The 57,671-nt window shown below is 58.5% G+C and carries 48 protein-coding genes, 1 pseudogene and 1 riboswitch (2 of these 50 running past the window's edge); of the genes and pseudogenes, 26 read left to right on the plus strand and 23 right to left on the minus strand.

The genetic code is table 11. From position 1 onward, the window contains the following. Positions 1–96 carry the end of a hypothetical protein gene (locus FP026_RS16345; RefSeq protein WP_149635657.1) on the plus strand. The gene continues 306 nt to the left of window position 1, outside the view, so only the last 96 of its 402 coding nucleotides appear in the window; the start codon falls outside the window, past its left edge; the stop codon is at positions 94–96. Between the two features lie 158 nt (positions 97–254). Here the strand turns inward: FP026_RS16345 and thiD are convergent, their stop codons facing one another. From thiD to thiM, 3 genes are read right to left on the minus strand one after another with little or no spacing between them, the layout of a single operon-like run. Continuing rightward, entirely contained in the window at positions 255–1,076 is an 822-nt protein-coding gene (thiD, locus tag FP026_RS16355) for a bifunctional hydroxymethylpyrimidine kinase/phosphomethylpyrimidine kinase (RefSeq protein ID WP_149635658.1), read from the minus strand. After that, on the minus strand, positions 1,073–1,708 hold the full coding sequence (gene thiE / locus FP026_RS16360) for a thiamine phosphate synthase (RefSeq protein WP_149635659.1): 636 nt from the start codon (positions 1,706–1,708) through the stop codon (positions 1,073–1,075). The genes thiD and thiE overlap by 4 nt, the downstream gene beginning before the upstream one ends. Beyond that, positions 1,705–2,508 (minus strand): hydroxyethylthiazole kinase, encoded by an 804-nt coding sequence (gene thiM, locus FP026_RS16365; protein ID WP_149635660.1) that lies wholly within the window; start codon positions 2,506–2,508, stop codon positions 1,705–1,707. The genes thiE and thiM overlap by 4 nt, the downstream gene beginning before the upstream one ends. 50 nt (positions 2,509–2,558) lie before the next feature. After that, a riboswitch (TPP riboswitch) is annotated at positions 2,559–2,655 on the minus strand. A 235-nt stretch (positions 2,656–2,890) separates the two neighbouring features. Here thiM and FP026_RS16370 point away from each other — a divergent pair. From FP026_RS16370 to FP026_RS16385, 3 genes are all read left to right on the plus strand, one after another. Further along, positions 2,891–3,037: a DUF1127 domain-containing protein gene (locus tag FP026_RS16370; RefSeq protein ID WP_015342994.1), complete on the plus strand. Its 147-nt coding sequence runs from the start codon at positions 2,891–2,893 to the stop codon at positions 3,035–3,037. Between the two features lie 580 nt (positions 3,038–3,617). Next, a complete protein-coding gene (gene yghU / locus FP026_RS16380; protein ID WP_149635661.1) occupies positions 3,618–4,493 on the plus strand; it encodes a glutathione-dependent disulfide-bond oxidoreductase in 876 nt (291 codons plus the stop codon). A 212-nt stretch (positions 4,494–4,705) separates the two neighbouring features. Continuing rightward, on the plus strand, positions 4,706–6,313 hold the full coding sequence (locus tag FP026_RS16385) for a hypothetical protein (protein ID WP_149635662.1): 1,608 nt from the start codon (positions 4,706–4,708) through the stop codon (positions 6,311–6,313). 15 nt (positions 6,314–6,328) lie between these two features. Here FP026_RS16385 and FP026_RS16390 read toward each other — a convergent pair whose 3' ends face one another. Together FP026_RS16390 and FP026_RS16395 are read right to left on the minus strand one after the other, a co-directional pair. Next, complete coding sequence (locus FP026_RS16390) at positions 6,329–7,702, minus strand: sigma-54-dependent transcriptional regulator (RefSeq protein ID WP_149635663.1); 1,374 nt, start codon at positions 7,700–7,702, stop codon at positions 6,329–6,331. Beyond that, entirely contained in the window at positions 7,699–9,561 is a 1,863-nt protein-coding gene (locus FP026_RS16395) for a sensor histidine kinase (RefSeq protein ID WP_432444129.1), read from the minus strand. The genes FP026_RS16390 and FP026_RS16395 overlap by 4 nt, the downstream gene beginning before the upstream one ends. Positions 9,562–9,794: 233 nt before the next feature. Here FP026_RS16395 and FP026_RS16400 point away from each other — a divergent pair, with 233 nt between their 5' ends. The 6 genes from FP026_RS16400 to FP026_RS16425 all read left to right on the plus strand — a co-directional run bounded on the left by FP026_RS16400 (position 9,795) and on the right by FP026_RS16425 (position 16,451). Continuing rightward, positions 9,795–11,123 (plus strand): dicarboxylate/amino acid:cation symporter, encoded by a 1,329-nt coding sequence (locus tag FP026_RS16400; protein ID WP_149635665.1) that lies wholly within the window; start codon positions 9,795–9,797, stop codon positions 11,121–11,123. A gap of 294 nt (positions 11,124–11,417) precedes the next feature. Next, the gene (locus tag FP026_RS16405) at positions 11,418–11,951 is read left to right on the plus strand and encodes an NUDIX hydrolase (protein WP_149635666.1); all 534 of its coding nucleotides are present in this window, start codon (positions 11,418–11,420) and stop codon (positions 11,949–11,951) included. A 306-nt stretch (positions 11,952–12,257) separates the two neighbouring features. Next, positions 12,258–12,503, plus strand: coding sequence for a helix-turn-helix domain-containing protein (locus tag FP026_RS16410; RefSeq protein WP_149635667.1), 246 nt, complete (start codon positions 12,258–12,260; stop codon positions 12,501–12,503). A gap of 541 nt (positions 12,504–13,044) precedes the next feature. Continuing rightward, on the plus strand, positions 13,045–13,611 hold the full coding sequence (locus FP026_RS16415; RefSeq protein WP_188112590.1) for a DUF982 domain-containing protein: 567 nt from the start codon (positions 13,045–13,047) through the stop codon (positions 13,609–13,611). A gap of 872 nt (positions 13,612–14,483) precedes the next feature. Then, complete coding sequence (locus tag FP026_RS16420; RefSeq protein ID WP_348642318.1) at positions 14,484–15,206, plus strand: outer membrane protein; 723 nt, start codon at positions 14,484–14,486, stop codon at positions 15,204–15,206. A 54-nt stretch (positions 15,207–15,260) separates the two neighbouring features. Continuing rightward, on the plus strand, positions 15,261–16,451 hold the full coding sequence (locus FP026_RS16425) for a Hint domain-containing protein (protein WP_149635669.1): 1,191 nt from the start codon (positions 15,261–15,263) through the stop codon (positions 16,449–16,451). Between the two features lie 65 nt (positions 16,452–16,516). On the opposite strand, the pseudogene FP026_RS30955 reads toward FP026_RS16425, so the two are convergent. Then, positions 16,517–17,056, minus strand: a pseudogene (locus FP026_RS30955) (IS5/IS1182 family transposase); the annotation flags it as partial. A 386-nt stretch (positions 17,057–17,442) separates the two neighbouring features. Between FP026_RS30955 and FP026_RS16440 the strand changes: the two are divergent. The 4 genes from FP026_RS16440 to FP026_RS16455 all read left to right on the plus strand — a co-directional run bounded on the left by FP026_RS16440 (position 17,443) and on the right by FP026_RS16455 (position 24,449). Beyond that, positions 17,443–19,242 carry a Hint domain-containing protein gene (locus FP026_RS16440; protein WP_149635671.1) on the plus strand — a complete coding sequence of 600 codons (1,800 nt, stop codon included), beginning with the start codon at positions 17,443–17,445 and terminating at the stop codon, positions 19,240–19,242. A 177-nt stretch (positions 19,243–19,419) separates the two neighbouring features. Then, on the plus strand, positions 19,420–21,570 hold the full coding sequence (locus tag FP026_RS16445; protein WP_149635672.1) for a glycosyltransferase: 2,151 nt from the start codon (positions 19,420–19,422) through the stop codon (positions 21,568–21,570). A gap of 94 nt (positions 21,571–21,664) precedes the next feature. Further along, entirely contained in the window at positions 21,665–22,501 is an 837-nt protein-coding gene (locus FP026_RS16450; protein WP_149635673.1) for a class I SAM-dependent methyltransferase, read from the plus strand. Then, on the plus strand, positions 22,464–24,449 hold the full coding sequence (locus tag FP026_RS16455; protein WP_149635674.1) for a hypothetical protein: 1,986 nt from the start codon (positions 22,464–22,466) through the stop codon (positions 24,447–24,449). Before FP026_RS16450 ends, FP026_RS16455 begins: the two co-directional genes overlap by 38 nt. Positions 24,450–24,685: 236 nt before the next feature. On the opposite strand, the gene FP026_RS16460 is transcribed toward FP026_RS16455, so the two are convergent. Then, positions 24,686–25,846: a DUF4214 domain-containing protein gene (locus tag FP026_RS16460; protein ID WP_149635675.1), complete on the minus strand. Its 1,161-nt coding sequence runs from the start codon at positions 25,844–25,846 to the stop codon at positions 24,686–24,688. Between the two features lie 82 nt (positions 25,847–25,928). Further along, positions 25,929–27,140: a capsule biosynthesis protein gene (locus FP026_RS16465; protein ID WP_149635676.1), complete on the minus strand. Its 1,212-nt coding sequence runs from the start codon at positions 27,138–27,140 to the stop codon at positions 25,929–25,931. A 164-nt stretch (positions 27,141–27,304) separates the two neighbouring features. Between FP026_RS16465 and FP026_RS16470 the strand changes: the two genes are divergently transcribed. Beyond that, positions 27,305–28,114, plus strand: coding sequence for an ABC transporter permease (locus FP026_RS16470; protein WP_149635677.1), 810 nt, complete (start codon positions 27,305–27,307; stop codon positions 28,112–28,114). Positions 28,115–28,235: 121 nt separating this feature from the next. Here FP026_RS16470 and FP026_RS16475 read toward each other — a convergent pair whose 3' ends face one another. The 3 genes from FP026_RS16475 to FP026_RS16485 all read right to left on the minus strand — a co-directional run bounded on the left by FP026_RS16475 (position 28,236) and on the right by FP026_RS16485 (position 32,858). Continuing rightward, positions 28,236–29,288 carry an FkbM family methyltransferase gene (locus FP026_RS16475; RefSeq protein ID WP_149635678.1) on the minus strand — a complete coding sequence of 351 codons (1,053 nt, stop codon included), beginning with the start codon at positions 29,286–29,288 and terminating at the stop codon, positions 28,236–28,238. An 85-nt stretch (positions 29,289–29,373) separates the two neighbouring features. Continuing rightward, on the minus strand, positions 29,374–30,735 hold the full coding sequence (locus FP026_RS16480) for a glycosyltransferase family 4 protein (RefSeq protein ID WP_149635679.1): 1,362 nt from the start codon (positions 30,733–30,735) through the stop codon (positions 29,374–29,376). After that, positions 30,735–32,858 carry a capsular polysaccharide biosynthesis protein gene (locus FP026_RS16485; protein WP_149635680.1) on the minus strand — a complete coding sequence of 708 codons (2,124 nt, stop codon included), beginning with the start codon at positions 32,856–32,858 and terminating at the stop codon, positions 30,735–30,737. The genes FP026_RS16480 and FP026_RS16485 overlap by 1 nt, the downstream gene beginning before the upstream one ends. Before the next feature lie 583 nt (positions 32,859–33,441). Between FP026_RS16485 and FP026_RS16490 the strand changes: the two genes are divergently transcribed. The 10 genes from FP026_RS16490 (at position 33,442) to FP026_RS16535 (ending at position 43,944) form a co-directional block, all read left to right on the plus strand. Beyond that, positions 33,442–34,647 carry a capsule biosynthesis protein gene (locus FP026_RS16490; RefSeq protein ID WP_149635681.1) on the plus strand — a complete coding sequence of 402 codons (1,206 nt, stop codon included), beginning with the start codon at positions 33,442–33,444 and terminating at the stop codon, positions 34,645–34,647. 86 nt (positions 34,648–34,733) lie between these two features. Continuing rightward, a complete protein-coding gene (locus FP026_RS16495; RefSeq protein WP_281408591.1) occupies positions 34,734–35,378 on the plus strand; it encodes an ABC transporter ATP-binding protein in 645 nt (214 codons plus the stop codon). 859 nt (positions 35,379–36,237) lie between these two features. After that, the gene (locus tag FP026_RS16500; RefSeq protein ID WP_246665364.1) at positions 36,238–37,047 is read left to right on the plus strand and encodes a helix-turn-helix transcriptional regulator; all 810 of its coding nucleotides are present in this window, start codon (positions 36,238–36,240) and stop codon (positions 37,045–37,047) included. Positions 37,048–37,104: 57 nt separating this feature from the next. Beyond that, entirely contained in the window at positions 37,105–38,277 is a 1,173-nt protein-coding gene (locus FP026_RS16505) for a polysaccharide biosynthesis/export family protein (protein ID WP_149635683.1), read from the plus strand. Positions 38,278–38,403: 126 nt separating this feature from the next. Next, complete coding sequence (locus FP026_RS16510) at positions 38,404–39,267, plus strand: FkbM family methyltransferase (RefSeq protein WP_149635684.1); 864 nt, start codon at positions 38,404–38,406, stop codon at positions 39,265–39,267. 39 nt (positions 39,268–39,306) lie between these two features. Then, positions 39,307–40,632, plus strand: a complete 1,326-nt coding sequence (locus tag FP026_RS16515) for a glycosyltransferase family 4 protein (RefSeq protein ID WP_246665365.1) — start codon at positions 39,307–39,309, stop codon at positions 40,630–40,632. Positions 40,633–40,650: 18 nt separating this feature from the next. After that, positions 40,651–41,706: a hypothetical protein gene (locus tag FP026_RS16520; RefSeq protein WP_149635686.1), complete on the plus strand. Its 1,056-nt coding sequence runs from the start codon at positions 40,651–40,653 to the stop codon at positions 41,704–41,706. Beyond that, positions 41,688–41,945 (plus strand): hypothetical protein, encoded by a 258-nt coding sequence (locus FP026_RS16525; protein ID WP_149635687.1) that lies wholly within the window; start codon positions 41,688–41,690, stop codon positions 41,943–41,945. The genes FP026_RS16520 and FP026_RS16525 overlap by 19 nt, the downstream gene beginning before the upstream one ends. A gap of 5 nt (positions 41,946–41,950) precedes the next feature. After that, entirely contained in the window at positions 41,951–42,682 is a 732-nt protein-coding gene (locus tag FP026_RS16530; RefSeq protein WP_149635688.1) for a response regulator, read from the plus strand. Next, on the plus strand, positions 42,679–43,944 hold the full coding sequence (locus tag FP026_RS16535) for an ATP-binding protein (protein WP_149635689.1): 1,266 nt from the start codon (positions 42,679–42,681) through the stop codon (positions 43,942–43,944). Before FP026_RS16530 ends, FP026_RS16535 begins: the two co-directional genes overlap by 4 nt. A gap of 399 nt (positions 43,945–44,343) precedes the next feature. Here FP026_RS16535 and FP026_RS16540 read toward each other — a convergent pair whose 3' ends face one another. From FP026_RS16540 to FP026_RS16565, 7 genes are all read right to left on the minus strand, one after another. Continuing rightward, a complete protein-coding gene (locus FP026_RS16540) occupies positions 44,344–46,299 on the minus strand; it encodes a MacB family efflux pump subunit (protein ID WP_149635690.1) in 1,956 nt (651 codons plus the stop codon). A 3-nt stretch (positions 46,300–46,302) separates the two neighbouring features. After that, the gene (locus FP026_RS16545; protein WP_149635785.1) at positions 46,303–47,604 is read right to left on the minus strand and encodes an efflux RND transporter periplasmic adaptor subunit; all 1,302 of its coding nucleotides are present in this window, start codon (positions 47,602–47,604) and stop codon (positions 46,303–46,305) included. Positions 47,605–47,620: 16 nt separating this feature from the next. Then, positions 47,621–49,081 carry an efflux transporter outer membrane subunit gene (locus FP026_RS16550; RefSeq protein WP_188112591.1) on the minus strand — a complete coding sequence of 487 codons (1,461 nt, stop codon included), beginning with the start codon at positions 49,079–49,081 and terminating at the stop codon, positions 47,621–47,623. 318 nt (positions 49,082–49,399) lie between these two features. After that, on the minus strand, positions 49,400–50,017 hold the full coding sequence (locus FP026_RS16555; protein WP_149635692.1) for a hypothetical protein: 618 nt from the start codon (positions 50,015–50,017) through the stop codon (positions 49,400–49,402). 342 nt (positions 50,018–50,359) lie between these two features. Then, positions 50,360–50,521: a hypothetical protein gene (locus tag FP026_RS30255; RefSeq protein ID WP_188112592.1), complete on the minus strand. Its 162-nt coding sequence runs from the start codon at positions 50,519–50,521 to the stop codon at positions 50,360–50,362. Positions 50,522–50,603: 82 nt separating this feature from the next. Further along, the gene (locus FP026_RS16560; protein WP_149635693.1) at positions 50,604–51,455 is read right to left on the minus strand and encodes a helix-turn-helix transcriptional regulator; all 852 of its coding nucleotides are present in this window, start codon (positions 51,453–51,455) and stop codon (positions 50,604–50,606) included. A 69-nt stretch (positions 51,456–51,524) separates the two neighbouring features. Next, the gene (locus FP026_RS16565) at positions 51,525–51,752 is read right to left on the minus strand and encodes a DUF1127 domain-containing protein (protein ID WP_149635694.1); all 228 of its coding nucleotides are present in this window, start codon (positions 51,750–51,752) and stop codon (positions 51,525–51,527) included. A gap of 240 nt (positions 51,753–51,992) precedes the next feature. On the opposite strand from FP026_RS16565, the gene FP026_RS16570 reads away from it, so the two are divergent. After that, positions 51,993–53,135, plus strand: a complete 1,143-nt coding sequence (locus FP026_RS16570) for a M24 family metallopeptidase (protein ID WP_149635695.1) — start codon at positions 51,993–51,995, stop codon at positions 53,133–53,135. A gap of 69 nt (positions 53,136–53,204) precedes the next feature. Here the strand turns inward: FP026_RS16570 and FP026_RS16575 are convergent, their stop codons facing one another. From FP026_RS16575 to FP026_RS16595, 5 genes are all read right to left on the minus strand, one after another. Further along, on the minus strand, positions 53,205–54,254 hold the full coding sequence (locus FP026_RS16575) for a DUF2278 family protein (RefSeq protein ID WP_149635696.1): 1,050 nt from the start codon (positions 54,252–54,254) through the stop codon (positions 53,205–53,207). 147 nt (positions 54,255–54,401) lie between these two features. After that, entirely contained in the window at positions 54,402–55,460 is a 1,059-nt protein-coding gene (locus FP026_RS16580) for an ABC transporter ATP-binding protein (RefSeq protein ID WP_149635697.1), read from the minus strand. A gap of 4 nt (positions 55,461–55,464) precedes the next feature. Continuing rightward, the gene (locus FP026_RS16585; RefSeq protein ID WP_149635698.1) at positions 55,465–56,295 is read right to left on the minus strand and encodes a carbohydrate ABC transporter permease; all 831 of its coding nucleotides are present in this window, start codon (positions 56,293–56,295) and stop codon (positions 55,465–55,467) included. 3 nt (positions 56,296–56,298) lie between these two features. Continuing rightward, a complete protein-coding gene (locus tag FP026_RS16590) occupies positions 56,299–57,234 on the minus strand; it encodes a carbohydrate ABC transporter permease (protein WP_149635699.1) in 936 nt (311 codons plus the stop codon). 90 nt (positions 57,235–57,324) lie between these two features. Next, positions 57,325–57,671, minus strand: the 3' portion of a protein-coding gene (locus FP026_RS16595) for an ABC transporter substrate-binding protein (RefSeq protein WP_149635700.1). It continues 913 nt past the right edge of the window; only the last 347 of its 1,260 coding nucleotides appear in the window; its start codon lies off the right edge, out of view; it ends in the stop codon at positions 57,325–57,327.

Here is a 57,671-nt window from a genome sequence, read left to right on the forward strand (position 1 = left end):
TTAAAACCTTTCGCAATAGCCGTGCTCATCATGGGCTCTTTCAATTTTTTCACGGCAGTCCAGGCTCAGAAAAAACTTCGCGCAACTAAACCGTGAGATTCTCCGGTAGAGCTTAGCGTAGGTTTCCGTCCCTCCCGCAAACGACCCCTTGATGGCAACCTTTGCGCCCTCCCGAGCAAAGGCCGTTGCGATGGCAGCGCCGAGACCGCGCCCGGTGCCTGAAACGATGACGATCTGCTCCTTCAGTGACAGGCTCATTTCTCCACTCCTTTTCCGTCCGTCCAAAGGGCATGGAAATGCTGCACAGGTCCGTGGCCGCTTCCAACGGAAAGCTGGCCTGCGGCGGCAACTGCGGCGGCAAGATAGGCTTTGGCGGCGGCGACGGCTTCGGGGAGCGGCAGGCCCTTGGCGATCTCGGCGGCGATGGCGCTGGAAAGCGTACAGCCCGTTCCATGTGTGTTCTTCGTCGGCAGTCGCTCGGCTTCGAACCAGGTCAGGCGGTCGGCGCTTGCCAACACATCCGGACTTTCGCCACCCGCAAGATGACCTCCCTTGACCAGGACGGCCGAAGGTCCGAGCGCTGCAAGCGCAAGCGCCTGGTGGGCCATGTCTTCGCGATTTCTTGCCTCCGTGTCGTGCAGCAGCGCCGCGGCCTCGGGCAGGTTCGGCGTAATGACCGTCGCCAGTGGCAGCAGCCGCGTGGTGAGCACGTCGACGGCGTCGGCGGCAAGCAAGGCGGCGCCGCCCTTGGCGATCATGACGGGATCAAGCACGACGGGCACATTGCGATGTCGCGCCAGAATGTCCGCGACCGCGTCGGCGATCGCGGCGTTGGCGATCATGCCGATCTTGACCGCATCGACGCGGATATCGGCGAAGATCGCATTCATCTGGTCCGCCACGAAAGAGGGTGGCACGGGATGGACGCCGGTGACGCCTTGCGTGTTCTGCGCCGTCAGTGCGGTCAGAGCCGCCATTCCATAAACGCCGCGGGCGGAGAAGGCCTTCAGGTCGGCCTGGATGCCGGCGCCGCCTGATGGGTCGGAGCCGGCGATGGACAGAACATTGCGGATCATTGGCGAACCTCCTTGATGGCGTTTGCGATGAGGGCCGTCGCCGCTCCCGGGTCCGCTTGGCCACAGATGGCGGATACGACCGCAAGGCCGTCCGTGCCGGCCGAGAAAACCTCTCTCGTGTGCTCCGCCTTGAGGCCGCCGATCGCGACTGATGGAACCGGGCAGAGCCCTACGATGCGGGCAAGACCGTCTAAGCCGATCGGTTGCTTGTGATTGGGCTTGGTCTGTGTGGCAAAGACCGGACCGATGCCGGCATAGTCAACGATACCGGTATCTATGGCGGTAGCGAGAGCCTCCGTTTCCACCGAGAGGCCGAGGATCATGTCCGGCCCGATCAGGCGGCGTGCTTCGGCGGCATTCATGTCCTCTTGTCCGATATGCAGGCCATCGGCGCCGATGGCGATGGCCGCTTCGACATTGTCGTTGACGATCAGCCGGGCATTGGTTCCTTGCAGGATCTGTTTGAGCGCGCGGCCCGTCTCGATTATGGCTGCGGTCGGAGCGTGCTTATCGCGCAGCTGTACGATCGTGGCGCCGCCGGCAACGGCTGCGCGGGTTGTTTCGATCATGCCCAGCTCGGCACACAGCACGGGATCGAGGACGAGGTAGAGCGAGAGATCGAAGTCTTTCATGCTGCCGATATCCTTGCGTCGCGATCGAGAATCTCCGGGGTAAGAGCAGCGAGAGCATCAAGGAAGCGCCAGGAGAATGATCCGGGACCATCGGCTGTCGCTCCAGCCTGCGCACCGGCGACGGCAAAGACCGCGAGTGCCGCTACGGTCGCATCGAATGGCTCATTCGGCGTTGCTGCCGCAAAGGCGCCGACGAGGCAGGTGAGCGAGCAGCCGAGCGCCGTTACCTGCGGCATGAATGGCGATCCGCCGGCAATGCGCTTGGCCTTCCGTGCGTCCGTCACGAAATCCGTGACGCCGGTAACGGCGACCACGCAGCCGTGCTTTACAGCGAGCTGCCGGGCGGAATCTTCCGCCTGTTCGACGGCGTCGCGGCTATCGACGCCCTGGCCGCGGCTCGCGCCGCCGGCAAGCGCGATGATCTCGGATGCATTGCCGCGAATGATCGTCGGCCGCAGCTCCAGCAATTGCGCAATCGCCTTGCGACGAAACCCTGTCGCATAGTGGGCAACGGGATCGAGGACCCACGGCTTGCCGGCGTCGTTTGCCGACCGCGCTGCTTTCAGCATGCCCGCAAGCCAGCCCGCCGAGAGCGTGCCGATATTGATCGTCAGCGCGCCGGAGATCGCGGCAAACTCACCCGCTTCCTCTTCGGCATGTACCATCGCCGGCGATGCCCCGGTGGCGAGCATCACGTTGGCCGCGATATTCATGGCGACGAAATTGGTGATGCATTGCACCAGAGGCGGGTTCGCCCGCATGGTATGAAGCAGAGTGCCTGCTGTAAGTTTGTGTTGCATGTCGCCCCTTTCGGGCGGGCGAGACGCAAAGGGACGACGTGCTGAACTTCGCGAGGTCCCGAGCGACTCCCTCCGCCAGCATGATCTGGTTCAGGTTCGAAGGGTGCTTCTCAGCCCGCCGGAAAGCGGACGCCCCTGTCTCTCATCTCCCTTCTTTTCGCAGACAATGGCGGTGCTGTCATCAGCAAATCACAAAGGCCTCAGCGATGATTGGAGTTGGGAACCGCCTTATTTCCGGGCGAGATATGCAATAACTGCATTGGTGCAGTGATCTCTTAGCTCTGCAAAAGACTGAGGGGATCGACTATATATTTCTCATCGAAGCGACGGGAGCGCCAAGCACGGCCGCTCAGCTTCGAAAGCCCAAGGAAAGGGGATCATCATGAACGTAGCACGCTCTTTCAATAACTGGCGCAAGTATCGTCAGACGGTCGCCGAACTGGGCCGTATGTCCACGCGCGAACTGCATGACCTGGGTATCGATCGCGGCGAAATCCGCAATGTTGCCCGCGCAGCGATCGCTCGCTAACGGCCGCAGCGGCTCCTTATAAAGCTGAATTATGCCAGCGCCTGTTCCCCCGAGCAGGCGCTTTTGTTTTGTCCGGGAAGGACGGGTTCAGGCTCTTTTGCTGGGCTGCAAGCAGACCGATAAAGCCGGCCGCTTTTCGCATAACGCATAACTGCCTTGCAAAGAAATGCCTATCCTGTGTGCAAAAATCGGCTATTCTCATCTCCATCGAAGCGATGCATCTCCTCCCGCATCCCTTCGTTTTTGCAGACGTCCTTCTCCTCCTCCCAGGGACGACTGCAGGAACAGCGGCACTCCTCCTCCCGTTCGCTGTTCGGTTCTTGTAAAAAGCCTGCCGCTCCTCCTCCCGCGGCGGGCTTTTTCGTTTCAGGCCACATTTAACCGATTTCCGCCTCATCCTCGCCGGCCGTAGCACGCGTCGGAACGCGGTCATTGCCGTTGCACCATCTCCGATCGCGACCTGTTTGAAAACCGAAGATCTCCCCTCGCAAAAATAAACGGCCGTCACTATGTGCGACAGCTGTAGCGCGCTACATCGAAGACCACCCCCAACGTGATTCCCCGAAACAGGAGGATGCCCATGACCGGTTCTGCCGAATACACGCCGCCGAAGATCTGGACCTGGAACAAGGCCAATGGCGGCCAGTTCGCCAATATCAACCGTCCGATCGCAGGGCCAACCCACGAAAAGGAACTGCCCGTCGGACGTCATCCGCTGCAGCTCTATTCGCTAGGAACGCCGAATGGCGTGAAGGTCACCATCATGCTCGAAGAGCTGCTGGCACTCGGCAACAGCGGCGCGGAATATGATGCCTGGCTGATCAAGATCGGCGAGGGCGATCAGTTCGGCAGCGGTTTCGTCGACGTCAATCCGAATTCGAAGATCCCGGCTTTGATGGACCGCAGCGGCCCGAAGCCGGTCCGCGTCTTCGAATCGGCATCGATCCTGATGTATCTCGCCGAAAAATTCGGTGCCTTTCTGCCGACCGAGCAGCCGGCCCGCGCCGAATGCCTGTCCTGGCTGTTCTGGCAGATGGGCAGCGCGCCTTATCTCGGCGGCGGCTTCGGTCATTTCTATGCCTATGCTCCGACGAAGATCGAATATGCGATCGATCGCTTCGCCATGGAAGTGAAGCGCCAGCTCGACGTCCTCGACCGTCGTCTTGCCGAAAGCGAATATATCGCCGGCAGCGATTACACCATCGCCGATATTGCCATCTGGCCGTGGTATGGCGGTCTTGCCAAGGGCTGGCAGTACGGCGCTGGCGAATTCCTGCAGGTGCAGGATTATAAGAATGTTCAGCGCTGGGCAGAGCAGGTCTACTCGCGTCCTGCCGTCAAGCGCGGCCGCATGGTCAATCGCATGTCGGGCGATCCGTCCGAGCAGCTGCGTGAGCGCCACGAGGCCAGCGACTTTGAGACCAAGACGCAAGACAAGATCGAACCGGCAAGCTGACAGGCAGTTTTGCTCGTTATTTCTTCGAACCCGCGGTCTCCGGATCGCGGGCTTTTTATTGGTTTTGCCAGCGATCTTCGTGAGGTGGCCAAGTCAGCCTCGCTCCATCTTGCCGGGTCTAATGTCCCGCTGCCGAAGCTTTATCGCCCGGCAGAGAACGCAAGGCACTCCTGCAATGCGTTTCATCGATGACGCAAAAGGAATGCTTCTCCATGCAGCAAGTTGCTGACGATAATGCCCTGGACAACAATGTCATCGCAGGCGCGTCGTCGCAGCAATCGAGTGGGAAAAGAGAGGCGCTTTTAAAGTGCCTGGTTTCCGGCGGTGACGAGCGACTGGATTGCGATGCAGCCAGCGGCCTCAATATGTATGGTTATGGCCCGGCACCTCGTCCGAGCGACCTTGCTTTCGGCTCTTCCACCGCATCGACCATTTCCGCCGACGCCTTTGCCGAAGTCGAAACCTACTACGCCGATCTAGTCGGCGAAATGGAAACCGGCTCGGCTGCAGCTATCTATGAGCGTGAAATTGGACGAGTGCGCCACGATCTGCTGCGTCTGCTTGGTCTCAACCAGGTCGCCGGACAACCGCATGTCGACGCGATCCTGGCAACATCGGGCACGGACATCCATCTCTTTGCTGCCTCGCTTCTGGCGCGTGAGGATGATCGAGCCTTGATGACCATCACGCTGATGGGCAACGAGACGGGCAGCGGCGTCATGACCGCTGCCGCCGGCCGCCACTTCATGGGACGCGTCAGCAGCGACAAGGCTGTTGCAAAGGGCGAGGAGCTGCGGCCCGGCGATGCGACGCGCAATGCGACCATCGCCGTGCGCAACAAGGACGGTTCTCTTCGTGTCGATAGCGAGGTCGAGGAAGAATTGCGCGGCCTGATCGAGCTCGGCCGGGCGGCGGGCTTGAGATGCCTGCTCGTCGTGACCGATGTGTCGAAGACCAGCCTTCTCGCGCCGAGCCTGGATAGCGTATTGCGCCTCAAGGCGCGTTTCGGCGACGCGCTCGACATCATGATCGATGCCTGCCAGTTCCGCCTCTCGGCGGCTACGATCCGCGCCTACCTCGCCCATGGTTTCATGGTGGCCCTGACGGGATCGAAGTTTCTTGCCGGACCGATTTTCAGCGGCGTTCTTTTGTGCCCACCGCAGATGTCGGAACGTTTTAAACATCGCCCCCTGCCGGCGGCTCTCGCCGATTATTGTGGCAGGGCCGAATGGCCACAGGGTTGGGCAGCGCGGGAAACCTTGCCCGAGCGCGCCAATTTCGGCTTGCTGCTCCGCTGGAAGGCTGCCTTGTTCGAGCTTCAATCCTTCGTCGCTCTTCCGGAAGAACAGGTCATAACCGTCCTCTCCACTTTCGCCGACGCCGTAACCGCCAGGCTTGCCGATGATCCTGCCTTTGCGTTGCTGGACAGCCGCGCCCTTGATCGGCGGTGCCTGTGGGGCGTGCCGTCGGCGCGCCGCTGGGATGAAATCCCTTCGATCTTTTCGTTCTATCTGCGCGACGCTGGCAATGCAGGTGTCTTGAACGCAGCCGAGACCGCAGCCGTCTACAAGGAGCTGACGATCGAGGAAGATGGGTTCGCCGCCGTGCGCATTGGCCAGCCCGTACGCTGCGCCGATTTCGGCGAGATGCCAGCCAGCGCCCTTCGCATTTGCCTGAGCGCGCCCTTGGTCGTGCAGGCTGCCAGGAGCGCGGACGCCCTTGCAGGCGTTATCGATCAGGCCATGCTGGTGCTCGACCGGACGGCGGAGATTGCGGCACGGCATGCTTCCGTAGCGGACTTAAGGCTCGCGAGCGCCTAGAGGCCGGCACTTCCGTCAGCTTCTGCGATCGTCACCGTCAAGGCCGGCGAAATCGCCCCTGACGATCCCGTGGCGCTGAAGCTTGTCGTAGAAAGTCTTCCTCGGAATACCCAGCGCCTCTATCGTCTTCCTGACGTCGCCATTGTTTTGCTGCAGGCTCTCGCGGATAAGTTCCGCCTCGTAGCGCTCGACGCGGACAGGCAATGAAAGCCCTGCCTCGACCGTCGGTGCGTCGCCGGATTTCGGCAAGACGCTTGCCTCCAGTCCAAGCACGAAGCGTTCGGCAAAGTGCGAGAGTTCGCGAACGTTGCCCGGCCAGTCGTGCTGCTGCAGATGGCGACGCACGGTGGTGGTAATGGCCGGCACGTCGCGCTTGAAGCGGCTGGCGGCGCGCTCGGCAAAATAGCCAAAGAGCAGGGGGATGTCGTCACGCCGTTCCCGCAGCGGCGGGATGGAAAGCGTGACGACATTGAGACGATAGTAGAGATCTTCGCGAAAATCGCCGCGCTGGCCTGGATCGCTGAGATCGACCTTTGCGGCCGCCACGACACGGAGATCGACCGGACGAACTTCGTTCGTCCCGAGCGGCGTCACCTCGCGCATTTCCAGCACGCGCAGCATCTGCACCTGGATTGCCGGCGGCATACTTTCGATTTCGTCGAGAAATAGTGTTCCCGCGCTCGAATGCTCGATGCGCCCGATGCGCTTCTTCTGCGCACCGGTGAAGGCGCCTGGTTCGTGGCCGAAGAGCTCGCTCTCTATCACGGTTTCGGGCAGGGCGCCGCAATTCAGCGCAACGAAATTGCCCTTGGCGCGGCGGCTCCAATGGTGCAGCAGGCTTGCCACCACTTCCTTGCCGCTACCCGTTTCTCCGGTCACCAGCACATCGACATCCGTATCGGCGATCTGCCGCAGCGTATGGCGCAAACGTTCAATTGCCGGGGTCTGGCCGATCAGCGGCAGATCGCCCTGGGCCTGCTCCGCCGCCTGTCGCAGAGCGCGGTTCTCCAGAACGAGGCGTCGCTTCTCGGCCGCGCGCCGCACGCTCTGCACCAATCGATCCGTGGCGAAAGGCTTGGCGATGAAATCATAGGCGCCATCCTGGATTGCCTGAACCGCCATCGGTATATCGCCATGGCCCGTCATCAGGATGACAGGCAGATCTGCGTCGAACCTTTTGATGTGGGCGAAGAGCTGCTGGCCATCCATCTGCGGCATGCGGATATCGGAGACGACGACACCGGCAAAGCCGGCATCCAGCGCGTTCAGTGCTTCGATCGCAGCAGGGAAGGCGGAGACGGTAAAGCCAGCAAGTTCAAGGGTCTGCTTCGTCGCCCTTAGCAGATCCTTGTCATCATCGACGAGGAAGACGGGGAAATTGTCGTTCATGCTGTGGCCTTGCGCAAGTGGACGGTGAAGCGGGTGCCGCCGCCGGTGCTCTCGACATCGATCCGGCCGCCATAATCGACGACGATATCCTTGGAAATGACGAGGCCGAGACCGAGGCCCTTTTCCTTGGATGTATTGAAGGGCGTGAACAGCTGGTCGAGGATTGCGGCGGGGATGCCCGGCCCGTTATCCGAGACGACGATCTCCACATCATCAGAGGTCTCGCACACCGAAACCTCGACCTTGGCCTGCTCGCGGCCTTCCAGAGCTTCCAGTGCATTCTGGAAAAGGTTGATCAACACCTGCTCCAGCCGGATGCGCGTGCCGACGACGAGGAGACCTGTCGGCGGCAGGTCGATTTTCAGCGCGTCGAGGCGGCCGGCAAACCGGCTTCTGAGCAGGACGACAGCACCTTCGATCGCACTTCTGATGTCCACCGGCTCGGGCGCCGTTCTTCCCTTGCGGCCAAAGGCCTTCAGTTCTTCGGTGATGGTGCCGATGCGCTCGGTCAGCGCCGCGATCGCAGACAGATTGTCCTTGACCGGCTCCGTCTGCTTCCTGTCGAGGAAGACATGCGCATTCTCGGCATAGGCACGGATCGTCGCCACGGGCTGGTTGATCTCGTGAGCGACGCCGGCGGCGACCTGACCGAGAATGGCGAGGCGGTTGGCCTGCACAAGATCCTGCTGCACACCCTGCAGCTTGGCCTCCGTTGCCCGGTGGTCGGCGATCTCCGCTTCCAGCCGATCGCGGGCACGGCTGAGGTCCTCGGTGCGCTCCAGAACGCGGCGCTCCAGCTCCTCGCGGGCGAGCCTGCTGACGGCGATCTGCATGACGGAGACATGGCGGCGACGCAACAGGAAGCCAGCGAAGGCAAGGATCGGCAGCAGGACGGTCAAAGCAAGGAAGCGCGTCTCGCGCATGGAGGAGGCAATTGTCTGATCGGTCGGGATGAGATAGCCGAGCTGCCAGGGCGTCGAAGGGATTGCGGTCGTCAGCCGCAAATATTCGGCGGCGCTGCTGCCGGGCAGGACGGCGCGAACAATGGTCGCGTCCGGACCTACGGTTTCCGGACGGCTGACCGGCAGCGGTGAGAGCGGAGCGGCGCCGAATTGCAGACTCTTGCGAATGGCTGCTGCTTCTTCTCGGCCAAGTGACGTCGTCGTCATGAAGCGCCATGAAGGCAGGTTGGTAATGAGGATGACGCCGCGTTCGTCGGTCACATAAGCAGGCCGGCCGCTCTCGCTCCAGTCGGCCTCCAGCTGATCGAATTCCATTTTCACCACGACAACGCCTAATGCCGAACCGGCATCGCCGACGCGGCGCGAAATATAGAGACCGGGGCGATTGCTGATCGTACCAAGCGCGTAGTGCTCGGCGGTTCCCGCCTCCATGGCTTTGCTGAAGTAGTCGCGGAAAGAATAGTCGTTGCCAACGAAGCTCAAGGGTTCCCGCCAATTGCTGGAAGCCATCGTGATCCCGTCCTTGCCGATGACATAGAGGACCGAAGCGCTGGTGCCGGAAACGAGGTTCTCCAATTTGCGATCCAAGGCAACGATATCGTCGATCCGCCGTCCCGCGAGAGCCTCACGTACCTGCAGATCGTCCGCCAGCAAGAGCGGCAAGGCGCGCGGACGCTCGAGGACTGCTCGCAAAAGGGCGACCTTGAGATTGGCGTCGGTATGCGCCTGCCTCTGCAGTGTCTCAATCGCGGAAACACGGCCATAGAAGCTTGCGCCATAAAGGGTGACCCCAATGATGGCGGCGCATAGGAACGCGAACGCGAGCCAAACCCGGCGGGAGCGCCGGCTAAGTTGCTCTGGCGTCAAAAGTCGATCTGTGGCGGCGCGCTGTAGCATCACCATATTGTGCATGTTTCCGCGCTTATCGCAATTCAATCTGTGCGGATCACCGCACATGCTTCAAGGCATGCTCTCGCACCGATATTTTAAATCTAATAAAATCAAATAATTAAGTTAATACTCTTCAATTGGCACGCATGTTGCAAGGCCAAATGGAACAGTCGGAGGCTGTTGAATTCTAGTCGTCGCCCGGAGGGCCGAGAGATCGGTTGGGCTTAATGGAGGACATCATGATTGCTCCCATCGCTGCCGCCGAAACGCGCGGTAAACTTCCTTTTTACCGGCATCTCTACGTGCAGGTCCTGACCGCCATTGCCGCCGGTATCCTGCTCGGCCATTATTATCCCCAGTTTGGAGCATCGCTGCAGCCGCTCGGCGATGCCTTCATCAAGCTGGTGCGCATGGTGATCGCGCCGGTCATCTTCCTGACGGTCACGACCGGCATTGCCGGCATGTCGGATCTCAAGAAATTCGGCCGCGTCGTCGGCAAGGCGTTCATCTACTTCCTGACCTTCTCGACCCTGGCGCTGATCGTTGGTCTCATCGTCTCGAACGTCGTGCAGCCGGGCGCCGGCATGCATATCAATCCGGCGACGCTCGATACGAAGGCTGTCAGCAATTACGCGGCTCAGGCCCATGATGCGACGGTCGTCGGCTTCCTGATGAACATCATTCCGGACACCATCGTCGGTGCCTTCGCCAAGGGCGATATCCTTCAGGTCCTGTTCTTCTCGGTGGTCTTTGGCATCGCGCTCGGTGCCGCCGGCGAACGCGGCCGTCCGGTTGTCGATTTCCTGCAGGCGCTGACCACCCCGATCTTCCGCATGGTTGCGCTGTTGATGAAGTTCGCGCCGATCGGCGCCTTCGGCGCCATGGCCTTCACCATCGGCAAATACGGCATCGGCACGATCGCCAATCTGGCCTTCCTGATCGGCACTTTCTACGCCACGTCGCTGCTGTTCGTGCTGGTCGTACTCGGCGCCGTGGCCCGCTATAACGGCTTTTCGATCCTGGCGCTGATCCGCTACATCAAGGAAGAGCTGCTGCTCGTGCTCGGCACCTCGTCGTCGGAGGCCGCACTGCCGGGCCTGATGAACAAGATGGAACGTGCCGGCTGCAAGCGTTCTGTCGTCGGCCTCGTCATCCCGACGGGCTATTCCTTCAATCTCGATGGCACCAATATCTATATGACGCTGGCGGCATTGTTCATCGCCCAGGCAACCGATACGCCGCTGTCGCTCGGGGACCAGATCCTGCTGCTGCTGGTGGCCATGCTGAGTTCCAAGGGTGCCGCCGGCATCACCGGCGCGGGCTTTATCACGCTTGCCGCCACTCTTGCCGTCGTGCCTTCGGTTCCGATCGCTGGCATGGCGCTGATCCTCGGGATCGACCGCTTCATGTCGGAATGCCGCGCTCTGACGAACTTCGTCGGCAATGCGGTTGCCACGATCGTCGTCGCCCGCTGGGAGAACGAGCTCGACCAGACCAAATTTGCCGCCGCCATGGCGGGGCAATTGAGCGAGGAAATCGAGGCGCCTGCGTTGCAGGCGGCCGAGTAGGCTTCGCTTCATCTTCCCAAGCGCGAAACGGCCCTCTGCGGGGCCGTTTCAGTTTCGACAGCCGGGCGGTCACAGTTTCGTGTATCGACCGCGACAAGCCTTGCAACTGCCCTCATCAACAGCAGGCTTCATAAAACTGTCACTGCAACGGCTCACAGCATCACACTGACAGTTGTGTATTTCGGCAGAGCCGCAGGATAGGAGGGCAGCGTGTCGCAGACGAATTTTGTGAGCGCACGCCTGCCGGCCTTTGGGTGGATTTGCCTCTATCGACCTTGTCGCGGGTAACCGCCCATGGCGTCTTCAATATCAGCGCAGCATAAGGCCTTGAGGCATTCGGAGAGTTTCCTGTCAGAACTTGCTTCCCATGCGGATGCGCTGCTTCATGGCCGCGTCCACGAACAATATGCTGCGATCTGCTACAGGAAAGAAGCCGAACGCGACGATGCGGTGATGCTTGTCGTCACCAGCCGGGAAAGCGGACGCTGGGTCGTCCCGAAGGGTTGGCCGATCAAGGGCAAGAAACCGCATGAAGTCGCAGCCATCGAGGCTTATGAGGAGGCAGGCGTGCGCGGAAAAGTGAAGAAGAAGCCTTTCGGCTACTTCACCTATCTGAAGCAGCTTGCCGACGGCAATCGCGTTCCTTGTATCGTCGAGCTGCATCTGCTTGAGGTCGACCAGGTGCTTCAGGATTTCCCGGAGCGAGGCCAGCGCCGCGTCGAATGGGTCTCCTTCATCGAAGCGGCCAATCGCGTGCGCGAACCGGAACTCAAGGGCCTCCTACTCGCGGCCGAACGAAAGATACGCAAGGCAAGGGGCAAGAAGTAACCATCGCCGGCGTGGGTGGCTCCCATCCATCGGATCTCGTGGCAGTGAACGATCGCGAAGGCCTCCAGCAACACTCGGCCATTTTGTAACCGTGGCGTGCGGCGGTATCACTCAATATTAAAATACGACATGAGCCGAGAGCCAGGCGACGGGCAGCTATGCGCTTCCATGCTTGCCCTTGCCGCATTGATGCCTATATTGACCCAGCGTTCGGCCGCGTCTGTTTAGGTCGATATGCCTCATGGCTGCAATAGCTGCCTTCACCCGGCAACGAGCTGGCCGGCGGACTTTGGAAGGAGAAATTTCATGTCCATTACTCCGAATAATATCGATAGTTCAAAGGCTTCTACCGTACCTCATGGTGAAATCGCAGCTGCCGTGCGGCAGGCGCGTGAAGCCATCGGTTATACGGTTGACGATCTGTCTGAAACCTGTGGTCTCACCAGTGAGGAAATCATTGAAATCGAGGCCGGTGCGGAGGCGGATTCGGCGAAACTTCGCCGCGTTGCCACCGCATTGCAGGTTCCGCCATCGACTTTTTTCATCGTCTGAACAAGCGGCGCACTTCGGTGCGCCCCTTCAATTTCGCCTACGGAAAATTGTAGGACATCGGTTCCTGTTCGCTTGCAATGTGGCCGCGCATGACATCGCGCAGGGCGATGCCCATTTTCTCGTATTCCTTCCCACCTTTGTTCTGCAATCCGATTGGCGTGAATGCTCACTCGTTCAGTCGGCCGATCTGCGGAGCGCATGTGTTTCGACTGAGATCCGATGAAGGCGGTTGGCGGTGCTCGGTTGAGTGCCACCAGAGCATGTCCGTAACCACGTAGCTATAAGACGTGTGGCTTGGCTCATATGCAAATCCGTTCACGGAACCTTTAGGCGAAAGCCTTCATAATTATACATGCTAAAGTAAGTCAGAAACGGTTCCATGGCTGGTATTCGCAGTTTTTGTTTTAGGGATACTGGTCAAACTCACTTTAGAGCTCTACTTCTGTCATGTTAAATTGCTAATTTAAAATAGTAATACTTTTGTCGATGCAGCATATTGCGCCTGCGTAGGTCCGTGGTGGGCTGGGGTTGAGGACGCTAATTGGGGCACATTGGCATGGGGCGGAATATTAAGGATTTTGGTACCGACCCTGATATCGGCGAACGGTTTGTTCGCTCGAATCCCTTAGAAACTTCTGGTCCTCGACATCTGGAAGATAATTTGACGAAGTCGCAGGATCGGCCAGCCGCGAGCGCAAGCGATCTCGGACGCACAGCCGCGGAAGATGATGCGCCAAGGCCAGGCGATATCGCTCGCGACATGAAGCTGCTGACCAAACTGGTCATGAAGCGAAGATGCGAAGGGATCGAACGAGCTGCCCTTCACGAGCGACAGGATTTCTCCGGCGAGGATTCCGACAATCTCCGAAACCTTACGTTCGAGCCGGTCAAAATCAGCCTCGACGATGATGGCGAAGTTCAAATTGTCGATTCGGTCATGCGCGCTGTGGAGTGCCTCACGACACAATGGCCGGTGCGCTACGGAGAGGCATTCGAAGACGCGCTCCAGACCTGCATTGACGGCGTCGCGGGCAGGGCGTCGCCGAAGCAGGTTCGAGCGGCGTTCATCGCGGCCGCTAAGGTGGCCGGCATCCTCGTGACGTTCTGAACGAAGAGCAATTCGCAGTCTTTCGGCGAAACCGACCGTCCATTCGTCAGCCTGGGCCGTGCTGCCCAAAAGCCGATCGAGCAGGAATTGGCCTTGAGAATACGAGGAGGTCCGGCCGATGCACGTTGCAGGCGACCGAACCTCCCGACCATCGCAATTTGGCGGTTGCGATAGCTGCAAAGATGTGGCCCGCCACTGCCGTATCGTCCATACGGGAAACGACGCGAGAAGTCTGATTGCGCCTGACTTTGGAAAGCCGACATTAGAGTAAGCAACAACCTAACACCTGGATGCTTGTTTGTTTCGCAACGTCACAGCGTCCGGCCGATGTCGCATGATGCTCGCGCCAGGATTGCCCGGAGGCAGTTTTGCTGGATCCTTGGTGAAGATGACGAACAGAGCGCATGGAAGTTGGGAGGCTCGAGGTACCTTCAAGGGTCCGCCCCGTCGAGCCTCCCACTGCAGCGGATCGGTGTCTGCAGTAGCAGCAAAAACCTGCGGATTAGTCCGGCGTCTGTCCATATCGAAAGCGACAGCGCGCATCGGATTGCGTCATCCCTAAGTCCTCGCAAACAATCGGCTTTCTCTGATCGAGAAGGATGTCGTGAACTATTGCATGCTTATTCCGGGATGCCTGGAACGACGCGGTGTGAAATCGATTCATCACCATTGAGGTCAACGGGGAGGTTCAAAACGGCTTCTCCGCGACTCCAAAGTAAAGATGAAGTCGTAATTCAATACATATTGCGACAATTCTATACAAATAAAGCATACATTTCACAAATATATATTAGATACGGCGTATTTACAGCTATAATCGCGTCTATATTATGGCTGCGACGTGAACTTTCGCAAGTTACATGTTGAATCTCGTGAATTCCTTCGAGGAGAGTTTTCGAATGCGCAAAATTTTGGGGTCCACCGCTTTCATTTTGGCAACGGCAGCGGCGAGTGCGGTTTATGCGGCCGATCTCTCAGTTTCGACGCCACCACAGGCTCCGGTTGAGACAGCACCGGTATTTTCATGGACCGGCTTCTATGTCGGTTTGAATGCAGGCGGCGGTTTTGGTGGCAATGACAATGTTGGTTTCCACTCCTTCGGGAGCTATCTCGGCAAATTTGGCAAGCTCGAGGGTTCGGGTTTCCTCGGCGGTGGCCAGATCGGCTACAACTACCAGGTCGATCCTAACTGGGTGATCGGCCTCGAAGCCGATTTCCAGGGCGCAGACATCAAGGATTCCTTCAGAAGCGATATAGCGAGCGCTTCATCGAAGATCGACTGGTACGGCACAGTACGTCCCCGCATCGGTTATTCTTACGATAACACCTTGTTTTATGGCACCGGCGGCCTTGCCTATGGCCATGTCAACTACAAGGGCTCCCTGGCCGGCGTCGGCAGCTTTGACGACGACAAGACCAAGGCCGGTTGGACGGTGGGCGCCGGTATCGAACATGCCTTCACCGATCATGTCACTGCTAAACTCGAATATCAGTATGTCGATTTCGGCAGCAGCAACATGGGCGGGGATGCCCTCAACTCCAAAGCCAGCCTTGATTTCCATGCCGTTCGGGTCGGTCTGAACTATAAGTTCTGACTGTAAATTTTGCCTTGAAAGATAACATGTTAATCTATTGGAGAGGATAATAACATGGCTTTGATTGGCATCAACCTAATTAACAACGGCACGACCACGATTGATAGTAGCAACGCCGGCACTCCCTCGGACACCATAGAGCTCAATCTGGTTGCCAACGGTACGGTGATCGTTGATGGCGTAAACGTCGATATCAGCAGTATCGTCGGTATCGCCGCGGCTTCAAATACGACGATCGAAGCGATCAACGGTGCGAATGTGACCATCGATGCCGGCCTCGCAAACGTCGAGGCCGGTTCGACCTATACTTACGCAATAGGTGCCAATTCGGGTATTACAGTGGATTCAGGCCTGCTTACTGTCGATCTTTTGAACGGTGTTACCGTGGATTTTGCCAATGCAAACGGTAGCGGGCTGTTCGCATACAACCCGGGCAGCATCAGCTTGAACCTCTCGACCCCGCCGAACGTCGTGAACGTTCAATCGGGAGACAGGGTCGAGGTGGTGGGCTCGAACGTTGTCTCCCAATCCGGCAATACCGTCACCTTCTTCGGTGGTCTGTTGAACGCGATACCGTTAGGCTCCTATACTATACCGGCCGGTATCACCTACACCTACGATCCGAACACCGACACACTGACGTTTACGAGCTGCTTCCTGCGCGGCACGCTCATCCGCACACCGGAGGGAGATGTACCAGTCGAGGATTTGCGGGTCGGCGATCTCGTGGTCACCCACAAGGGCGTTGCGGAAATCAGATGGGTCGGACGGCGGCGGATCGATCCGAAGGCGATCGACAAACCGCGCGATACCCTTCCGGTTCGCATACAGGCAGGCGCCCTTGCCGAAAACGTCCCCTCCCGGGATCTTTACGTTTCGCCGGACCGTTGCATGTTTCTGCAGGAGTCGCTAATTCCAGCGAAGTTCCTCCTCAACGGTACGACGATCACCCAGGAAGCGACGCTGGTGCCGTTCGAGTATTACCATATCGAGCTCGAACAGCATTCGATCATTCTTGCCGAAGGCGCACAGACCGAGACCTATCTTGCTCTCGGTGGTCGTATGTCTTTTCTCGAGCCCGGCGTATTGCGGTTCGGTTCTTTTGCAAACACGGCGACGCGCACCTGGAACGACTGGTGCTATCCGCCGGTCTATGCTGGCAAGGTGCTCCAGCAAGCCCGCATGTCTATTGAAAGGCGGGCGGAGGACATGGGCTATCGCGTTCGGGAGGCCGAAGCATCCTGACAGAAGAATAGCGCGACAAGACGATGCTGTTTCGTCCTATTTACTAGGCGGTGGAGACGATTTAACTATTTAAGCCATATGGCGATAGCAACGAGTTTGAGAAGCCATGAAGTTTGCAAGCAACTTATCGTAGCGGTTTCCACGCGACGGAACTGTTTGAGCTTGTAGAAGAAGCGCTCAATGCGGCTGCGCTCCTTATAAAGTCCAGTGTCGTAGGCTCGCTTAGTTTTACGATCTCGGGATGACGATTTCAGTTCCCGCTTTCTCCAGCATCTCGACGAGATCATGGGCGGTGGCATGGATCTTGGTGGTCAGCCCGCCCCGAGATCGACCTAGGCCCCGGCATCCGTCCCCCTTTGACTTTGGGTGGGCCCGGCGGCGTGTTGATGGGTACACACGATCGTCGAATCGATCATCAGCCATTCGAGATCTGCTTCACGAGCAAGCGCCGCAAGCACATCGTCCAGCACGCTCACGTTGATCCAGCGATAAGAGCGCCCCTTTACAGAACGCCAGCCGCCCGGATGCTCGGGAAGGCCACGCCAGCGGCGGCCGGAGCCAGCCATCCATAAAAATGCATTGGGAAACAATCGGCTATTGATCCGAGAAAAAGCTGGCGAACGATCCATCGACAGCCTTTAAACGGTAAGCGAGGTACCCCGATGGACGCTGTACCCATCTCACAACCAGAGGCTATGGTGCGTGTGAGTCCGCCTCGGAAAATCAACTCCGCTTCGGAGAAAATCAGGAAATATCTCTATTAGACTATGATTATAGAGATTTTGTCGCGTTTTATACTGTTGTGACGGGATCGGTGTGGCAGTGGCGGGATTGCCCGGACAAGACTGCCGGTAGTCTTTGCATGCTCTGGCGTTGCTCACGTTACGGCGTTGGGAAGGAGATGTGCGAAGGGCGGAAGCTCCATCGTCCCACGCGATGAGGGTGAGCATAGACTAGTTCTAAACTCGTTTACTTTAACGGAGCAAGAAACATGGCGGAAGGCAATTATAGTGCTACCACTGCGAGTGGCGTACAGTATAATCTGGTCTACGACCCGGGCGTGCTTGGGGTGGGTGCAAATTATGACCTTACCATCACCAACCCGGACACGACGACAACAGTTGTAAGCAACATCGCGCCAGGCAATGTTGCGACGCCGGTTAATGGCACCAGTTCGCTGTCTATCCTCTCGGTCCTTGGGAACACCAACTATGTGGTGGCCCCCGGCGCGACGGCAACCGTCAACATTACCGCTGCGCTATTAGGCTCGTCCACGGTCTATGTGGGCGGCAACGCTACCATCAATTCGGGCATTAGCGCCCTGAGCAGCATGACCGTCATCGTTGACGGCGGCACCGCCACCGCTGCCGGCGGCTCGGTCCTCGGAGCGCTGAGCGGCTTGACTGTCGATATCGAGAATGGCGGCACGTTCACCAACGGAACGGCCTTGGTGAGCGCGCTGAACGGCACGACCATCAACTTCGGAGCCGGTGGGGGTACGTTCGTCGCGAACGCCGGCGGCGCGGTTCTCGATCTTTCGTCCACGACCATCAACAGTTTCGATGCCGCAACGGACAAGATCGAGTTTCAAGGGCTGGCCGGATCGGTCGATCACTACACCATCACTTCGAGCGGCGGCTCGCAGACGATCAGCCTTTTCGACAGCAGCAATAATCCGCTCGGAAATGTCAGTGTTGCCGGCACCAGTTTCACGACCGGCACTTTCATAGCCGGCCAGGCGGGTCCGCTGACAATCACCGCGAATGGTGCGGCGATAGACATTACTCCGGTGGCAACACCCTGCTTCGTTTCCGGAACGCGTATCCTCACCGCGCGCGGCGAGGTCGCCGTCGAAGATCTGAGGGTTGGCGATCTGGCGATCACGGCGACCGGCGAAGCTCGGCCAATCATTTGGATCGGCAACAAGCGGGTCGAGCGGCCGGTGCGCAACGAGTGGCCGGTCCGGGTTCGTGCCGGCGCCTTCGGCGATAACCTGCCCGCTCGCGATCTGCTGCTGTCCGGCGGCCATGCGGTGTGCGTGGACTTGATGGGCGAAGTGTTCGTGCCGGTCGGCGAGCTGGCCAATGGCGCGACGATCGTCCGCGAAGAGTGGCCCGAGGTCACATATTGGCACGTGGAGTTGGAAAGCCATGATGTGCTGATGGCCGAGGGCCTGGGCTGCGAGAGCTACATGGAAGTAGGCAATCGCGCTTTCTTCGGCAAGGCTTATGGTCGCCTTGTCGAGGTCGACGCCGCTCAGCGTGTGGCCGAAAGCTTCACCCGTTATGCCCGCCCCTTCGTCGACCGCGGTGTCCTCGTCGAGGCGATCCGCGAGCGGTTGATCGCGCGGGCTGAGACACTCGGCTGGAGTCAGGCTGCGGATATGGACCTGCATATGCTGGTCGACGGCAAACGCGTGGAGGGGCAGATCGACGGCGACCTCGCTCGGTTCATCTTCCCGGCTTCTGCCAAGACGGCGACCCTGGTGTCGCGGACCTTCTCTCCCGGCCGCGAGGTTCGTGCGCTCGGCGTGCGGTTTGAGAGCCTGCGCATCTTCGATGGCCTCAAGACCGACCATGACGTTGTCTTTGACGGCCTCGTCGGCCTCCATCCGGAAGAGCTCGCTGCAGGTTGCAACTGGTCCTGGACCAATGGTCATCTCGTGCTGCCGGCCACGCTGTGGGCCGATTGCAAGGGTCACGTGATCCTGCGCCTGACGGGCTATGCGGAAGCCGGCCAACCTTGGGTGGCGCCGGAAGAAACGGGCGTCGCGGGGCTCCGCGCCGCTTGAGGAAGGCCCACCTTTGGGCTGCCGACAGAGTGAGGAGCTGTTCAGCAGCCGGAGACGGATGGGATAGACCTCTCCGTCTCCGGTAGGAACCGGCGGAGTTGCGAGCGCCGACGAACCATCGCCGAAATCCCCTTAGCCATCGCGATCAACCTGACCCAACGAACCGGGCGAGATTTCATGAACATTTTTCGCAGCAAGGATGAAATGAGAAACGTCGTGGGTGAGGCTGACGTGGCGCGGGATTCGAGACTGTGGCAGAAAGCGGCCGACTTGTATGATGAGCATCTGCGGACCAATCCCGAGGACACAGGGATATGGGTTCAGGCGGGAAACTGCCTCAAGGAAGCGGGTGACTACCGTGAGGCAGCCAAGCGCTACCAGAAGGCGCTTGAGCTCAGCCCTGATGATTCCGACATTCACCTGCAGCGCGGGCACCTGCTGAAGGTCATGGGTCGCACGGGCGAAGCAATCGAAAGCTACAAGCGCTCGGTAGAATGCAACCTCGGCAACCATGACGCCGTCATCGAACTCGTGGCCGCGGGCGCCGCCGGCGATGTCTTTTCCGATTTCAGCGCCGAGAGCGAAAAAGCGGTGAAGACCATCTGGCTCGACGTCACCGACCTCATGGAATATGCTCAGCACAATAAGAGCCTGAGTGGAATTCAACGCGTCGTTGCCAACCTGGTCCTTCATATCGAGTCCGGTATTTTCAAGGATTACCGCGTTATCCCGGTGATACCGGAGTATGATCGCCATCGGATTCTCGCCGCGAGCCCGGCGGCACTTGCAACGCTTGTTCGCCAGTTCGACGTCCCGATTGTCGATCGCGGCATGGTCGATAAGGCGATTGCCGCCGTGTTCGACGCGCGCTTCGAAGTTTGGCCCACGCAGGATGATATATTCGTCGTTGCGGGCGCTTTCTGGATCTATCCGCATTACGACGCCATGCGGAAGCTTCGTGAAAGGGGCATGCGTTTCTGCGTATTCATTCACGATCTCATTCAGATCCGGAATCCCGAATATGTCCAGCAGGCGGCCGTCGACAAGTTCCAAAAACAGCTGATCGATGTATTCTCGGTTTGCGATTTCGTTCTGGCGAATTCAGAATTCGTCGCGTCCGAAATAAGAGCCTATTTCAAGGAGCGTCTCAACTTCGAGTTGCCCGTCAAGGCTATTCCGCTTGCTACAGAACTGCGGAAGACACAGAAGAAGACCAGGATACTCAATACCAACATCCTCGGTATGGCGGAGGAGGAATATGTCCTCTGCGTTGCAACGATCGAGGTTCGCAAGAATCATATGTACCAGATCCGCATCTGGGAACGTCTGATCCGCGAACTGGGCGACAAGGCACCGAAACTCGTATGGGTGGGCAAATGGGGTTGGCAGATCGATGAACTGCGGCACCATCTGGCCGCCCACGGCTATGTCGGGGACTGGCTCTACATCTTCAACGACATCTCGGACGACGAGCTGGAATATCTATACCGGCATTCTCTGTTTACAACCTATACGAGCTTTGCCGAAGGCTTTGGTCTGCCTATTGGTGAGAGTCTGAATTACGGCAAGCCCTGCATCGCCTCCAACGCTACCTCGATGCCCGAGGTTGGAGGGCATTTCGTGCGCTATATTAGTCCTTACAACGTCGAGGAGGGCTATAACATCTTCAAGCAGGTCATTGTCGATCGCAACGATCTGGCCGACTGGCAGCGCGATATCGAACAGAATTTCGTGCCCAAATCGTGGGATGCATTCTGCTCCGAGCTGTTCTCGACGGCGATCGACATGAGCGTTGGCCTTGGAGACCAGCCTGGGCTTTTGAATTGCAGCCTGCCTCGCAACACAATCATCGAAGGTGGCGACACGGCACTGTTGCGCATCGCTGCCGAAGGCCGACGGATCCTCACCTTCCGCGCAGCGCGGGACTCAGGCTGGTTCGCTATGGAAGATTGGGGCGTTTGGGCAAGCCAGCGCCGCTCCCGGCTGGTGTTCGATAGCGAACTCACCGAGGGTGAAAGCGTGCGCATCTACCTCGAGGCGAAATGTCCGGCTCACAGCCAGAACATCGTCGTTATTGCCGATGCCGGAGGCGAGACGTGCTCTTTCCAACTCGTCGAGCGGCCGACCTACATTTCGTTCGAAGGCATCGTCGGGTCGCACGGGAAAGTTACGGTCAATCTGCTGACGCGGGGCAGATTTGGCGATACCGGCGATCGGTCATGCCATCTCGGGCTCTCAGCCGTTGCGTATTGCGACGGGGCGGATCCACTGGAACGAGTGGGCTTGTTGGAGAAAGTCATGCTCCAATCGCAGCTAGGCCGAAACTGATCGATGCCGTCCGTTAGGCGGCTTGGTCCGCTTCAATTCCGAAATTGATCAGTATCTCGATCTCGGAGATTAATGCTGTGTATGGAGAGTTTTTATGGGTGGAGACACAGAAACGTTCTATCAATTCCAGCTTCCGTCTTCTGTGGTTTGTCGACATGAGCACTTCCATGAAGGTTGGTTCGAAAGATGGGCGAAGGCGATTGACCCCAACTGGAGTTATGAGCTGAAGCATCACAGAAAGCTCTGGGAATGGTGTGCAATAATACAGGCTCTCCAAGAGAGGAAGAAGCTCACTGAGGGCTCCAAGGGTCTCGGCTTCGCTGTCGGAACTGAACCTTTATCCTCGCTTTTTGCCAGCCAAGGAGCAACCATCGAGGCAACCGATCTTTTTGTTGGAGAGGAGGCCGATCACTGGACCGGAACCAATCAGCATGCGAGCGGTCTCGACGCTCTTTATAAAGATTATTTGCTAAGCAAAGAACTATTCCAACGCAGAGTATCTTTCCACCCGGCAGATATGCGGGATCTGTCGGGGTTCACTCCGGATAGTTACGACTTTATTTGGAGCTCTTGCTCGTTTGAGCATCTAGGGAATTTGGCGCTTGGAATTAACTTCGTAGAAGAGTCGTCAAAATTGCTTCGAAAAGGCGGCGTTGCCGTTCATACAACGGAGTTCAATTGCTTGTCTGACGAGATCACGATCGATAATGCAGTCGACGTGATTTATCGAGGTCAAGATCTGCGGCGTCTGAAGAAGACGCTGGAGGAAAATGGATTCGATGTTGCACCATTGGACTTAAGGCTAGGCGACGACGAAGAAGATCGCTTGTTCGATTATCCGCCGTACGGGATGCATAATCGCGATCACATCAAACTCTATATGCAAGGGTTTGTTGCCACATCCGTTCTTCTTATTATCACAAAACTATAAACCCTACGGAATAGCGGCGGCGTCATCTCTATTGGTCAATGGAGACTATAAAATGCGAAACCGCGTCTATAGATATATCTTACCCGTAATTACATTTCTGCTGATTGCCACTGCAGCGCACGCCGACAATGTGCAGACAGCAACGAATACCGCCGCTCTGTCGGCGATGAGTGTGTCGGGTGGGCCTCCCGCTGTCATGCGTCTCGGCTATGCAGCGGCAGGTGATGCTCCGCCCCTTGTTTACATAGCATCATCTTCACCCTGCTCGATGAATTCCGGTTCCGGCGATGGTGGTGCGCAAGTACCGAGTGCCGATGGGAAATGCTGGGTCGCTACATTTCCGGCAGAAGGCGCAGATATTCGAGAATGGGGGGCGAAAGCCGACGGAACTACCCTTGCTACATCCGCATTCAACGCCGCGTTTGCTGCCGGAAATATCTGTGTCCTCGTACCGCCCTCCACAAACGGATTTTATGTGGATGCTCTGACGATCCCCCAGGGCAGATGCTTACGGGGCTCCGCTACCGCGCCCGGAAATTATAACGCGGGATATGCCGGCACGTCATGGATAAAATGCGTAGCTATTGCTAACTCGACTTGCGTCCTATCGGCTGCTTCCGATGGCTCTCATAGCCCCGGAATAATCGAGCGGATCACGATCGTCGGTTCGCCATCAGTGCCGAATTCCGGTGCGGTCGGTTATCAGATGACGGACGGCTACAACATAACCATCAGAGATCTTAGTGTCTTTAACTTCGATACCTGCACGAAATGGGGTCCGACCATTGCTGGCATTGCGGCGCATGTCTACAACCTAAACCAAGGCCGATGCCGGACGCATTATTCGGTCGTTGACGGTTTTCCCGAGGTCTATTTTTATGGCGGCCGCTGGGGAATGAATAATGCTGGGGATTTTGCGAACTCTGATGATTTTGTTCTGTTCACGCGGACAACGGCTGTTGGTGCCGGTGGCGGTCCAAATACGGTCATTCTCGACGGCATTCAGTTCAATCCGGGCGTGGGTGGCGTCGGCTGCGCCTTCAAATGGGGCGGATATACGGGCTCCGGCGGCGCGCAACAAGTTTTCAAGATCACGAACTCGCATGTCGAATATCACACCTACACGGGATCGAACGCAAAGGGCTTTTTCTGCTCCGACAACACGGTTCCCACCATTCGTGCGCTTTGGATTGACAATGTCGATGGTGATAACGGCTTGACCGGAGGGCTCTTCAATTTCAACTCAGCGACCGCATTGCAAGAATTCCATATAAAGGACACCACATGGAACTGCAGCGGGACAAGCATCGATTTCTCTGCATCGACCAGTTATGGTGAGGCAAATTTCTTCACGCATAACACTTGGTGCGGAACGGTCGCGTGGGCCGGAGGATCGAGCACATCGCTTTTCCTCAATCAAAACACGGACATCGGCAAACTCACGCTGAGTGGGCCGTGGGGCAATCTAGTCAACTCCGACAACATGGTAGGTGGACTAGCAGACACTGCGACGGGGAACATCTCTGCATCCGGTTTTGGGCAAATTGCCTGGACTCCCGTCGTGAAGTTTGGTGGAAGCGGCGGCAGTAGCACAGGCTGGACCTATACATCGAGCGGATTTGCGGCGAGGTTGCCAAACGGCGGCTTCAAGTTGCATGGCGAGATCACCTTCTCAGCAAAAGCAGGAGGCTCGGCGACGGGGAGCTTCAATGTGTCCGGCTCCCCATACCTGTGCAGCACCTCCGGCGCAGGAGATCCAGGTGGCGGCACGCCGATGGTCCTGCTCAACATGTCTGGGCTGGTGAGCAGTGTACAGGCGCAGATGCTCTCGGACTCGACCGTCGTCTTGACCCAGTATGCAAGCGTTGGTCAAGTTGTCCTAACTGATGCCAATTTCACTGCGAGTTCCCAAATTCAGTTCGACGTTGAGTGCAATAAAGCTCAGTAGCCAGTGTGAATGTTGTAGGTCTCTAGCATTACGATTGTATTTTGATTTTAGGTGAGCTTGTCTGGCGGTGACTTGGTGTCCTTATCGCAAAAGCGGTCGTGATGATGCATGAAGATCAATTCGCTGTGCCAGGTCGCTGATCGTCTGCTTGCCTGCCGAATGATCAAGCGTCATCGCAGTCCTTACGAAAACGCCGACACGAGGCAGGCGTTCGAAACGCTGTACCAGGACTTGGATCAGAAGAACGCCGGATTGCGCCATACCTGGTCACCATCCGCGGCAAGCATCGGATCCCCGTGCGGATCGTCCCTGGTCTTTGCCGCAACGATGCCTTCGCAAACCCAGCCATGCTTGGGAAACAAGCTGATGAGGCGCCGATCCAAGTCAGCGGAATGCGTGCCAATGAATACGCGCTTCACCTGCTTCGTCACCACATCGATATGGTGTTCAAAGAGGTCGCCTTCGGCACCTTGAATATCGCAATGGATGAGATCAATGGTCCCTTTGCCATTCAGGATCGTTGCGAGACTATAACATGTGACCTCTTCAATTTCTGCGACAAGGCCGCCATGGTGCCTCACGAATGTCCCGAACGCATCCCCATCGTTGCCCTCGCCGGAAAAAGCAGCGGCGGCGCCATAGACGTGCCCGGCCTGCGCTGCCCGAGGGAACCTGGCTACCCCGTCCTCAACGCCAATGACCCCATGGATAACGTCGGCATCGCTATCCGGGATGGAGTTTTCGCGAAAAGAATGGTGAATGTAATCGATATGACCGCGATCCCCTTCGATCGGGGTCACGTGAGCGCTTAAGCCTTTCTGTTTGGCGGCCGCATAGCCGATTGCCGACCAGGGTGCCCATCCGGCGCCGAGCTCGATCATGCTGAAGCGCTCCCGAGCGTCGAGAACTGAACGCAATACCGCGATCCATTCCAAGGCGGCTCCATGAAAATTACCGGGAAACGGAAATGATTCAACCAGTCCCGAATGACTTGCAAGACCGACATGGTTCACGTTGGAAACGCAACCGAGAAAGTTGGTCACAAAGCCTGCTCGGCCCGGACCCTCATACTTTCTGAATTGCCGAAATACATCCATTGCCTCTCTTCTGGAGGAACCATATGTGTGAATATATCCATGTATGGTCTTAAATTCATCAGAAGTGCTGATTTGCCGTATAAGTTCTTCATATGAAATTGAGTTCTTCTTCAGCAACTCAAGATAAGAACTCATACCGTTCTTGTCAGGATCTCTTCCTAGAAGGCCTCTATATGCCGCGATGATGATGTCCTTTGCATTGCTTGTTTTCGATTGCTCTTCGATCACAATGTGCTCCATTTCTGTTTTTATGTGATAGTAAACTTCAATAAATGCATGGTTTGCAAAGCGATGCGACACGCCCAGCTGCGATTAGACAACCCTCTCAGAGGCACTAATATCGAGGCCTACATCTTCATGTTCGATCATAGCTCCGGCAAGGTCAGCCGCTTTCATGATCTCTGATGGCGGTGACCATGAGCCAGGCCAGCAGATAGCAAAGGCTCAAGGACAGGAAAACGACCGTAACGTTCTTGAGCGCATAAGGCATCTCTGCCTCGTCGGGCATTTGCGGTGGAACGACGACCTCGAGATACAGCTGCTGGCGGCGCGCATCAGCCCTGGCTGCTTCGAGTGCATCGAGTGAGGCAACGAGCGCCTTGTTGGCAAACTCCCGCAGCAGGACGAGACTTTCGTAATCGGCAATTCTGGGCGCGACGGATTTATCCGATCCGACCATTTTGGCTCGTTCACTTTCGATTTGTTGCTCCAGTGCAGCAGCCTGACTCGTCAAAAACGGGATGGAGTTACTGTCCGGCGCAGTCTTGCGTGTTTCTGCGAGGCGTGCTCGCGTGTTGGCGAGAGCCGACGTCAGATTGCTGATGAGATCGATCATCGACATGGAACTGGCATTCGGGTCGATCATCAGCTCCTTGTTTCTGAAGTTCGTTATGTTTCTCTGTGCGTCAATGACCCGCTGCTGCGCCTGTTGCACCTCGCCATCGGCAAAGCGAACGGCATCGCCGCGGGCGCGGTTGTTGAGGCGGTCGAGAAGATCGCCGCCAAGTGCCAGCAATGAGGTGTTCATGTCCGCGGCATCCTGCGCATGAAAGGCTGTCGTCCGCAGGACGGTGATACCCGTGGTGTCGTTGTGAATGACGGACACCCGGTTCGAATAGTAATTAAAAAGCTGTTCCTCGCTATTGTTTTCCCATAAGCGAGGAAAGCGCGTCAGCCAGTCCGCTTGCGGGCTGCCGAAAATAGCACGTACGGGAAGCCGTTCGGCAAGTTCCTTCAGCGCCTGACGGGAACGGATATATTCCTGCACGGAAAAAGTATCGTCCTGCGAGCGCGTTATGCCGCTATTCTGCAGCAGCGAACCGAAGACGTTCGATGACGGCGGAGCCGCCATGCGAACGACGAAAGACGCTTCGGATACGTAGATCGGCGCGGCGATGAAGGCATAGTAGGCGCTCACGACGAGGGTGGGACCGACGACCGCGAGCAGATAGACCCCTAGGCGTTTCGAACGCCTGGGGCGCTTTCCCGTCTTCGCCGGCCCGACGATCGATCGCGTAATCATCTGGCGGAGAGGCAGCCGAGCTTGCCTTGCGTCGACCTTCTTGCTTTGCGTTTCGGAATTTATCAGAGCCATGGTTGCGTTCCCGTTGATGACTGCCTGCCGTTGCATGTCGGCATCCGTGCGCCGGGGGCGGTATTTGTCCAGGCCCGACGCAATGAAGATTGAGCAAGCGGCCTTCGCCGGTATCGTTGTTCCACCACCCGGTGAAGACGGGATGGCGAACAGGAGGCTTCCGCATGCATCACGTATCGACGAACACTCGCGGCCGTTCGCAGTTCATAACCGGATTGAAGATCCAGGCGCGGGTGCTCGGCGCGCTCATCATGCGTGAAATGCTGATACGCTACGGGCGGGAAAACATCGGCTTCCTGTGGCTTGCGCTGGAGCCGATGATCCTGACCACGGGTGTCATGATCATGTGGACGCTGCTCAATCACGAGGCGCACGGATTGACGGTCGCGGCTTTCGTTTTGAGCGGCTACATGCCGCTGACACTCTGGCGCCACATAACCGGTCACGCCGTCTCTTGCCTGCGCCAAAATCTGCCCTTGATGTACCATCGCCAGATCCGTCTGGCCGATGCGCTGATCGCACGCGCGCTTCTGGAGACTGCCGGTACGACTGCCGCTCTCATCCTCGTCTACACGGTTGCGCGTTTGGTAGGCATCATCCCGCCCTTTCAGAACCTCGGTCTGTTGCTGGCGGGCTGGCTGTTCATGGCCTGGCTCTCTTTCGCGGTGGCGCTCATCTTTGCCGCCGGTTCGGAACGGTTCGAGTTTGTTGAGAAGCTGGTGCCGCCATTTCAATATCTCACCTTGCCGATTTGTGGCATGTTTTTCATGGTGGCTTGGCTGCCGAGCGGTCCTCAGAGGCTGGCGCTCTATGTCCCCCTCGTTCATTGCTTCGAGCTTTTTCGCGCCGGTGTCTTCGGCGATTCGGTGCAAACTTTCTATGATATCGGCTACATCACGAAATGCTGCCTGTTCACCACGGCCGTCGGGCTTTTCCTGGTGAATATCGCGCGCAATCATATCAAGTTCGAATGACGCGGATGCCGCACGGTCCGTCGTTGCGCTACTATTGACCCGCTGATTCAATAAGGCCTCCATATAAAGTCCCGATAGCGGGCATTTCAGGTCGAAGCCGCAAAGCCGATTGCAGCTGTGATCAGAGCGCGACCTCCTGCTGTCGCCGCTTTTTGGTCTTAACTGAGGCCAGCATCAATCCGAGGCGCTGAAGGCGTTCGCCAACGCTTTCTGCGCGATCTTCATGGACTGCCAGAATGTTCGCCACCGTGCCGATCTGAAAATTCAGATCGAGCTCGTCTGACGTCTCGATCCGCGTCAGCTGATTTTGCGAACTGGTCCAGATTCCGTAACCGAGCTCGGCAAGCTGATGGTGAATCGCGCCTGGCGTCGTTTTCGAGACAACGGCGAGCATCTCACGATTGATCTCCATCAACAGAGAGGGCCTGTGCACCGAGATGGTCCTTCGCGCGCCCTTTAGGAACAGGCTTTCCGCACCCTGGATATCGACCTTCATGACATCTGGCCTCAGACTTCCGATGACTTGGTCCAGCGTCTCGACCTTCGTCATGCGGCCGGCTTTGGTGTCGGCTGCATTCGTGATCAGGCGCGTTGCGCCGGCATTGATCGTCTCCTCGGCGTTGTTGAGCGGCAATTCTCCCGGGATGTCGGCAAGGGCAAGCTGGCTGACGCTGATGCGATCTTCAAAGCCGTTTTCCAGGATCGACCGGTTGAACAGATCCCAAAGCTTGGGCTGCGGCTCGAAGGCAAGGACCGTTCCCCTGAATGGGGAGTGGGCAGCGATGGACAGCGAGTAATATCCGACATTGCCGCCGACATCGATGAATTGTCCCGTGTCAGGCACAATGGCTTTGACAAGCTCGACGTCGAATTTCTCGTATTCGCCACTCATGATGCCGAAGGAGATATGGTATTGGCGCAAATCAAGATACAATTTGAAATTGTATTTCGTTTCAAACAGAACGAAAATCGACTTTGGCACGAAATTGTTGAACAGCAATTCGCTGTGGCGCTGGTGGAACTCGTAAGAACTGAGAAAACGTCGGCGATGCTCACTCAACGGAATGTCCGTCACCTGTAACAGGTTCTGCGCTATGGCATTACGCTCGTCGTCGTTTATCGCGCGGCCCAGAATGAATTTGTAGCAGTTCTCGATGTCGTAAAAACTTGTCACGTCGCTGCTCCCCGTCTTTCTGACGATTTGAATCTATTCTGCTGCTGCTTGTCGCCGGCATTGCCGTGCGTCATTCCCGCTCCGGTCACCGCAGGACTGGCGAGGGCAATAACGTCTCCAGGCGTCGCGGCGCTCGTTGGGCCGCATAACGTCGAGCGGAAAGATCGGCCGCCATCAGCGCCTCCAAGTCATCGAAATGCGTGTCCCAGCCACCTGGTTGGCTCGGTCTGGTTCGGTGCCTCGGCGAGGCGGCGATCATATCGAGCGCGGCTTTCCAGCTCAGTCCGTCAAGCGGATCGAGGAAAATTGCCGGGTGACCGGCTGCAGCCTCGCGATGCGCGCTGATATTGGAGGCGACGACCGGCGTGCCGAGCGCAATGGCTTCGGCGATCGGCATGCCGTAACCCTCGGTGAACGAGGGGGCGAGGAGGGCGGCGGCGCCGGCAACCAACCGCGCCAAAGCGGCATCCTCCAGCCCTGGTACTTCGATGACGAGCCCGGGCAAGGCAGGACACCGCTCGAGCATTGCCAGGATGTGGCTGTTTTCCCATCCCCTCTTGCCGACGATCACCAGACGCGGTGCCATCGGGCCGTCGCGTTCGGCCAGATATTGCCATAGATGCAGCAGCAGGATGTGGTTCTTGCGCGGTTCGATGGTGCCGATCGTCACGAAATAGGGGATTTGCGGGCGAGCCATGTCCTTGGGAGGAGATAAGAAGCATTGCTCGACGCCCGGGGGCAACACGGCGATGGAGGGTAGCTCGCTGTTGCATTCCTGGGCGAAGGTGCGCAGTGACCGTGCCGTCACCTGGGAATTGCACAGGACGAGTGAGGCGTGCTTCAGCACCGTCGCCATCCTTCGACGGTGACGTTCCGGTTCTTCCGGCCGGACGAACTCGGGATGCGAGAGCGGAATGAGATCATGGACGTAAAAAACGCCGTTCCGCCCCGTTTCCTCGAGCCAGGAAAAAGCCGATGTCCGTTCCAGCCGACTATGGGATACGTGGACGAAGGATGCGTTGCCGGGCAGCGTCCGCCCATGTGCAAAGCGATTGGCGACGACATGCGCGATCTTGCGCAGTTTTCGGATGTAAGTTTCACCCACCTTCGCTTCCGACGCCTGCCATCGGATCTTGCCGTCGATGGCGGCGAAAATGCGATCAAGGAGGGCGGCCTGGGAGCTTGATACTTCGCTCACCGCCCAGCGGCTGGCAAGCGTGGAGACCAGTTTGTCCGCCCGCTCGGTCGCAACGGAGACGGCGCCGTGGCGGGCCGTTTCGACAAACCATGACGATTGCGGAGACCCGGCGATATTCGTCAAGGCGGCGTGCTTGCGTCGCTCGTTCAGCCAATGCGCATAATGAAGCTCGTAGCGATCTATGCCTGTAGGCGTCGGGCAATGCGCCCGCTCCATAAGCCGCGAAATATCCATAATGATCGGCTTCATCACGATTTTCTCGCCTCAAGCATGTGGATGACTTGCGCAAGCCAGCGCCGTCTCGATGGGTTGGGAGCCGCCCCCAGGCGCGCGCGATAAAGCTCGGCGACCACATCTTCCGCTTCGCAAGGGAGATCGGCGATATTCGACCAGTATCGCGGGTAGAGGATCAGCGCGCCGGCAACGAGGGCATCAAGGTTCAACAGCCGCTTGCGCCGGAGCGATATGACGGTGTCATGGGTGAGACCCCAGCCCGCATAGAAGGGCAGGCCATGACACCATACCGGCTTTTCGCGCAGCAATGCCTCGAAGCCGATCAACGATGTCGCGACGTGAACTTCGTCGACCGCCTGCAGGAGATCGTCGAGATCGACATTGCCAATGATAAGATCGGCAGCATTCATCGATGGGGATGAAGGCGGGTGACGGCCTTCAGCCTTGGCCAGGAGATCCGGATGCTGCTTGTAGATGATGAACGCTTTCGGCCTTGCGCGCCGAACGGCCTTTAGCAGCTCCATGTCGGATGCATGGCTTGCCATGCCGAAGCGCAGGGAGGCGTCGTTCGGAACCTGCCCGGCCACCAGAACGATCGCCCGGCCCTTGGCCTTGCCGCGATAGTCCGGCGCGGCCTGCGGCGGCAAGTTGTATTTGGTGATGCCCATCGAGACGATCGCCTGCCGAAGCCGCTTTGCCCGCCCGAGGAGCGCCTCATCGAAATTCGTTCCGTTCAGAATCGTTTCGAGCTGGCTCGGGGCTGAGGCATTGAAATAGATGCCTTGCCTGTCGAAGCAGAGCGAGGATGGAGGAACGAGCGAGCTGCCGAGGCCGGAGGAGCGGATGAAGCCGTCCTCAACCCGAATGATCGGCAATCTTTTGCCACCTTTCCAAAGAAGGCTTTCCTCCGGCGGATCGGCATTTCCCCACAGGACGATCGTATCGGCATTCTGGATCTGCATGGTCGTCGGATCGGTGGCGAACCGCACCTCGGATCTGGGGCTGCTCAGGTAACGGCGCATCACCGAACGTTTGTGGAGCGAGAAGTTGATGCAAAGATAGCGCCCCGAAAGGGAGCGAGCGTGGTGGCGCCATTCGAGCAGCCGTTCGACGGCCTGCTCGGCCGTGATCGGATGGCGCGAGACCGGATCGACATAACGGGAATATTGAAGGAATGCCGCGTCGGCAAATTCGTCGATGTTGACGCTCCGTGTCCGCCGGGCGCGCGCTGCAATTGCTGCAGCGCCTTCGGCGCGATCGTCGGTCAGTCCCCAGCCGGCATAGGAAGGCATGCCGAAGGTCACGACGGGTATTTCGCGCAACAATGCCTCGAGGCCTAGATGGCTCGACACTGTCCAGACCTCATCGACCAGATCCAGTATCGAATGCAGGGAGACGGCCTTGTCGACGAACTGCACTCCGCCTGTGTGTATATAGGGTTGGAGGAAACCTTTGGCGCGGCCCGCGACGACATCGGGGTGGCACTTGATGATGATATCAGCGCTTTTGTCGGCACGCGCTGCGGCCCACATCCTTGCGAAGGCCCCGGCATCGGCGCCGGCGCTTTCTATGGATCGATCTCCAACGGCCTGGTCAATGAGCAGGAGGCGCCTGCGGTGGTTTCGACGAAGGAGAACTGCACCCTCCGGCAGATGATTGTCTTGGCAAAGCCGCTCGCGGACGATCCGCTGTCGCAGATCGTTCGCGCGACGAATGTCCTTATGGCACGGCCCGCCCTGGAGCAGAGTTTCCAGCCGTGACGGCTGGTGGGCGGAGAAATGAATTCCGAGATCGTCGGTGACGATGGAAACCGGCGGCGCCATGCTGGTGCCGGGGGATTGCAGGAAGCCGTCGGCGACGGTCCAGAATGGCAGACGGTGAATGCGCGCATAAAGGCGCGCCATCCGGGCAAGCGGCCCATCCCCCCCACCCACGACACCATCCGCGGCTGCACCCGCCATCAGCTCGATCGGCCTGAGAGAGGCCGAAATCGCCGGGCCGATCAGGGGAAAGCGCCGTCGGGTCGTCAGGAAGGCGAGCAGTTGTGCGTTCGCCGCAGGCAGCCAGGACGGCCGCTCTCCTGTGTCTGCCGTCGAGGCCCGCATATCCTGGGAGAAAATCGTCGAATCCAAATGCATAGATCCCCCAATGCAGGCTAGAAGCGTTCATGGCCGCTTGAGCGAAGCGACCTGCAATGCCGGATTACGACCGATTGCCTAAGCGGGATCGGTTCGGGGGGTATGGGGAGCAGCGACTGCAGGATGGTAAGTCCATATCTCATGGCTGCGCTTTGCAGCCGCGAACGCTCGCGACTATTCGGCCCCGCACGATTGCTGACACGGCTCGAGATGCCTCCAAGCTTTCCCATTCCGAATTCCTTGAACCAGCAATGAGGGAGAAATGGCGAATTGAATGGCAGTTATCACCGCCGCAATTTCGCCCCGCCATACGGATCGCGTCGCCAAAGTATTAATTGCGACATAAGGCAACTTATTCTTGATACCACATGTAAAATATCAGGGGATCCGGGAATTATATTTGACTTTCAAAGGATATATGGGAATCTCTTGCGAAACTAAATGCCGCAACGAACGTCATGCGCCTTGGCGAGGCGACGGTCGGGGGCGTCGGAAATCTGAAGTCTGCCGCGATGCGCGCGAAGCTTCGGCAAGATGACTATTGAATGGTTCAGGCCATTCTCCGAGAGATTGATGGTCCCAGATGAGCCGTATCGAGAATAACAAGGATTTCGTCGATTTCGTCACATTGGTAACGGCGCGCTCGTCCGGCATCGTCACGGGCCGGCCCGTCTCCCGGCCGCTTTCAATTGCGAGATGGGTCAGATCCCAGCTGCTGTTGTTGCTGATCGTCGTTATTCCCGGCCTGCTCGGCGGCATCTATTATGCCTTCATATCTGCCGATCAGTATGTTTCTGAGACGCAGTTCGTCGTTCGCAGCCCGAACAGGAATGCGGCGGGCTTGCTCAGCGGCTTCCTCCAGAGTACCGGCTTCGTTCGTGCGCAGGACGACAGCTATATCGTCACCGAGTTCATCAAGTCCCGCGCGGCCGTTGACGCGCTCGTCGAAAAGGATGGCCTGAAGGAGATTTTCTCGCGGCCCGAGGCGGACGTTCTCAACCGCTATCCTCTGCCCTGGCGCGAGGCCAACAGCGAGGAGCTGTTTCAGCATTATCTCCAGTTCATCAATGTTCACACTGATAGCGGCAGCGGCGTGACGACGCTGAATGTCAGGGCATTTCAGGCCGATGATGCCTATCGTCTGGCGCATGCCCTGGTTCAGCACGCCGAAGAGCTTATCAATCGCCTGAATGATCGCGCCCGGCGGGATGCAATCCGTTATGCGCAGGTCGAGGTGAATGACAGCCAGGTGAGGCTGTCCGACATGCAGAAGAGACTAACGGATTTCCGCAATCGCGAAGCGCTTGTCGATCCGGGCAAGCAGTCGTCCGCGGCCCTCAACATGATCGCCCGGCTCTCGGACGATTTGGCTGACAGCAAGACGCGTCTTGCCGCGCTCGACGAGCAAGCCCCTCGGAGCCCGCAAAATGAAGCGCTAAGAGCGCGGGTAGCGGCGATGGAGCGGCAAATCAGCGACGAACGGGCACGCATCGTCGGCAGCGACGGTTCGATGGCTCCGCGTATCGCCCAATACGAACAGCTGCTGCTGGAGCGGGAAATGGCCGCGAAAATGTTGACCTCGGCTACTGCTTCTCTGGAGAACGCAAAAATCGACGCGCAACGGCAGCAACTCTATCTCGAACGGATAGCCGATCCGAACTTGCCGGATCATGCGCTCTATCCGAAGCGCCTTCAGTCATTCCTTCTGCTGCTTGCGATTTGCTTCGCCATTTTCTGGATTGTGCGCTTCTTCGTCATCCAGGTCTATGAGCATGCGGCCCAGCAATGACTAATCTTCCTTCCAGTCTCGCGCGAATCACACCGTCGGAAGTCGCGGTCCCGAGGACCGAGGCACCCTGGCACGAAGATGGCATTGTGGGCGTATTCGATCTCGTCAAGGAGTATGAAGTGAACGGGCGCATGCGCCGCGTGCTTGATGGCGTGACCTTCAAGATCGGCCGTGGCGAGAAGATCGCCGTTCTCGGTCATAACGGCGCAGGAAAATCGACGCTCGTCCGAATGATCGCCGGGATAGAGGAGCCGACATCAGGCAAGGTCGTGCGCAACATGTCGATGTCATGGCCGATCGCTCTGAGCGGCGGCTTCGGCGGCTCGATGACCGGCTTTGACTGCATGCGCTTCCTCTCACGGATCTACGACAAGCCATTCGACGAAATTCGCGATTTGGTGGAGGATTTCAGCGAGCTTGGTCGCTACTTACGCATGCCCATCAGGACATACTCGTCCGGCATGCGGGCGCGATTGGCTTTCGGTATGTCGCTTGCCATCGATTTCGACTGTTATCTCATCGACGAGGTGCTTGCTGTCGGCGACAAACGTTTCCAGCTGCGCTCCTTTGAAGAACTTTTCGTCAAACGCAAGGATCGTTCGATGATCATCGTGGGACATAACCTCAATGTGATCGGTGATTTGTGCAAGTCGGCACTGGTCCTGAAAAATGGCCGAGGCCGCGTTTTCGATGACATAGAAACAGCGTTTCGAATCTACTCCACATTATAGATTGTCTGCTTTTGGTTGTATTTTTTCGAGCGTCGGCGACAAACGCCGGCCGCCGATTTTGCAAAATGAGACAGTATCGGAAGCCTGTCAGTCGAGCATTGTCTCATCTTTGCGCCGATTATCGAAACAATGCCGCGACATCTCGGATCCTGTCGGTTCGCCCGGTCAAAGCACGCGATACATTAGAGTAATCGAAATTAAATCGCTTTTTAATTGCTTTCGAAATCGCGGCGATTCTCGCCACATATTTCACCGACATACGGCATGTGCCCCCATCACAACCATCGCGCGGTGATTGCAGCGCATAAATTAGTAACTACTTCTGCAGCCAGCGCCAGTATATGGCAGGGATAATGGCTATACCGGTAGGGGCATTTTTGTCCGATGGCGTCGTGCCCGAGGGCTGGCTGTGAGCAAGCGCATGGAGGTGTAGGAATCTGTATAACCCCGTCATTATCTGTACTGTCGTGCTAAAATTCGTCGTGCTAATTTAATTCTTGATAATGCAACTTAAAATGAATGATCCTACGATTTGGGACGGTCAAAGGGGCAAGACCATGAAGTCCTCATAACGAACGCTAGAAAAAATCTGGCTCGATAAATCATGTGGTGGCGGTTGCGAATATGCAATCTGAGATTTTGAGTAGGATAGCGGATGGCGATGTTGGAAAGAGTTGCCGAACAATGCGTTGGCACTTTTGAAGTGTATTCTCGTGATGCAATTGTTCGCAATCTCGATGTACTTGAACCAAACTGGAAATGGGGCGTTCCGTCGGAATCCAGTGGGGATTATTCCTTTAAATTCAGCAAGCAGCCCGTTCAGTCGACGTCCATCATAAGTGCGGAGCACTCTGCAGGCTTGGAGGCTATTGCGAAGCAGGACGTGCCGCGTGTCAGCATCGTATTCGTTCTGGCAGGCGAGTTGGAAATCAATCACAAGCGGATGCATAAATCACTGCGCATCCCTGCCAATAATGTCGCCAGCATCAGCGACCGCGCCGGCAAGCGGCTGGAGATAAAGCCGCGGAGCTCCTGGCTGCTGTTTCAAATTCCGGAATCGGTTATCCGGCAGCACTTCGAGGAATTGACGGGCAAGCCCTATGTGCAGGAATTCGCCCTGGCGCCGGTGAGCTTCCGCCAAGGCGGCGCGCAGGGGCTCTACCAGACCCTTCGTCAGGCCGAAAAGGATCTCATGACCGCTCGCCCGGTTGAAAGGGTGATGCTCGCAAAGGCCTACAGCGAGCTTCTTCTGGTCAAGCTGTTTGCGAAGCTTCCGCACAATCTTTCCGATGCCTTCCATCGTGGAACATTGGAAAGTGCGCCGCGCCAGCTTCTGAGGGCGGAGGCCTTCATGCGCGACAATCTGCACAATGCGATCATGCTGGAAGATCTCGCCCATGCCGCAAGCTGCAGCCCGCGCGCGCTGCAACGCATGTTCAAGACCTATCGCGGCGACACGCCGATGGGAATCCTGTGCAACTACCGGCTGGCCGCGGCCCACGGCGCCATCAAGGGAGGCCAGGCCGAGAGCATCACCGATCTTGCCATGAGCCTGCAATTTTCCAATCCCGGCCGGTTCTCCGTTCTCTACAAGCATGCCTATGGCTCCAGCCCGTCGTCGATCCTTCGGTTTACCCGGGAGCGTAGTGACGATGTCGGAACGGCTTAGTGTGTTCCGAGCAATGATGCCTCATCAAAACTGCCTCCATGCCGTTCAGGATTGTCGATGCCGTTGAAGTTCGGATTATTGTGTGTTCTCGCCTGCGTTCTTACGGGCTGTGCATTACCGGAGGCCGGACCCAAGGCCTCCCGCATATTGGAGGAGGCGGCGGCGCGTACCGTGCCACCATTTGCGCTGGTCGACGTGATATCGACGGCAATGGTCAGGAGTGCCGCACGGCCGGACGCCAGTCTGGCGGCTTATTTCGGCGAAGGCGCGCGTGATCCAGGCCTGAAGATCGCCGTTGGTGACGTGGTCTCGGTCAGCCTTTGGGAGGCCCCGCCTGGAAGTTTGTTCGGGATGGCAGCCAGTGCCTCGGGGCAGCAGCAGGCGACGGGCAGTTCCGTTACGATCCCGCCGCAAACCATCAATAGCGATGGCACGATCAGCATTCCCTATGTGGGACGCATCAACGCGGCCGGCCGGACGCCTGCCTCCGTTGAGCGAGCCGTGATCTCCGGCCTTACCGGTAAAGCGGTGCAGCCGCAAGCGCTGGTGACGGTGCAGCAAAGCGCCTCGAACACGGTCACAGTTACAGGCGAGGTTGCCGGTGGCGCACGTGTCGCGCTGTCGCCGGCCGGCGATCGCGTACTCGATGCGATTGCCGCGGCAGGAGGGTTGCGCGCCAGCGTCAACGACAGCGTCGTCTATCTGACGCGGGGACGCCGGACGATGCACCTGCCTTTTACCGCGATTGTCCAGAACCCGCGCGAGAACATAAGATTGCGGCCCGAGGACGTGGTCACCGTCGTGCGCGAGCCGACAACCTACACGATCCTTGGCGCATCGGCGCAGAATGGCGAGGTGCCCTTCAGCGTACAGCATCTGACGATGGCAAATGCGGTGGCACGCGCGGGAGGACTTCAGGATTCCCGCGCAGATGCTTCGGGCGTCTTCCTCTTCCGTTACGAGCCGCTCGACATTGCCCGCCGCATGGTCGCACCGAACAATCCGTTGCTAAGGCGCGGTGGACCGATTCCGATCGTCTATCGGTTCAACCTGAAAAACGGCTCGACGCTGCTCGCCATGCAGAGCTTCGAGGTTCAGCCGCGCGACATCATCTACATTTCCAATGCCTCCTCGATCGATATTCAGAAATTCATGGGTCTCTTCCAGGGCGTCACGGGAACTGCACTGTCCGCCGCATCGGTCGGCATATCCGCATCGACGGCAAACTGAGGATATCGCTCGAAAGCCGTGACAGCAGCGAGAGAGCTGCGGGAATCGAGGACGTTTCATGATGTTGCCCGGTCTGCGAATTGCATTGCGAGCATGCCGGATCAAGGCCGGATCGAGAGGGATAAGATGAGTTCTTCGCCGCTGCTGCACCTTCACGAGTTGATGGCTTTCGATCGGCATCAGGCCGAGGCTGCCATTTTGCAGCGGGTAAGCAGCTCCTATCTCGGGAACCATACGGCCCTGGTCCGCGTGCTCGGCCGCTACAAGCTCTATATCGATACCCGCGACAGGGGTTTCGGGTCCCATGTCCTCCTGGACGGTTTCTGGGAAATCTGGCTGACCTTGTTCTGTGCGCGCAACGTCAGGCGCGGCATGACCGCGATCGATGTCGGCGCAAACTTCGGCTATTACTCGCTTCTGCTGGCTGAGCTCGTCGGAGCCAAGGGCGAACTGATCGCCGTGGAACCCAACCCGCATGCTGCGGATTTCCTGCGCCGCAGCGTCGAGCTCAACGGACTGCTCGGACGAACGCGGATCGAGAGGCTGGCGCTCGGCAGCGTGGCATCGGGCGAGGCATCTCTCTATGTTCCCCATAGCGAGCCGAAGAACGCCCTGATCGTCGCAGAGACTTTCCTGCCACACCCCCAGGATGGCTCCCTCATCAAGGTTCCGGTGACAACGCTCGACCGGTTGAGCGCGTCCTGCACGCGCGTCGACTTCATAAAGATCGATGCCGAGGGGGCCGAAGAAGTCATCATCGAGGGAATGGGCGAGACCATTGCCCGCCACAAGCCGATGCTTGTCGTCGAATTCAATCCCGCACGCTACACCGATGCACGCGGTTTCCTTGAGCGGCTTGCCGGCATCTACGGATCGCTTCGGCGTCTCGACTTCAGTGGTGAAGCTGTCCCCATCACCTGCGCGGACCTGCTCGAGAAATACGGGGCCGACGACTCGCTCCTCGTCCTTTCCCGCGACAAGCCGGCCTGAGGACGGGGAGGGATGCAAGATGCCGAAGGAGAGACGGGAGTGAGCCAGACGATCCTTTACGATGGCCTCAATCTTTCGCTGAAGAAGGGCACCGGCGTGGCGACCTACACGAGGAGCCTGATGTCGACGGCGCGTGCGTTGGGCTACCAGACCGGAGTCGTCCACGGAATGCCCGGAAACGTTCCGAAGGATCCCATACTGCGGGAAGTGCTGCTGTTTGACGATTCCAGCGCCCGTGTGCCAGGCGCGCTTTCCGCGACAAAGCGATGGCTGCGCCGCCGCATTGCCGCGCCATTCGGCATCAAGCCGGTTCCGATTCCGCTGAGCGGAACAGTCATTCTGAAGTCGCTTCAAGCGCAGCTCGGCGATTCCGGCATGCTTTACGCCTCCAACGACCTGTTCCAGCTCGCGAGATACCATTTCAAGCGCTACGGCAGCAATCTTACCATGAAATTCGAGGCCCAGCCGGATCTCCTGCATTGCACCTATCCCATGCCGATTGCGGCGAAGAAGGCGCTGAACATCTATACGATCCACGATTTGGTTCCGTTGCGGCTGCCTTATCTGACCGAGGACGACAAGCGCTATCACTACAAGATGCTTCGGTCCCTCGTGCGGCGGGCCGATCATATCGTGACCGTGTCCGAGACTTCCCGCGCCGATATCATCAAGGTTCTCGGCGCCGACGAGGCGAGGGTCAGCAATACCTATCAGGCGGTTCACGTGCCGGAACAGCTTCGCGCCAAGCCGGCCGATGTGATTGCCAACGAGCTTGCCGGCATCTTCCATCTCGACTGGAAGGGATATTTCCTTTTCTTCGGTGCCTTCGAGCCGAAAAAGAACATTTCGCGGCTGGTCGAAGCCTATCTTGCGACAAAGACGAACAAGCCGCTCATCATCGTCGGCGCTCCGGGATGGAAGGGCGCGGAAACACAGCAACTCATCGATGATGATCGGTTCCGCTTCTATCTCCGTGCCGACGACCGCATCCTGCCGCAACGGCAGATCCAGCGTTTCGACTTCGTTTCCTATCCCTTGCTGATAAGCCTGATCAGAGGCGCGCGCGCCGTGCTGTTTCCTTCGCTTTACGAAGGCTTTGGCCTGCCGGTGCTCGAATCCATGCAGCTCGGAACGCCGGTCCTGAGCTCCACGGAAGGGTCGATCCCGGAAATTGCCGGAAATGCTGCGTTGCTGGTCGATCCGTACAATACCGAGGAGATGCGCAAGGCGATCGTCAGCCTGGATCAGGACGACGCGCTATGCGCCTCGTTTGCCAAGGCCGGCCCGAGGCAGGCGGCACGCTTCTCGCCGGGTCGGTATCAGCAGAAAGTGAGCGCGCTCTATGACACGCTTTTCAATGGATAATCACGGGAGAGCTTGGGTATGACCATCCTCTTCGCCTTCGGCATGCCGGGTGTCATGTCTTCCTGGGGTGTCGCCGCCGTCCATGCGCTCGCACGCGAAGCCTTCGGCGACTACGCAATCATCGCAACGGACACGATCGAGGATCTCAAGCGACACGTCCAGAGCCGATCGGGGATGCATGCCGTGCTCGTCTCGCAATTTCCGGAAGCCAGGCTGTCGGAACTGATCCGCAGGATCAACGTGCCTTTTCTGCTGTTTCTCGAAGATCCCATCGATGCGGTCTCCTATCTCGCACGCGCCACCGAACAGCGGGATATCGGCCTGGTCAGGGCCGTGTCGGCGAGCCTTGCCTGTCTGGAGCCGCTTGCGAACGCTTCCGCGGCACTGGTCCTGCGCCGCAACGACGTCAGTCAAAAGGGCAGCATCGATCTGCTGCTCAGGAAGATCGACGACCATTTCGGCACCGATCTGACTTTGGAGCAGATTGCAAACGCGCTGCTGCATGTCGGCATGACGCCCTCCGGCCAGTTGTCGCTCGCCGAAGCGCCGAAACTGGAGAAGGCCGCGGCGGCTGTCATCGCGGGATATCTGACGCCGCAGGAGGAGGTGCCCGAACTCAGCGAGTCCCTGCGCGAGACGGCAAGGAAGGTCCTTCACCCGTTGGAGTTCGGTCAGGCCGGGGCTTTCGGCACCGCCATCTCCTGGCCGCAAGAGACATTTTTTTCCGGTGACAGATTGGAGCAGGGCCTGGATGAACCCGTGGACCTGACCGGAGGAGCCCGCTGCCTGATCTATGGCCCCTATCTGCACTTGCCGACCGGCCACTGGAATGCGAAGCTCAATTTCGATGTGGATGAGGACTGCTACGGACAGATCTTCACGATAGAAATTCATGCCGCCGAATTGCTGGGGAGGCTGCGGGTCTGTCCGCAAGGCACGGGTTCATTCGAAGCGGCGGTGCCGATTGATGTCGTCGATCCGCGCGCTCCGATCGAAATTCGCCTGATGATGGACAGCGGCGCCATCGAGGGACGACTTTCCGCCTGGAGTGTCGAGTGGCGGCGAGCCGCCTGACCCAACCCGCCGTGCCTGGCTTCGCACGCCATGGAGCCAGAGGGCATGCTTCCGACAGCGAAGGCATCTTGATTGCCGGCTCGTTTTGCTATGCCGAGCATTATTTTATTGCTCAATATTTCCAGCTCCAGGAATTTTGTAAACCAACGTTTCCCGCGCTGAAAATTCCGTACTGGCGCCGCAAAACCCTTCTTTTCAGCGAATTGATAGTTTGTATAAGAGTTGAGAAAACGGAATGAAGCCCATGAACGCCAGCGCCCCACCGGATATTCTGATCGTCGATGATGACCACGAGATACGTTCGCTCCTGGGCCGGTATCTCGAGGAACAGGGGTTCCGTGTCGCCACGGCGAGCGACCTTCGCGGATGCAACGACGCGCTGAACCGCCGCCAGCCAGACCTGTTGGTGCTGGATGTCATGCTTCCCGATGGATCCGGCCTCGATCTCTGCCGTGATTTGCGAAACCGCCGTCCGCGGGTTCCCGTCATTCTGCTGACCGCCTTGAAGGAGGACATCGATCGTATCCTCGGTCTTGAGATCGGTGCCGATGATTATCTCGGCAAACCGTTCAATCCGCGTGAGCTGGCCGCTCGCATTCGCGCCGTGCTGCGTCGTACGAACGAGGACTCTTCGGCGGAGCCTGAGCAAAGGCGCTATCAGTTCGCGGATATGGTGCTTGATCCGCAACTTCGTCGGGTGAGCAAGGATAACGGCGAGGTCATTGCGCTGACTGGTGCCGAATTCGACCTTCTCAAGGCGTTCCTCGAGCGCGCCGGCCGGCTGCTGTCGCGCGATCAGCTGCTCGACTTGACACAGGGACGCGATCGCGACCCCGCTGATCGTTCGATCGATGTCCTGATGAGCCGGCTGCGCCGCAAGCTGGGAGAAACAACGGAAGATCCCATTTTCAGAACGATCCGCAACGGCGGCTATCAGCTCGTCGTCCCGGTAACGGCTATCAAAGGCGATTCATGAGGTCACTTGGTGCGCGCCTGGCGCTACTCCTGCTGACAGCCATCGTCCTGGTCGTCATTTCGTCGTCTTTCGTGGCAAGCCTTGTCATGCGAGGGCCGCGACCGGACATGACGATCGATGGGACGGCCCGGCAGCTTGCCGTTCTCGCGACCTTCGCGGAGAAGGATCGCGCCATGGCGGAATCGGCAGGGCTGATCGTTGCTCCCATGCCAGCAGGCGGGCCTACTGACGAAGAGCTCTCCCGCTTTCTCACCGAGGCGCTGCTTCGCATCTCCGGAATGCGCGAGGCAATCATATCACGCCAGTCGACGGGTGGGTTGATAGCGTCATTGAAGCTCTCCGACGGCAACTGGCTGGTCATGCCGATGGGGCCGCACGGCCCGCCTCCGGACGGCTGGAAGATCCTTGTCGGCTGGCTCGGCCTCATCATCATCGGCAGCGTGCTCGTTTCCATCTTTGCCGCTTCCAAGATCATGAAGCCGCTGCGTCTGTTGGAACAGGCCGTGGCGGCAGTCAATCCCGACGGCACGCTGCCGCATATACCCGAAAGCGGCCCGGGCGAAATTCGTGCCACCGCGCAAGCGCTCAACGGTCTCTCAGCAAGAGTGAAGGCTGCCACGGAAAGCCGGATGCGCCTTGTTGCCGCCGCTGGACATGATCTGCGAACGCCGATGACCCGGATGCGGTTGCGTGCTGAGTTCATCCGGGACGATGAAGAGCGGCGCAAATGGCTTGCCGATCTGGAGGAACTGGACAGGATTGCCGATAGCGCCATCGGCCTCGTTCGCGAAGAGATTTCCAAGGACAGCCTGGAGCAGGTTCGGCTCGACAGGATTGTCGAAGGTATCGTCACTGAACTGAAGGCGATCGATATGAACGTCAAGAGCGGCGATCTGGAGCAGGCGACGATCTGCGCGGGGCCGCTGGCCGTCACCCGCGCCTTGCGTAACCTGCTCATCAATGCCGCGACGCATGGCCAGTCGGCGACGGTGACGGTCACGCATCTTGGCAACCGGGCCGTCGTGAGGATTATCGATACCGGTCCCGGCATCCCCGAGGATCGATTGGATCAGGTGTTCGAACCCTTTTTCCGAATCGATATCGCAAGGCAAAGATCCTTCCCCGGCGCTGGCCTCGGCATGGCTATTGCACGCGAAATCGTCACCCGATTCGAGGGCGAAATTACCGTGCGAAACCGCCAGCCGCGGGGGCTTGAGCAAGTCGTGTCATTCAAAAGCGCCGAGACTAAGACCGCGGGTTGATCAAACAGAAAAGACCGAACGGATCAGCGGCATGCAAATGCGGCCACGCTCCAAGATAGCGGTCGGGTAAAGACCCGAATTTTGCCTCAAAACAGGATTTACTTGCGTAGGATTTTCGAAATTCTATGAACGACAGTATTTGCAGTAAGCTCATAGAACTTACTAAATAATGTTTCCGCGATAGAAAAGCCGAGACAACAAAATTCGTCAAAATGCCCTGTTTCAGCAACATTCGGAAATGTTCTGAGCGCCAACTGATGTAAAATTGTTGTCGATCAGCAGCTTGGCTCGAGCAGGCTTTGATCGCCCCGCATACCCGGCTTCGCCATGACGCCCCCAACACGAATGGCGAAGCCGGATTGCTTTCCGGTAACGCCACCACGATTTTATCCAGGATAATCAGTCTCTTGAGAGTGCCGCCACTGGATCGAGCAGCGAAGCGCTGCGCGCCGGCAGATAGCCGAACGTAAGGCCGATGGCGCAGGAGCAAGTGAAGGCGAGCATGATTGAACTCGCCGAATAAACCAAAGTAAAATTGGATCCGAAATAATTGAATGCGGCACCGAAGCCAAGTGCCGTTGCAATGCCCAAAGCGCCGCCCAGCAGACAGACCAGCACGGCTTCAATGAGAAATTGCTGCAGGATGTCCTGGCGTCTTGCACCGACTGCCATGCGCACGCCGATTTCGGCAACGCGTTCGGATACCGAGACGAGCATGATGTTCATGACGCCGATGCCGCCGACCAGCAGCGAGATGACGGCGATGGACGAGATAAGCAGAGTCATCGTCCGAATGGTGCTCGTGATCGTCTGACGGATATCGTCGGTGTTGAGGACGAAGAAATCCCTGTTGCCGTGGCGACGTTCCAGAAATTGGGTCACAGCCGCCTCGGCTGTCGAGCTATCGGCGTCATCAGCAACACGCACGGTAACGCTACGCAACGACATGTCGCCGAGGAAGCGGGCTTGTACGCCGGTATAGGGAAGGTAAACTGAAAGATTGTCGCTGGAGCCGAAGCCTCCCTGCTGCGCGGCGATAACACCAATGACGCGCACGGGGACCTTGCCAACGAAGATCGTCTGCCCGATCGGGCTGAGGCCTTTGTCCGCAAACAGCGCCGTCACTGTGTTCTGATCGATCACCGCATCCTGCGTCATTCCTTGGACGCCGTCGGAATCAAACAGCCGGCCCGCGACCAATTTTGATCCTTTCACCGAAAAATACGCGTCGCCGACGCCGTTGATTAAAGCATTTGCCTCCGTCGCACCGAAGCGCACGGTGTTGCTGGTGGAGACGGTCGGCGTGACGGCGGCCACATAGGTGAGCTTTGCCAGCGCATCAGCATCGGCAACCACCAAGGTTTTTATGCGTCCGGACCGGGTATCGCCGAAGCTCTTGCCGGGAAAGATCTCCAGCGTGTTCGTGCCGAGGCTGTTGATATTTGCCAGAACCTTTCGCTGCGATCCCTCGCCAAGCGCTATGACGCTGACGACCGACGCAATACCAATAATGATTCCCAGCATGGTCAGGAAGGTACGCAGCCGATGTGCTTGCAGTGCAAGCATCGCCATCCGGAACGCTTCGAGTAACCGACCCGTCATTTCGCCCCAGCCCGACCTGCCGGCGCGGGCCTCGGCAAGGGAGGCTTGGGGTTCCGCCGTTTCGTTTCGCGTCCGTCGGTCGGCGACTATGCGGCCATCGGAAATTTCGATGATGCGGTCGGCGCGCGAAGCGACATTCATGTCGTGAGTGACGATGACGACCGTATGCCCCTCGGCATGCAATCCGCCGAGAATGCGCAGTACCTCTTCGCCGCTCTGCCGATCGAGTGCACCGGTCGGCTCGTCGGCAAGAATGACATTGCCATTGTTCATCAAGGCACGCGCAATCGAGACGCGCTGCTGCTGGCCACCGGAAAGCTGGCCCGGCCGATGGCTGCCGCGTTCACCCATGCCGAGACGCTCAAGCAGTGCGATGGCACGTTCACGTCTCGTCTCGGTCGGCCGCCCGGCATAGATCGCCGGCACCTCGATGTTGCCGATCGCCGTCAATTCCGAAAGCAGATGGTAGCGCTGGAAGATAAAACCGAAATGTTCTCGCCGCAGCCGGGATAGCGCATCGCTGTCGAGGCTATGCGTATGCACGCCAGCGATCGCGTAGGTACCGCCGGTGGGGCGATCGAGCAGGCCGATGATGTTCATCAGAGTCGATTTTCCGGAGCCGGAAGGCCCGACGATGGCAACCATCTCGCCTTCGGCTATCGACAGATCGACATCCTGCAACACCGCGATAGTGCGGTCGCCCGACCGGTATTCGCGCCGCACGCGCCGCAATTCGATGATGGGGAAGGGCACGGCTTAGAATCCCATGGGCGGCGGGCCGCCATTGCTGCTGCTCTTCGTCGCCGTGGCGCTCGCCTCCCCGATAACGACATTCTCGCCCTCCGATAGGCCGGACCGGATCTCGGCGGAGACATTGTTGTTGAGGCCGATGGTGACCTTGCGCTGGTTTCGCTTGCCATCGTCGCCCAGCGTCTGAACGACATAGGAGCCGTCTGCCGACTTGGCGCCCAATGCGGAGGAGGGGATGGTGAGCACATCCTTGGCCTCGCCGAGCACGATGTGAACTTCGGCCGACATATAGGTGCGGAAATAGTTCTCGCGGTTGGGCACGGCGAAGACGCCGTTGTAGTAGATTGCCGAGGATGAGGACGACGATGTCGTACTGCTGACGGAGGACGAGGTGGTGGTCGAGGAGGTAACGCTGCTGTCACTGGTGATCGATTCCGGTGCCGGTTCGATCGATTGCAGCGTGGCGTCATGGCGCGTACCGGGATCACCCAGAATGGTGAAATAGATAGGCTGTCCTGCCCTGACCTTGACGACATCGGCTTCCGATATTTCAGTGCGGACGATCATCGTATCGAGCTGCCCCAGAATGACGATGGTCGGCGCCGATTGGGCCGCATTGACCGTCTGGCCCTGCTGGTTGACGATGGCAAGCACGGTGCCGTCCATCGGCGCCGTGATGTGCGTGTAGGAAAGATTGGCGCGCGCCGTTTCGACCGCAACTTCGGCAGAGGTGATCTGCGCATCGAGAGCCGCGATCTGGGCGGTGATCTTCTTGACGCTCGCTTCCGCGCTATCAAGGTCGGCCTTGGAGCCCGCTTGATTGCGGAATACCGTCTGCTGGCGGATGAGCGTGAGCTGTGCATTCGCAAGATCGGCCTCGCTTTCCTGACGCTGTGCCTTGACGTTTGCGAGGGAGGCCTGCGCGGTCTTCAGGTCGTTGCTTTGCGTGGTCGAATCGATTTCGGCAACCAGCGTATCCTTCTTCACCGTATCACCGAGCTTGACGTGAAGTGCCGTGATCCGCCCGGAGACCTGTGCACCGACGGCAACCAGATTCACCGGCTTGAATGTGCCCGAGGCGAGCACGGCTTCCTCGACATTGCCGCGTGTCACCGGCGCCGTGATGGCGGATGATGTCTGCCGATCGAAATAGCCATAGCGGAAAGAAATGAAGCCGACTGCGGCGAGCGCAAGGAGAGCGACAAACAAAAGGTGCCGTCGTCGGATGCTTCTACGTGGCCGAGGCTTGGCAGGTGCTGCGTCCTTGGTGCGTTTCGGACTGGCGGTTGCCGGCGCTTTCTGATCCATGGTGTTCAGCATGAGACTACTTGGCCATCGCTAGATGTGGGCCGGTATTGGTGTCGACCACGGCTGGTTTCGAGGCGTCGATCTGCCCGTCCCAGCCTCCGCCGAGGGCCTTGTTGAGCGAGATATAATCGGTGGCGATCGAAGCTCTGCTTTGAATGACGGACTCCTCGGCGCTGTAGAGCGAACGTTCGGCATCGAGCACATCGAGAAAACTCGAGACGCCGGCCTGGTTCAGCGTGCGCGAGAGATCCGATGCGTTGCGATAGGAGTTGCTGGACGAAACGATCTTGGCGTATTTCAGCCGCTCTTGGGTCAGAGATACGACCGCATTCTCGACATCCTCCATGGCCGACAGCACGGCCGACTGGTAGGCGATGAAATATTGGTCTCGCTGCGCCTTGGCGACATCGACTGCGGCCTTGAGCTGGCCGCCCTGGAAGATCGGGACCGTCAGTGACGGCCCGAATGTCCATCCGATGGAGGATTTCTTCGCCAGATCGCCGATGCTCGTGGCTGACGAAGAAATGTCGCCTGTCAGCGAGATCGACGGATAGCGATTGGCTTCGGCCTCACCGATCTTGGCCGTGTATTGCGCAAGTTGCCTCTCCGCGAGACGAACGTCCGGCCGCGATGTCAGGATATCGGCGGGAATGCCGGTTGAGACATTCATCCTGGGACTTGGAATCGGCCCGCTGCCCTTGAGCCTTTCCTCGAGCGTGGCTGGCGGCTTGCCTAGCAGCACGCTCAGACGGTGCACCGCTTGCATATAGGAGATTTCGTAGGTCGGAATATCCGACTCAGTGCTGCTGGCGAGAGCATCGGCCTTGGCCGTGTCGACGGCGGTAGCACTGCCTGCGAGATACTCCGCGTGAGTCAGGGCTGCGCTCTTGCGTTGTGATACGGCACTGCGCTTGGCGAGATCGCGCAGCGCCTGGTATTCGCGCGCTTGCACATAGTAGGACGCGACGTCGCCGATCAATGTCAGCATGGTGTCGCGTAGCTGCTCGTCGGCGGCATCGACACCATATTTTGCCGCCTCGGTGGCGCGCTTGTTGCCGCCGAAAAGATCGAGTTCCCAACTGGCGTCGAAGCCGCCGTCATAGAGCGTGGAGAACGTGGCGTCGGTTGTGCCGCTTGATGCGGCCGACGTACGTGTTCGCGTTCCCGAACCGGTTCCCTCGACGCTCGGCAGTAATGCGCCTTTCTGCTCGCGGTAAGTGGCACGTGCTTCACGGATTTTTGCCTTGGCCGTCGCCACATCCAGGTTGCTGGCCATGGCCTCCTCGATCAGCGCATCAAGTGTCGGATCCTTGAGTTGCTTCCACCATTGAGACAATTGCGGCGCCTTCGAAGGCTTCGTTCTGGCTTTGCTGCCCCAATGAGACGGCATTGCAAGGTCGGGTGTCCGGTAATCCGGGCCGACGACGCAGCTTGTCAGCGTCCCGGCAAGTGCGGCCGCTATGGCTATATGTGGCAAGCTTTTGCTTGGACGCGAACATGTCGACAAGATTTTTATCCCTGATCAATTAGTCTTTTGCGTTGGCTTTTGTTGATCCTTGCGCAGGCAACGGAACGTTTCAGGGAGGCCGCCTGCGTTTCCCGTCGGAAGGCTGGCGCCAGCACACGACAGGTCCGAGAACGCCGGGCGGGGCGCTCCCGGACCATTCAGCCCAGAGGGGCTGCTCCTTCCAATCGACAGGTGCGTCCGGGGGGATCTCGATCGATTGGAGGTGGAGAGGAAATGATCTGGATCGACTAAACAGCGGCTTCTTTCCTGATCGAACCTCTGTTGCGATCAGCGGAATGCATGAGGGCCGGGAATAAGGAAACGTTCGGCATCCTCAAGCTTTGCAAGCTGATCCGCGGTCAAAACCTTCTGAAGAGCGGTAGCCTTGTCCTTGAGGGCAGTTGCCTTGGCAACACGATCGAGAGCACCATCGGCGAGACGTTCACCAAAGAGTTCCGTCGGCTTGTCGGCCTCGCGATCGAGCTGCCGCGTGGTGTCACCATTCGCGGGCGGCGGGCCGGGGGGCTGATGCTTTGGGAAGGCCAGAAAATCCGTAAGCGCGTTGGTATAGTCCCGCCAGGCATCGAGCTGAGCGCTGCGAATGCCGATCAAGGTTTCCATCGCCGACAACTTGCCTGCCAGTTCCAGGGTCGGGCTCGGCGGGTGAGGGAGGCCATGCAGCGGCATGGGCATGTCTTCGCCGAAAGCCATCATCGGGCCTTGGGGATGCGGACCGGGGAAACCCCAACCCTCTGGCGGCATGTGAGCTGGAGGTGGCGATGCCATCTCGGCGATGGGTGTGGTTTGAGCGTCTGGCGTCGCGGCCGGCTCGCTGGCGAGCGCCGAAGCGGCGATGCCGCCGATAGCCGTTATCAACAAAGTTGCGACGATATATTGTTGCCTCATGATCAGTGCCTTCATTACCATTGACTGATGCTGAGGCTAGCGGGGCCATATGAACGCAATAGGTCTCGACATTTCCGAATGTTTCTCCTTGGGGAAGGTTGCGAACGAAGTTTGCCAGGGGAGGCGGCGGCAACAATTCATTACAACTTTTCTTGGCGGACCACGCGCAGAGCGAACATTGCAACCGCACCAAGACCGGATCCAGAATCGAAGCTGCTGCTGTTCATAAGGCGTTAATCCCAGCGCAAGTGACGCTATCGCCATGAAAAGAGCCGCACCTTTGGGTACGGCTCCTTTCGAGACTTGCTCGACGCGCTGTTTCGGGGCAGGCCGACAGCTTTCCTATTCCTTGCCGCTCGCGGCAGCCGACGTCGATTGCCCGGCTTCCTTCAAGGCAGCCGCGCATTCCTCGCAGCATACCTCGACCGATTTGCCGCCAAGATTGACCTTGATCGTGTCTGCGCCGAGTTCGCAGTCGCAGGCGGCGCATGTTGTTCTCTTCATGTCGTGATCCTTTCCCGATTAGTCCCCTTGCCGGGGCAGGATCATGAAAGCATCGATCGCCGGATAGGTGCTGTCAGAATCTTTAGCGAACCGCGTAGCGCTTCGGCTTCAATTGCGCCGAGCGCTGAAATTCCGCCGGCGTCTGCCCATAGGTCTGCTTGAAGGCTGCGCTGAAATGGCTGTGACTGGAAAAGCCGAGATCGAGCCCGAGCATGGTCAGGTCGTCGTAAGTGCCGAGAAGATCGAGTGCCCGTGCCAGCCGCAACCGCAACTGATAGCGATAGAGCGGAATGGCTTCGACCTGCTGGAAGACCTGTGTCAGGTATACCGGCGAGACGCCGACCTCCTTGGCAATCTCGGCAAGCGTCCACCGCCGGGCGAGATCGGAGGACAGGACGAGTTTCGCCCGATCGACCAGTTTCTGCCGGCCGAAGCTTGCGCCCGCCTCATGGGAAGTAAGCTCGCCGAGCGAGCGGCGCACCAGCGTCAGCGCCAGCGTTTCGCCCTCCAGGCTTTCGGCTATGTTGCGGCTGAGCCCATGACGAAGCATCGCCACAAGCGCTTGCGCTCGCGGGTCGATGCGACGGCGCTGACGGCGGAAGACGACGCCTTCGCCCAATTGTATCTGTTCCTTTGGCGCGAGCTCATGCAGCAGGGCCTCGTCGATCATGAGATCGAGACAGGAATCGCCACCCTCGACGGGGTGGCTGATCCTGTAGTCCTGGCCGCGATTGAAGAAGACAACCTGATTGGCTTCCGAAACGGCCTCGCTTTGACCGACGTGCCGCTTGAAGACGCCGCGATAAGTATAGACGAGGCTTGTCTTGTGGGCGCACTCCTCATCGCTCTTATGCCGACAGTCGCCATTGCAGAGAACATCGCGGATGAGGACGCTTTTCGTCTTCAGCAGCACCGTTGTCGAAAATTGTAGCATGCCGAAATCCTCATCCCACCGCTTCAGCCGGTTGCATAGCGTGAACCTAGCACGTTCCGCTTCATATTTTTAGTAGCGACTGTAAACATGGACATCGCTTCCGGCTTGCCCGCGAGAAAGCCCTATGTCCTTCAGCTGGTCGTCGGAAAGCTCAAGCAGTGCATTGCGATTTCTTCTCTCGGCAATTTTGCGCGCAAGGAGGCGCACCATATCGATGAAGACCGAGAGAGGGGTATGCCGGGCCTTGCGGACGGCACAGCTGCGCTCGGTAAAAATTGTGATGTTTGCGACTTGCATGGCGATACTCCACCGCTTGTTTCGATGGAGACAGTGAACCATTGAGAGGGCTTCCGCGCTGTCAGATAATTTAGCGATCGACGAGGCAGCCGAGCGAGACCAACGTCCTATATGCGATAGTGACAAACAATCGTGGATAGCGGTTGCAATATCAGTATTTTTATTGTCGACATCTTGCCCACAGCGACGATAGTGTCGCGGCCATCCTGCATAAGGTCGAGTTTATCGAGGAGAGTGAAAATGTCGTGGCAACATCCCATCCCCCGGATCACCGAAGAGGAACGGCAGCAACGCCTTTCGCGGCTTCGCCAGCTTCTCGACGCGCATAGACTGGCCGGCATGCTGCTCGGGCCGACGGAAAGTCTGCGATATTTCACCGGGCTCGTCTGGCATGCGAGCGAGAGGTTTCTGGGCGCACTCGTCACGCCGACCGCGCTCTATTACATCGTTCCCGGCTTCGAGCGCAGCCGCGTAGAGACGCTGCCGCATCTGCCGGCCGAAATCCTCGAATGGCAGGAAGAGGAGAGCAGTGCGGCATTGATCGCTCGCACGCTCGGAAATTCAGGTATTTTGGCGCTCGACGACAATATGCCGCTCTATTTCTATAACGCATTGGCGACCGAGCTTGGAGCCGAAAGGCTGACCGATGGCGGATTGCTCATCAACGGCCTGCGGCGGATCAAATCTCCCGCGGAAATCGCGCTCATCCAATATGCGATGAACTTGACGCTCGATGTGCATAAGCAGGCCCATGCCTTGCTCAAGCCGGGAATCCGCGCCTCAGACGTGGTCGCGTTCATCGACCAGCGGCATCGCGAAGCGGGTGCCCATGGCGGTTCGACCTTCTGTATCGTGTCTTTCGGCGAGGCGACATCGCTTCCGCATGGCGCAGACGGCGATCAGACGCTCGGCGAAGATGACGTTATCCTGGTGGACACGGGCGCACGCATCGACGGCTATCATTCTGATCTGACGAGAACATACAAGCTGAAAGCCGGCGATAGCGCCTTCGAAGACGCCTGGGCGATCGAGCGGGAGGCGCAGCAAGCGGTTTTCGATGCGGCTAAGCTGGGCGCTGCCTGCTCCAGCCTCGATGATGCGGCACGGGCCGTGCTGGCAAAATATGCACTTGGCCCCGATTACAAGCTGCCGGGCCTGCCGCATCGCGCCGGCCATGGCCTCGGGCTGGACATCCATGAGGAGCCTTACATCGCGCGCGGCAATGCGATGGCACTTGCGCCCGGCATGTGCTTTTCGAACGAGCCGATGATCGTCCTTCCGCAGAAATTCGGCATCAGGCTCGAGGATCATATCCATATGACGGCGGACGGCCCGTGCTGGTTTACCCAGCCATCCAAGGGACCGACCGAACCTTTCGCCTGATGGCAGAGACAGCCCGGCGCTCGGGCGCCGGACAATGCCCCGATATCGGCTTTCTGCGTCCGCCGAAACTTACCCCTGGAACGGGATGGTTCGCCCGGGCTGCTTTGCCTGCTCCTTGGTATAGGAAACGCCGTGGACCTTGAGGCCCTGCGCGTTGAGCAGGGTAATGATACCGCCCTTGTTGGATAGGGTGACGGGCGGTTGGATCTCGACCACCTGCGTCGCGCCGGCGGCGATCGAACCGCTGAGCGCCATCGCATTCTTCTGCTTGTCTTTGATCTGCCAGCCAGTGAGATCGACCGGCACGTCGGCGGTATTGAGCAAGGTGACAGTTTCCCGCTCGGGCGTCTTCACGTCGTTGACATAGGCAGCGATGATGCGCACCAGCCCATCCGGCACGTCGAAGGTGGGTATGGCGTCGCGATCGACCGGCGTATGCGGCAAGTTCGGATGATCTTGATCCTGTGGCACGATGAGCGACCCGTCCTTATCGTCCGAATGCCAAGCCTGCGTCCGGAATTTCATGAAGATCGCAACCCATTGTTGCTCGCGGGGAAACTCCAATATCAGCCCGCCATCCTGCCATGGGCCGTTCTGAGAGGCATATTTGCCGGGCGGATTACCCTGGTTGAAATGAATGTCATGGATGCCGCGGCCGGGCTTGAAACCGAAATACTGGTCGGCCTTGTTGTTTTCCGGTCCCCAGGTCTCGCCGAAGGCGTAGATCATCGCCTGTTCGTCCGACATGGCGCGCTGGATATAGGCGTCGATCTTTTCGTTGAGATCATTGTCCGGGCCAGCCGCCGAGATCGGCAGCGGCTTCAGTTCCCATGGCTGCATGAGATTGCCGCGGATGAAATCGAGCGCGACGCCGCCGGGCTGGCTTGATGTCGGATGCAAGCCTTCCGGTAGCTCCGCCAACTGGGCGGTTATCGGGTGTTCAAAACGGGACCGCACAAGGAACTCGACCTCGCTTCCATCCTGCGAGCGCACATTGATGGCGATGCGATACAGCGTCCCGTTTTCCGAAACCAGCACCTGATAATGCGGGCTTGAGCCGGTCGCCAATCGATTGTTGATGGGTCTGCCCTTGAGCACGGCGTAGTTGTTGAGCGGCATGGCATCCTCCCTTAGCCACATAAGCAGCACATAGTGTCGCATCAGAATGAAGCTTCTGCGACACCGGAGTTATCTATAGGCGTGCCGAAGTTTTTCCGTTCACGAAGTGCGAAGCCGCCATGATCATCTCGATCGAAAGGACGGCCCTTATGTCGCCCTTGTGCCGTCCTCGCCGAAGACATGCAGATGCTGCGGCGGGAAGGCGACATTCACCTGCGGGCCGGCGCTCAATGCACTGCGATCCAGCGTGAATACCTTGAACGGCAGGCCATGCAACGAGAGATGCAGGATGATGCCAAAGCCCGTGGGCTCGACAAGCTCGACATTGGCGGACATGCCGGACTGATCCGACGACAGCATGACATGCTCAGGCCGAATGCCGAGCGTCACTTTCGTACCGACAGACAATTTTAGCGGCTCCGAAAGCGGGATGACCGTGCCGTCCTTGAGCTTGACGCCATTGCTTTCATAGGTTGCGTCGAGAAAATTCATGCCGGGTGAACCGATGAAGCCGGCGACGAAGAGATTGGCCGGCCGGTCGTAAAGTTCAAGCGGGCTGCCGACCTGTTGCACCACCCCGCCATGCATGGCGACAATCCGGTCCGCCAGCGTCATCGCCTCGATCTGGTCGTGGGTCACATAGATCGATGTCGCTTTAAGATCGCTATGCAACCTCTTGATTTCGGCTCGCATCTGCTCGCGAAGACGAGCGTCGAGGTTCGACAGCGGCTCATCGAAGAGGAAGGCTTTCGGCTGGCGTACGATGGCGCGGCCCATGGCGACACGCTGACGCTGGCCACCGGAGAGCGCCTTCGGCCGGCGTTCAAGCAGCGGATCGAGACCGAGCTTCGCGGCGGCGCTGGCGACCGCCTTGGAAATGCTGTCCTTCGCCATCTTCCGCAGCCGCAGGCTGTAGCTCATATTGCCGGCGACATTCATATGCGGATAAAGCGCATAGGACTGGAACACCATGGCGATATCGCGATCCTTCGGATGCAGCTCGTTGACGCGGTTGTCCGCAATGCGGATTTCACCGCCGCTGATGTCCTCAAGGCCGGCGATCATCCTGAGCAGCGTTGACTTGCCGCATCCGGATGGACCGACGAGAACGACGAATTCGCCGTCCTTGATCCTGAGATCGATGTCGTGCAGCACCTGCACATGGCCGTAGGCCTTCTTGACGTTCTGAATATCGATCGATGCCATGTGACTAACCCTTGACCGCGCCGGCCGTCAGGCCCTGCACGAGATAGCGTTGGATGAGCAGGAAGAAGAGCGCGGCCGGAATGAGCGCCATGACGCCCGCTGCCATCATCTGCCCGAAATCCACCGAGAATTTCGAGACGAAGGTGAGAAGGCCGACCGGGAAGGTCGCTGCCTGGTTGCCGTTGATGAGCATCAGCGCGAAAAGCAGCTCGCTCCATGCGGCGGTGAAGACGAAGCCGAGCGTCGCCGCGATGCCGGGCAAGGTCAGCGGCAGGATGATCTGCCTGAAAGCCGTGAACTGTGTTGCACCGTCGATCATGGCAGCTTCTTCCAGATCCTTCGGAATGCCGTCGAAGAAGGACTGCATCAGGAAGGTGGCGAAAGGCACGTTGAAGGCCGTGTAGACGATAACGAGGCCGGTGAGGCTATTGGTCAGATGCAACGGCGTTAGGATCTTGAAGATCGGTGCGACGAGCATGACCAGCGGAAACATCTGCGTCAGCAGCATCAGCGCCACGATCCAGTATTTGGCGCGGAATTTGAAGCGCGAGAGCGCGTAGCCGGAGAGCGATGCGCATATGGTGACGGCAATCGCCGTGGAGGCGGAGACGATCAGGCTGTTCTTGAAGAAGGTCGGGAAGTCGCTGTGCTGCAGCACGAAGGCATAATGTTCCCAGGTCGTGCGCGACGGCCACATGCGCACGCCTTCGGTATAGAGCAGATCGTTCGGCGTCACCGACACCTTGAGCAGCCAGAAGAGCGGGAAGAGCGCGAAGACGACGTAGCAAAGAATTGCCAGGCGATGCGCAATGGTGGGGAGGACGGATCGTCTCATGGCTCAATCCTTGTTCATCAGTGTCTGCCGCAGCAGGATGATCAGCATGGAATAGGTGAGAAGAAGGACGAGCAGCACCAGTGCGATGGCCGAGGCGTAGCCGAAATCCAGCCGTTTGAAGGCTTGCGTGAAGATGTAGCTGGCAACGATCTGTGTGCGGTCCGCGGGGCCGCCGCCCGTCATGACGACGATCAGATCGGCGAAGTTGGACACCCAGACCGTGCGCAGCAGCACCGTGATGGCGATGGTCGGCGCCAAGAAAGGAAGCGTGATCGAGCGGAAGCGCTCGAACCAGCCGGCGCCATCGATCGATGCCGCTTCATAGAGATCGCGCGGGATCGCCTGAAGGGCTGCCAGAAGGGTGATCGCGAAAAAGGGAATACCCCACCAGACATTGGCGACGATCGGCCCCCACATCGCATAGTTCGGATCTGAGAGAATATTGCCCGGCTCGCTCATCAGGCCCATGGCATAAAGCCAGTGCGGTATCGGGCCGATGACGGGGTTGAATAGCCAGGACCAGTTGAGGCCGGCGAGGAAGGAGGGAACGGCCCAGGGCAGGAACACCAACGCCTGGACGATCGACCGGCCGAAAAAGGGTTTGTCCAGCAGTAGCGCCAGGATCAGCCCGAAGATGAACTGCAGCGCCACGGAAGCGCCGGTCCACCAAAGCGTATTCTTCAGCGCCCAGTAGAAGGCCTTATCCTTGGAGAGATCGCGAAAGTGCTCGAGGCCGATGAAGCCACCGGAAAATGGATTGAGCAACTGTATGTCGCGAAAGGCGTAGGATATGCCGATCGCCAGTGGCACCAGCATCACGGCGATGATGAGGATGAGGGCAGGGGCGCTGTAGAGATAGGGTTCCGAGGCGTCGGCAAGGCGCTTCAGCCACGGCCTGCGGTCGTGACGCCTGTCGAGCGTGTCGGTGATCGAAGTCATCTGCAAGAGTTCCCATTCGCGGCGTTCGGGCGCCGTCTGTTTAAGGTGGGCAGGAATGGCGGCGGATCGCTCCGCCGCCGAGCATGTAGGTTATTTCTTCGCGAGGAATTTCTGCTGGGCCTTGGTCAGGTAATCGGCCCATTGGTCGGCAAGATCCTTGGCCGAAATATCGCCGAGCAGCGCCTGCTGCGAGGTCTTGATCGCCAGCGAATCCTTGAAGAAGGCGAATTCTTCAAGATAGGTCGGCATCACTGTGGGAACGGTGTCCTTGTCGGCCAGTTCCTGGAACCAGCCCTTGAACTGATCGCCGGCGTAGAAGGGGTCTTTTTCCGCAGCCGTGTAGGCCGGGAGTGCGCCGATCTTCTTGTTCCATTCCAGATTGCCTTCCTTGCCTTCAAGGGTCGCGATCAGCTTCCAGGACAGGTCCTTGTTCTGGC

Origin of the sequence: Martinezella tropici (assembly GCF_008370325.1) — a bacterium.
GTDB classification, from domain to species: Bacteria; Pseudomonadota; Alphaproteobacteria; order Rhizobiales; family Rhizobiaceae; genus Rhizobium; species Rhizobium tropici_B.

What these genes read in the sequence shown, in the direction of transcription:
- thiD (WP_149635658.1), bottom strand. Translation starts at nt 1,076, where the DNA reads ATGATCCGCAATGTTCTGTCCATCGCCGGCTCCGACCCATCAGGCGGC.
- thiE (WP_149635659.1), bottom strand. Translation starts at nt 1,708, where the DNA reads ATGAAAGACTTCGATCTCTCGCTCTACCTCGTCCTCGATCCCGTGCTG.
- thiM (WP_149635660.1), bottom strand. Translation starts at nt 2,508, where the DNA reads ATGCAACACAAACTTACAGCAGGCACTCTGCTTCATACCATGCGGGCG.
- FP026_RS16370 (WP_015342994.1), top strand. Translation starts at nt 2,891, where the DNA reads ATGAACGTAGCACGCTCTTTCAATAACTGGCGCAAGTATCGTCAGACG.
- yghU (WP_149635661.1), top strand. Translation starts at nt 3,618, where the DNA reads ATGACCGGTTCTGCCGAATACACGCCGCCGAAGATCTGGACCTGGAAC.
- FP026_RS16385 (WP_149635662.1), top strand. Translation starts at nt 4,706, where the DNA reads ATGCAGCAAGTTGCTGACGATAATGCCCTGGACAACAATGTCATCGCA.
- FP026_RS16390 (WP_149635663.1), bottom strand. Translation starts at nt 7,702, where the DNA reads ATGAACGACAATTTCCCCGTCTTCCTCGTCGATGATGACAAGGATCTG.
- FP026_RS16395 (WP_432444129.1), bottom strand. Translation starts at nt 9,561, where the DNA reads ATGCTACAGCGCGCCGCCACAGATCGACTTTTGACGCCAGAGCAACTT.
- FP026_RS16400 (WP_149635665.1), top strand. Translation starts at nt 9,795, where the DNA reads ATGATTGCTCCCATCGCTGCCGCCGAAACGCGCGGTAAACTTCCTTTT.
- FP026_RS16405 (WP_149635666.1), top strand. Translation starts at nt 11,418, where the DNA reads ATGGCGTCTTCAATATCAGCGCAGCATAAGGCCTTGAGGCATTCGGAG.
- FP026_RS16410 (WP_149635667.1), top strand. Translation starts at nt 12,258, where the DNA reads ATGTCCATTACTCCGAATAATATCGATAGTTCAAAGGCTTCTACCGTA.
- FP026_RS16425 (WP_149635669.1), top strand. Translation starts at nt 15,261, where the DNA reads ATGGCTTTGATTGGCATCAACCTAATTAACAACGGCACGACCACGATT.
- FP026_RS16440 (WP_149635671.1), top strand. Translation starts at nt 17,443, where the DNA reads ATGGCGGAAGGCAATTATAGTGCTACCACTGCGAGTGGCGTACAGTAT.
- FP026_RS16445 (WP_149635672.1), top strand. Translation starts at nt 19,420, where the DNA reads ATGAACATTTTTCGCAGCAAGGATGAAATGAGAAACGTCGTGGGTGAG.
- FP026_RS16450 (WP_149635673.1), top strand. Translation starts at nt 21,665, where the DNA reads ATGGGTGGAGACACAGAAACGTTCTATCAATTCCAGCTTCCGTCTTCT.
- FP026_RS16465 (WP_149635676.1), bottom strand. Translation starts at nt 27,140, where the DNA reads ATGGCTCTGATAAATTCCGAAACGCAAAGCAAGAAGGTCGACGCAAGG.
- FP026_RS16470 (WP_149635677.1), top strand. Translation starts at nt 27,305, where the DNA reads ATGCATCACGTATCGACGAACACTCGCGGCCGTTCGCAGTTCATAACC.
- FP026_RS16480 (WP_149635679.1), bottom strand. Translation starts at nt 30,735, where the DNA reads ATGAAGCCGATCATTATGGATATTTCGCGGCTTATGGAGCGGGCGCAT.
- FP026_RS16485 (WP_149635680.1), bottom strand. Translation starts at nt 32,858, where the DNA reads ATGCATTTGGATTCGACGATTTTCTCCCAGGATATGCGGGCCTCGACG.
- FP026_RS16490 (WP_149635681.1), top strand. Translation starts at nt 33,442, where the DNA reads ATGAGCCGTATCGAGAATAACAAGGATTTCGTCGATTTCGTCACATTG.
- FP026_RS16505 (WP_149635683.1), top strand. Translation starts at nt 37,105, where the DNA reads ATGCCGTTGAAGTTCGGATTATTGTGTGTTCTCGCCTGCGTTCTTACG.
- FP026_RS16510 (WP_149635684.1), top strand. Translation starts at nt 38,404, where the DNA reads ATGAGTTCTTCGCCGCTGCTGCACCTTCACGAGTTGATGGCTTTCGAT.
- FP026_RS16520 (WP_149635686.1), top strand. Translation starts at nt 40,651, where the DNA reads ATGACCATCCTCTTCGCCTTCGGCATGCCGGGTGTCATGTCTTCCTGG.
- FP026_RS16530 (WP_149635688.1), top strand. Translation starts at nt 41,951, where the DNA reads ATGAACGCCAGCGCCCCACCGGATATTCTGATCGTCGATGATGACCAC.
- FP026_RS16535 (WP_149635689.1), top strand. Translation starts at nt 42,679, where the DNA reads ATGAGGTCACTTGGTGCGCGCCTGGCGCTACTCCTGCTGACAGCCATC.
- FP026_RS16545 (WP_149635785.1), bottom strand. Translation starts at nt 47,604, where the DNA reads ATGGATCAGAAAGCGCCGGCAACCGCCAGTCCGAAACGCACCAAGGAC.
- FP026_RS16555 (WP_149635692.1), bottom strand. Translation starts at nt 50,017, where the DNA reads ATGAGGCAACAATATATCGTCGCAACTTTGTTGATAACGGCTATCGGC.
- FP026_RS30255 (WP_188112592.1), bottom strand. Translation starts at nt 50,521, where the DNA reads ATGAAGAGAACAACATGCGCCGCCTGCGACTGCGAACTCGGCGCAGAC.
- FP026_RS16560 (WP_149635693.1), bottom strand. Translation starts at nt 51,455, where the DNA reads ATGCTACAATTTTCGACAACGGTGCTGCTGAAGACGAAAAGCGTCCTC.
- FP026_RS16565 (WP_149635694.1), bottom strand. Translation starts at nt 51,752, where the DNA reads ATGCAAGTCGCAAACATCACAATTTTTACCGAGCGCAGCTGTGCCGTC.
- FP026_RS16570 (WP_149635695.1), top strand. Translation starts at nt 51,993, where the DNA reads ATGTCGTGGCAACATCCCATCCCCCGGATCACCGAAGAGGAACGGCAG.
- FP026_RS16575 (WP_149635696.1), bottom strand. Translation starts at nt 54,254, where the DNA reads ATGCCGCTCAACAACTACGCCGTGCTCAAGGGCAGACCCATCAACAAT.
- FP026_RS16580 (WP_149635697.1), bottom strand. Translation starts at nt 55,460, where the DNA reads ATGGCATCGATCGATATTCAGAACGTCAAGAAGGCCTACGGCCATGTG.
- FP026_RS16585 (WP_149635698.1), bottom strand. Translation starts at nt 56,295, where the DNA reads ATGAGACGATCCGTCCTCCCCACCATTGCGCATCGCCTGGCAATTCTT.
- FP026_RS16590 (WP_149635699.1), bottom strand. Translation starts at nt 57,234, where the DNA reads ATGACTTCGATCACCGACACGCTCGACAGGCGTCACGACCGCAGGCCG.